The 56,172-nt window shown below is 73.7% G+C and carries 53 protein-coding genes, 1 pseudogene and 2 riboswitches (1 of these 56 running past the window's edge); of the genes and pseudogenes, 30 read left to right on the top strand and 24 right to left on the bottom strand.

Annotated features, from left to right (window positions below; genetic code table 11):
* Positions 1–1,462: the 3' portion of a histidine ammonia-lyase gene (hutH, locus tag U5C87_RS01620; RefSeq protein ID WP_330474906.1), read on the top strand. Its footprint begins 137 nt before the window's first position; only the last 1,462 of its 1,599 coding nucleotides appear in the window; its start codon lies off the left edge, out of view; the stop codon is at positions 1,460–1,462.
* Between the two features lie 190 nt (positions 1,463–1,652).
* Positions 1,653–3,308, top strand: a complete 1,656-nt coding sequence (hutU, locus tag U5C87_RS01615) for a urocanate hydratase (protein ID WP_030198865.1) — start codon at positions 1,653–1,655, stop codon at positions 3,306–3,308.
* A 112-nt stretch (positions 3,309–3,420) separates the two neighbouring features.
* Here hutU and U5C87_RS01610 read toward each other — a convergent pair whose 3' ends face one another.
* Positions 3,421–3,798 (bottom strand): DUF2256 and DUF3253 domain-containing protein, encoded by a 378-nt coding sequence (locus tag U5C87_RS01610; RefSeq protein ID WP_030198871.1) that lies wholly within the window; start codon positions 3,796–3,798, stop codon positions 3,421–3,423.
* Positions 3,799–3,952: 154 nt separating this feature from the next.
* Positions 3,953–4,477: an aminoacyl-tRNA deacylase gene (locus U5C87_RS01605; protein WP_330474905.1), complete on the bottom strand. Its 525-nt coding sequence runs from the start codon at positions 4,475–4,477 to the stop codon at positions 3,953–3,955.
* A gap of 53 nt (positions 4,478–4,530) precedes the next feature.
* Here U5C87_RS01605 and U5C87_RS01600 point away from each other — a divergent pair, with 53 nt between their 5' ends.
* From U5C87_RS01600 to hutI, 3 genes are read left to right on the top strand one after another with little or no spacing between them, the layout of a single operon-like run.
* Positions 4,531–5,793 carry an allantoate amidohydrolase gene (locus U5C87_RS01600; RefSeq protein WP_330474904.1) on the top strand — a complete coding sequence of 421 codons (1,263 nt, stop codon included), beginning with the start codon at positions 4,531–4,533 and terminating at the stop codon, positions 5,791–5,793.
* Entirely contained in the window at positions 5,790–7,124 is a 1,335-nt protein-coding gene (locus U5C87_RS01595; protein WP_330474903.1) for a formimidoylglutamate deiminase, read from the top strand. Before U5C87_RS01600 ends, U5C87_RS01595 begins: the two co-directional genes overlap by 4 nt.
* On the top strand, positions 7,121–8,350 hold the full coding sequence (gene hutI / locus U5C87_RS01590; protein ID WP_330474902.1) for an imidazolonepropionase: 1,230 nt from the start codon (positions 7,121–7,123) through the stop codon (positions 8,348–8,350). Before U5C87_RS01595 ends, hutI begins: the two co-directional genes overlap by 4 nt.
* On the opposite strand, the gene U5C87_RS01585 is transcribed toward hutI, so the two are convergent.
* Together U5C87_RS01585 and U5C87_RS01580 are read right to left on the bottom strand one after the other, a co-directional pair.
* Entirely contained in the window at positions 8,351–8,560 is a 210-nt protein-coding gene (locus tag U5C87_RS01585; protein WP_330474901.1) for a DUF1918 domain-containing protein, read from the bottom strand.
* Between the two features lie 88 nt (positions 8,561–8,648).
* Positions 8,649–10,085 (bottom strand): MBL fold metallo-hydrolase, encoded by a 1,437-nt coding sequence (locus tag U5C87_RS01580; RefSeq protein ID WP_330474900.1) that lies wholly within the window; start codon positions 10,083–10,085, stop codon positions 8,649–8,651.
* 160 nt (positions 10,086–10,245) lie between these two features.
* Here U5C87_RS01580 and U5C87_RS01575 point away from each other — a divergent pair, with 160 nt between their 5' ends.
* Both U5C87_RS01575 and U5C87_RS01570 read left to right on the top strand, forming a co-directional pair.
* Positions 10,246–11,430 (top strand): sensor histidine kinase, encoded by a 1,185-nt coding sequence (locus tag U5C87_RS01575; RefSeq protein WP_330474899.1) that lies wholly within the window; start codon positions 10,246–10,248, stop codon positions 11,428–11,430.
* Positions 11,431–11,483: 53 nt separating this feature from the next.
* Positions 11,484–12,137 (top strand): response regulator transcription factor, encoded by a 654-nt coding sequence (locus U5C87_RS01570; protein ID WP_330476648.1) that lies wholly within the window; start codon positions 11,484–11,486, stop codon positions 12,135–12,137.
* Positions 12,138–12,171: 34 nt separating this feature from the next.
* On the opposite strand, the gene U5C87_RS01565 is transcribed toward U5C87_RS01570, so the two are convergent.
* On the bottom strand, positions 12,172–12,696 hold the full coding sequence (locus U5C87_RS01565; protein ID WP_330474898.1) for a DUF1918 domain-containing protein: 525 nt from the start codon (positions 12,694–12,696) through the stop codon (positions 12,172–12,174).
* A 201-nt stretch (positions 12,697–12,897) separates the two neighbouring features.
* Between U5C87_RS01565 and U5C87_RS01560 the strand changes: the two genes are divergently transcribed.
* Positions 12,898–13,896: a zinc-dependent alcohol dehydrogenase family protein gene (locus U5C87_RS01560; RefSeq protein ID WP_330476647.1), complete on the top strand. Its 999-nt coding sequence runs from the start codon at positions 12,898–12,900 to the stop codon at positions 13,894–13,896.
* A gap of 175 nt (positions 13,897–14,071) precedes the next feature.
* Here the strand turns inward: U5C87_RS01560 and ppdK are convergent, their stop codons facing one another.
* Positions 14,072–16,795, bottom strand: coding sequence for a pyruvate, phosphate dikinase (ppdK, locus tag U5C87_RS01555; RefSeq protein WP_330474897.1), 2,724 nt, complete (start codon positions 16,793–16,795; stop codon positions 14,072–14,074).
* Positions 16,796–16,982: 187 nt separating this feature from the next.
* Between ppdK and U5C87_RS01550 the strand changes: the two genes are divergently transcribed.
* The gene (locus U5C87_RS01550) at positions 16,983–19,715 is read left to right on the top strand and encodes a cation-translocating P-type ATPase (RefSeq protein ID WP_330474896.1); all 2,733 of its coding nucleotides are present in this window, start codon (positions 16,983–16,985) and stop codon (positions 19,713–19,715) included.
* Between the two features lie 36 nt (positions 19,716–19,751).
* On the opposite strand, the gene U5C87_RS01545 is transcribed toward U5C87_RS01550, so the two are convergent.
* Entirely contained in the window at positions 19,752–20,216 is a 465-nt protein-coding gene (locus tag U5C87_RS01545; RefSeq protein WP_030198915.1) for a DUF4235 domain-containing protein, read from the bottom strand.
* 85 nt (positions 20,217–20,301) lie between these two features.
* Positions 20,302–20,418: riboswitch (TPP riboswitch) on the top strand.
* Between the two features lie 97 nt (positions 20,419–20,515).
* On the opposite strand from U5C87_RS01545, the gene U5C87_RS01540 reads away from it, so the two are divergent.
* The 7 genes and pseudogenes from U5C87_RS01540 (at position 20,516) to U5C87_RS01510 (ending at position 28,379) form a co-directional block, all read left to right on the top strand.
* Positions 20,516–21,130: an ECF transporter S component gene (locus tag U5C87_RS01540; protein ID WP_030198918.1), complete on the top strand. Its 615-nt coding sequence runs from the start codon at positions 20,516–20,518 to the stop codon at positions 21,128–21,130.
* 21 nt (positions 21,131–21,151) lie between these two features.
* A complete protein-coding gene (locus U5C87_RS01535; protein WP_330474895.1) occupies positions 21,152–23,479 on the top strand; it encodes an ATP-binding cassette domain-containing protein in 2,328 nt (775 codons plus the stop codon).
* Positions 23,480–23,534: 55 nt separating this feature from the next.
* The gene (locus tag U5C87_RS01530; RefSeq protein ID WP_330474894.1) at positions 23,535–24,059 is read left to right on the top strand and encodes a hypothetical protein; all 525 of its coding nucleotides are present in this window, start codon (positions 23,535–23,537) and stop codon (positions 24,057–24,059) included.
* A gap of 1 nt (position 24,060) precedes the next feature.
* On the top strand, positions 24,061–24,657 hold the full coding sequence (locus tag U5C87_RS01525; RefSeq protein ID WP_030198922.1) for a histidine phosphatase family protein: 597 nt from the start codon (positions 24,061–24,063) through the stop codon (positions 24,655–24,657).
* Positions 24,587–26,269 (top strand): annotated as a pseudogene (gene mptB / locus U5C87_RS01520) (polyprenol phosphomannose-dependent alpha 1,6 mannosyltransferase MptB); the annotation flags it as partial. The gene U5C87_RS01525 and the pseudogene mptB, both read left to right, overlap by 71 nt.
* 117 nt (positions 26,270–26,386) lie before the next feature.
* Positions 26,387–26,965, top strand: coding sequence for a hypothetical protein (locus U5C87_RS01515; RefSeq protein WP_330474893.1), 579 nt, complete (start codon positions 26,387–26,389; stop codon positions 26,963–26,965).
* A gap of 199 nt (positions 26,966–27,164) precedes the next feature.
* Positions 27,165–28,379, top strand: a complete 1,215-nt coding sequence (locus U5C87_RS01510) for a pyridoxal phosphate-dependent aminotransferase (RefSeq protein WP_030198931.1) — start codon at positions 27,165–27,167, stop codon at positions 28,377–28,379.
* 12 nt (positions 28,380–28,391) lie between these two features.
* On the opposite strand, the gene U5C87_RS01505 is transcribed toward U5C87_RS01510, so the two are convergent.
* Positions 28,392–28,673 carry a hypothetical protein gene (locus U5C87_RS01505; RefSeq protein WP_330474892.1) on the bottom strand — a complete coding sequence of 94 codons (282 nt, stop codon included), beginning with the start codon at positions 28,671–28,673 and terminating at the stop codon, positions 28,392–28,394.
* Positions 28,674–28,688: 15 nt separating this feature from the next.
* On the opposite strand from U5C87_RS01505, the gene U5C87_RS01500 reads away from it, so the two are divergent.
* The 6 genes from U5C87_RS01500 to U5C87_RS01475 all read left to right on the top strand — a co-directional run bounded on the left by U5C87_RS01500 (position 28,689) and on the right by U5C87_RS01475 (position 32,403).
* The gene (locus U5C87_RS01500) at positions 28,689–29,129 is read left to right on the top strand and encodes a hypothetical protein (protein ID WP_330474891.1); all 441 of its coding nucleotides are present in this window, start codon (positions 28,689–28,691) and stop codon (positions 29,127–29,129) included.
* A 73-nt stretch (positions 29,130–29,202) separates the two neighbouring features.
* Positions 29,203–29,280: riboswitch (Fluoride riboswitch) on the top strand.
* A 69-nt stretch (positions 29,281–29,349) separates the two neighbouring features.
* Positions 29,350–29,892: a universal stress protein gene (locus U5C87_RS01495; protein ID WP_330474890.1), complete on the top strand. Its 543-nt coding sequence runs from the start codon at positions 29,350–29,352 to the stop codon at positions 29,890–29,892.
* Positions 29,883–30,404 carry a fluoride efflux transporter FluC gene (locus U5C87_RS01490; RefSeq protein WP_443082094.1) on the top strand — a complete coding sequence of 174 codons (522 nt, stop codon included), beginning with the start codon at positions 29,883–29,885 and terminating at the stop codon, positions 30,402–30,404. The genes U5C87_RS01495 and U5C87_RS01490 overlap by 10 nt, the downstream gene beginning before the upstream one ends.
* Positions 30,401–30,781 carry a fluoride efflux transporter FluC gene (locus U5C87_RS01485; RefSeq protein WP_330474889.1) on the top strand — a complete coding sequence of 127 codons (381 nt, stop codon included), beginning with the start codon at positions 30,401–30,403 and terminating at the stop codon, positions 30,779–30,781. Before U5C87_RS01490 ends, U5C87_RS01485 begins: the two co-directional genes overlap by 4 nt.
* A 94-nt stretch (positions 30,782–30,875) precedes the next feature.
* The gene (locus U5C87_RS01480) at positions 30,876–31,889 is read left to right on the top strand and encodes an LLM class flavin-dependent oxidoreductase (protein ID WP_229675018.1); all 1,014 of its coding nucleotides are present in this window, start codon (positions 30,876–30,878) and stop codon (positions 31,887–31,889) included.
* 49 nt (positions 31,890–31,938) lie between these two features.
* A complete protein-coding gene (locus tag U5C87_RS01475; RefSeq protein ID WP_330474888.1) occupies positions 31,939–32,403 on the top strand; it encodes an OsmC family protein in 465 nt (154 codons plus the stop codon).
* A gap of 108 nt (positions 32,404–32,511) precedes the next feature.
* Here U5C87_RS01475 and U5C87_RS01470 read toward each other — a convergent pair whose 3' ends face one another.
* The 4 genes from U5C87_RS01470 to U5C87_RS01455 form a co-directional block, all read right to left on the bottom strand.
* Complete coding sequence (locus tag U5C87_RS01470; protein WP_330474887.1) at positions 32,512–33,435, bottom strand: helix-turn-helix transcriptional regulator; 924 nt, start codon at positions 33,433–33,435, stop codon at positions 32,512–32,514.
* Positions 33,436–33,521: 86 nt separating this feature from the next.
* Entirely contained in the window at positions 33,522–34,919 is a 1,398-nt protein-coding gene (locus tag U5C87_RS01465) for a L,D-transpeptidase family protein (protein WP_330474886.1), read from the bottom strand.
* A 194-nt stretch (positions 34,920–35,113) separates the two neighbouring features.
* Entirely contained in the window at positions 35,114–35,938 is an 825-nt protein-coding gene (locus U5C87_RS01460; RefSeq protein ID WP_330474885.1) for a thioesterase family protein, read from the bottom strand.
* Between the two features lie 9 nt (positions 35,939–35,947).
* Complete coding sequence (locus tag U5C87_RS01455) at positions 35,948–36,691, bottom strand: TetR/AcrR family transcriptional regulator (RefSeq protein ID WP_330474884.1); 744 nt, start codon at positions 36,689–36,691, stop codon at positions 35,948–35,950.
* A gap of 89 nt (positions 36,692–36,780) precedes the next feature.
* On the opposite strand from U5C87_RS01455, the gene U5C87_RS01450 reads away from it, so the two are divergent.
* Positions 36,781–37,164, top strand: coding sequence for a VOC family protein (locus U5C87_RS01450; RefSeq protein WP_330474883.1), 384 nt, complete (start codon positions 36,781–36,783; stop codon positions 37,162–37,164).
* Positions 37,165–37,209: 45 nt separating this feature from the next.
* On the opposite strand, the gene U5C87_RS01445 is transcribed toward U5C87_RS01450, so the two are convergent.
* Both U5C87_RS01445 and U5C87_RS01440 read right to left on the bottom strand, forming a co-directional pair.
* Positions 37,210–37,983 (bottom strand): TetR/AcrR family transcriptional regulator, encoded by a 774-nt coding sequence (locus U5C87_RS01445; protein ID WP_330474882.1) that lies wholly within the window; start codon positions 37,981–37,983, stop codon positions 37,210–37,212.
* A 68-nt stretch (positions 37,984–38,051) separates the two neighbouring features.
* A complete protein-coding gene (locus U5C87_RS01440; RefSeq protein WP_330474881.1) occupies positions 38,052–39,035 on the bottom strand; it encodes an L-lactate dehydrogenase in 984 nt (327 codons plus the stop codon).
* 112 nt (positions 39,036–39,147) lie between these two features.
* On the opposite strand from U5C87_RS01440, the gene U5C87_RS01435 reads away from it, so the two are divergent.
* Positions 39,148–39,906 carry a YqjF family protein gene (locus U5C87_RS01435; protein ID WP_330474880.1) on the top strand — a complete coding sequence of 253 codons (759 nt, stop codon included), beginning with the start codon at positions 39,148–39,150 and terminating at the stop codon, positions 39,904–39,906.
* 15 nt (positions 39,907–39,921) lie between these two features.
* Here the strand turns inward: U5C87_RS01435 and U5C87_RS01430 are convergent, their stop codons facing one another.
* Positions 39,922–41,277 (bottom strand): aspartate aminotransferase family protein, encoded by a 1,356-nt coding sequence (locus tag U5C87_RS01430; RefSeq protein WP_330474879.1) that lies wholly within the window; start codon positions 41,275–41,277, stop codon positions 39,922–39,924.
* A gap of 152 nt (positions 41,278–41,429) precedes the next feature.
* Between U5C87_RS01430 and U5C87_RS01425 the strand changes: the two genes are divergently transcribed.
* Complete coding sequence (locus U5C87_RS01425) at positions 41,430–42,812, top strand: NAD(P)/FAD-dependent oxidoreductase (RefSeq protein ID WP_330474878.1); 1,383 nt, start codon at positions 41,430–41,432, stop codon at positions 42,810–42,812.
* A 185-nt stretch (positions 42,813–42,997) separates the two neighbouring features.
* Complete coding sequence (locus U5C87_RS01420) at positions 42,998–43,690, top strand: Type 1 glutamine amidotransferase-like domain-containing protein (protein ID WP_330474877.1); 693 nt, start codon at positions 42,998–43,000, stop codon at positions 43,688–43,690.
* Position 43,691: 1 nt separating this feature from the next.
* Here the strand turns inward: U5C87_RS01420 and U5C87_RS01415 are convergent, their stop codons facing one another.
* From U5C87_RS01415 to U5C87_RS01395, 5 genes are all read right to left on the bottom strand, one after another.
* Positions 43,692–44,516: a 2-phosphosulfolactate phosphatase gene (locus U5C87_RS01415; RefSeq protein ID WP_330474876.1), complete on the bottom strand. Its 825-nt coding sequence runs from the start codon at positions 44,514–44,516 to the stop codon at positions 43,692–43,694.
* Positions 44,517–44,535: 19 nt separating this feature from the next.
* Positions 44,536–45,318 carry a CAP domain-containing protein gene (locus U5C87_RS01410; protein WP_330474875.1) on the bottom strand — a complete coding sequence of 261 codons (783 nt, stop codon included), beginning with the start codon at positions 45,316–45,318 and terminating at the stop codon, positions 44,536–44,538.
* Between the two features lie 172 nt (positions 45,319–45,490).
* Positions 45,491–45,898, bottom strand: coding sequence for an MmcQ/YjbR family DNA-binding protein (locus tag U5C87_RS01405; protein ID WP_330474874.1), 408 nt, complete (start codon positions 45,896–45,898; stop codon positions 45,491–45,493).
* Between the two features lie 40 nt (positions 45,899–45,938).
* The gene (locus U5C87_RS01400) at positions 45,939–46,655 is read right to left on the bottom strand and encodes a DsbA family oxidoreductase (protein ID WP_330474873.1); all 717 of its coding nucleotides are present in this window, start codon (positions 46,653–46,655) and stop codon (positions 45,939–45,941) included.
* A gap of 85 nt (positions 46,656–46,740) precedes the next feature.
* A complete protein-coding gene (locus tag U5C87_RS01395) occupies positions 46,741–47,580 on the bottom strand; it encodes an alpha/beta fold hydrolase (RefSeq protein ID WP_330474872.1) in 840 nt (279 codons plus the stop codon).
* Between the two features lie 157 nt (positions 47,581–47,737).
* Here U5C87_RS01395 and U5C87_RS01390 point away from each other — a divergent pair, with 157 nt between their 5' ends.
* Together U5C87_RS01390 and U5C87_RS01385 are read left to right on the top strand one after the other, a co-directional pair.
* The gene (locus tag U5C87_RS01390) at positions 47,738–49,438 is read left to right on the top strand and encodes an alpha/beta hydrolase (protein ID WP_330474871.1); all 1,701 of its coding nucleotides are present in this window, start codon (positions 47,738–47,740) and stop codon (positions 49,436–49,438) included.
* A gap of 22 nt (positions 49,439–49,460) precedes the next feature.
* Complete coding sequence (locus U5C87_RS01385) at positions 49,461–50,063, top strand: hypothetical protein (RefSeq protein WP_330474870.1); 603 nt, start codon at positions 49,461–49,463, stop codon at positions 50,061–50,063.
* Here the strand turns inward: U5C87_RS01385 and U5C87_RS01380 are convergent.
* The 3 genes from U5C87_RS01380 to U5C87_RS01370 all read right to left on the bottom strand — a co-directional run bounded on the left by U5C87_RS01380 (position 50,053) and on the right by U5C87_RS01370 (position 52,210).
* On the bottom strand, positions 50,053–50,889 hold the full coding sequence (locus U5C87_RS01380) for a DUF3626 domain-containing protein (protein ID WP_330474869.1): 837 nt from the start codon (positions 50,887–50,889) through the stop codon (positions 50,053–50,055). The genes U5C87_RS01385 and U5C87_RS01380 overlap by 11 nt on opposite strands.
* A 99-nt stretch (positions 50,890–50,988) precedes the next feature.
* On the bottom strand, positions 50,989–51,297 hold the full coding sequence (locus U5C87_RS01375; RefSeq protein WP_030198998.1) for a TFIIB-type zinc ribbon-containing protein: 309 nt from the start codon (positions 51,295–51,297) through the stop codon (positions 50,989–50,991).
* 10 nt (positions 51,298–51,307) lie between these two features.
* Positions 51,308–52,210: a phosphotransferase family protein gene (locus U5C87_RS01370; RefSeq protein WP_330474868.1), complete on the bottom strand. Its 903-nt coding sequence runs from the start codon at positions 52,208–52,210 to the stop codon at positions 51,308–51,310.
* Between the two features lie 34 nt (positions 52,211–52,244).
* Between U5C87_RS01370 and U5C87_RS01365 the strand changes: the two genes are divergently transcribed.
* Both U5C87_RS01365 and U5C87_RS01360 read left to right on the top strand, forming a co-directional pair.
* A complete protein-coding gene (locus U5C87_RS01365) occupies positions 52,245–52,985 on the top strand; it encodes a dienelactone hydrolase family protein (protein WP_330474867.1) in 741 nt (246 codons plus the stop codon).
* A gap of 88 nt (positions 52,986–53,073) precedes the next feature.
* The gene (locus U5C87_RS01360; protein WP_330474866.1) at positions 53,074–54,783 is read left to right on the top strand and encodes an alkaline phosphatase D family protein; all 1,710 of its coding nucleotides are present in this window, start codon (positions 53,074–53,076) and stop codon (positions 54,781–54,783) included.
* A gap of 12 nt (positions 54,784–54,795) precedes the next feature.
* Here U5C87_RS01360 and U5C87_RS01355 read toward each other — a convergent pair whose 3' ends face one another.
* Positions 54,796–56,073 (bottom strand): PQQ-dependent sugar dehydrogenase, encoded by a 1,278-nt coding sequence (locus tag U5C87_RS01355; protein WP_330474865.1) that lies wholly within the window; start codon positions 56,071–56,073, stop codon positions 54,796–54,798.
* Positions 56,074–56,172 lie beyond the last annotated feature (99 nt).

The following is a 56,172-nucleotide window of genomic DNA, read 5'->3' as shown; positions in this document are numbered from 1 at the left end:
GCTGTCCGCCGAGGCCGAGGCCGAGATCTCGCGCAGCCGCGCGGTCATCGAGGACCTCGCGCACGACACCGTGCCGCACTACGGCGTGTCCACCGGCTTCGGCGCCCTCGCGACCCGCCACATCCCGACGGCCCTGCGCGCACAGCTGCAGCGCTCGCTCGTGCGCTCCCACGCGGCCGGTGCCGGCCCCGAGGTCGAGCGCGAGGTCGTGCGCGCGCTCATGCTGCTGCGCCTCTCGACGCTCGCCACCGGGCGCACCGGCGTCCGCCTCGAGACCGCGCGGGCGTATGCCGCCCTGCTCAGCGCCGGGATCACCCCGGTCGTGCACGAGTACGGCTCGCTCGGCTGCTCGGGCGACCTCGCGCCGCTCTCGCACTGCGCGCTCGCCGTCATGGGCGAGGGGCCGGTCCGTCTCGCCGACGGCACCCTCACGGATGCCGCGACCGCCCTGCGCGACAACGGGATCGAGCCCGTCGTCCTCGCCGAGAAGGAGGGTCTCGCCCTCATCAACGGCACCGACGGCATGCTCGGCATGCTCGTCCTCGCCATCCACGACCTGCGCCACCTGCTCAAGGTCGCCGACGTGTCCGCGGCCATGAGCGTCGAGGGCCTGCTCGGCACCGACGACGTCTTCGCCGCCGACCTGCACGCCCTGCGACCGCAGGTGGGCCAGGGTGCGTCGGCCGCGAACATCCTTGCCGTCATGGCGAACTCACCGATGCGGGAGTCCCACCGCACCGAAGAGTGCACGCGCGTCCAGGACGCCTACTCCCTGCGCTGCGCGCCCCAGGTGCACGGCGGCGCCCGCGACACGGTCGAGCACGCGGCCCGCGTGGCCGCTGCCGAGCTCGCCTCCGCCGTCGACAACCCCGTCGTCACGCCCGACGGCCGCGTCGAGTCCAACGGCAACTTCCACGGAGCCCCGGTCGCCTACGTCCTCGACTTCCTCGCCATCGTCGCGGCCGACGTCGCGTCCATGGCCGAGCGCCGCACCGACCGCTTCCTCGACCAGTCGCGCAACCACGGCCTGCCGCCGTTCCTCGCCGACGACCCGGGCGTCGACTCGGGCCTGATGATCGCGCAGTACACCCAGGCCGCCATGGTCTCGGAGATGAAGCGCCTCGCCGTGCCCGCGTCCGTCGACTCGATCCCGAGCTCGGCCATGCAGGAGGACCACGTGTCGATGGGCTGGTCCGGCGCCCGCAAGCTGCGCCGGTCCGTCGACGCCCTCGGCCGCGTCCTCGCCATCGAGGTGCTGACGGCGGCGCGCGGCATCCAGCTGCGGGCACCGCTCGAGCCGGCCCCGGCGACCGGCGCCGTCGTCGCCGCGCTGGCCGCCCGCGCCAACGTCGCACCCGGCCCGGACCGCTTCCTCGCCCCCGACATCGAGGGCGCCTGCGCGGCCGTGACCGACGGCGTCGTCCTCGCCGCCGCCGAGTCCGTCACCGGCCCCCTCCGCTGACCCCCCACCCCCAGCTGACCCACCCACCCCCAACCGTCGAAAGGCCAAAGTTTGTCGGTCCTGACGAGTCGAGTGGCCGAAGTTTGCGACAAGCGCTGGCCTCTCGACGGGCACCGACCCGCAAGGAATGGCCTTTCGACGGGTGAACCACACGGCATACCAACGAATTTCCCGCTCGAAGGAGAGTGACATGGAAGGTGCACGACCCGTCCGCGCGGCTCGCGGCACGCAGCTGACCGCGCAGTCGTGGGCCACCGAGGCCCCGCTGCGGATGCTGATGAACAACCTCGACCCCGAGGTGGCCGAGCGCCCCGACGACCTCGTCGTCTACGGCGGCACCGGCCGGGCAGCCCGCGACTGGAAGTCGTTCGACGCCATGGTGCGCACGCTGACGACGCTGAAGCAGGACGAGACGATGCTCGTCCAGAGTGGCCGCCCCGTCGGCGTCATGCAGACCCACGAGTGGGCGCCGCGCGTGCTCATCGCCAACTCCAACCTCGTCGGTGACTGGGCCACGTGGCCGGAGTTCCGCCGCCTCGAGCACCTCGGCCTGACGATGTACGGCCAGATGACGGCCGGGTCCTGGATCTACATCGGCACCCAGGGCATCGTCCAGGGCACCTATGAGACGTTCGCCGCCGTCGCCGAGAAGCGCTTCGGCGGCACCCTCGCCGGCACGCTCACGCTGACCGGTGGCTGCGGCGGCATGGGTGGCGCGCAGCCGCTCGCCGTCACGATGAACGACGGCGCCTGCCTCATCGTCGACGTCGACCCGGCCCGGCTGCACCGCCGCGTCGAGCACCGCTACCTCGACGAGGTCGCCAAGGACCTCGACGACGCCATCGACAAGGCGCTCGCCGCCAAGCGCGAGCGTCGCGGCTGGTCCGTGGGCGTCGTCGGCAACGCGGCCGAGATCTTCCCCGAGCTGCTCCGCCGCGGCGTCGAGATCGACATCGTCACCGACCAGACCTCGGCGCACGACCCCCTCAGCTACCTCCCCGAGGGCGTCGCCCTCGAGGACTGGGCCGAGTACGCCGAGAAGAAGCCCGAGGACTTCACCGACCGTGCCCGCGCCTCGATGGCCAAGCACGTCAAGGCGATGGTCGAGTTCCAGGACGCCGGCGCCGAGGTCTTCGACTACGGCAACTCGATCCGCGACGAGGCCCGGCAGGGCGGCTACGACCGGGCGTTCGAGTTCCCCGGCTTCGTGCCCGCCTACATCCGGCCGCTCTTCTGCGAGGGCAAGGGCCCGTTCCGCTGGGCGGCCCTTTCCGGCGACCCGCGCGACATCGCCGCGACCGACAAGGCCGTGCTCGACCTCTTCCCCGACAACGACCGCCTGCACAAGTGGATCCGCGGCGCGCAGGACCGGATCGCCTTCCAGGGCCTGCCCGCCCGTATCTGCTGGCTGGGCTACGGCGAGCGCGATAAGGCCGGGCTCGCGTTCAACGAGCTCGTCCGCACCGGCGAGGTCAGTGCTCCGATCGTCATCGGTCGCGACCACCTCGACTCGGGCTCGGTCGCCAGCCCGTACCGCGAGACCGAGGCCATGGCCGACGGCTCCGACGCGATCGCGGACTGGCCGCTGCTCAACGCCCTCGTCAACACGTCGAGCGGCGCGAGCTGGGTCTCGATCCACCACGGTGGCGGCGTCGGTATCGGCCGCAGCCTGCATGCCGGCCAGGTCTCCCTCGCCGACGGCACCGACCTCGCGGCACAGAAGCTCGCGCGCGTGCTGACCAACGACCCCGGCATGGGCGTCATCCGTCACGTCGACGCGGGCTACGACATCGCCGACCGGGTCGCGCACGAGCGCGGCGTCCGCATCCCGATGCAGGAGGGCTGAGGGGCCGTATGCCGTTCAGCGCTCCCGTCTCCGCATTCGATGTGTTGCCGCGGCCTCTGGGCCGCGGGGACACATCGAACCGGGGGACGCCGGGAGGGCTCGGGTGCAGCGCTCAGCGGGGGCGGCGCACCGTGATCGGGCCCTTCGCGTGGTCGGGGTCGATGACCCGACCGCCCTGGACGATCTGGGCGCGCCCGGCGGCGACGAGCCGTCGGGCCGCGTTGCGGGCGGGCTCGACGAGGGTCTCCCACTCGGCGCCCCCGACAGCCCGGGCCGCATCGGCCGGGTCGACGGTGGCCGAGGCGGCGTGCGCCCTGACGAGCTTGGCCAGGGCGTCCTCGAGCTCGATGTCGACGGGGGTCAGGCCGCGCTTGCGGCAGTTGTCGGAGCACCAGCGCACGGTCGCCCAGTCACGCTCCCAGGCCTTGCGCCACGTGATGGTGCGGCCGCAGCGGGCGCACGGTTTGGTGGGCAGCGGGGTGCGGGACATGGTGACCAGTGTCCGGCATCCTGACCTCTTGACGCGCCACGAGGGGCAATCCGTGGCCTCTCGACGGTGCCGGACCCGCGAAGATTGGCCTCTCGACGGGACGGGACCCGCAAAACGTGGCCTCTCGACGGGTGAGGGGGTGGGGTGGCCGTGGTCAGGGGGTTTTGCGGGTCTCCTCGTCGGAGATGTCGGCGACGGTCGCCTCGAAGAGGCGGATGACGTCGTCGCCCTGCACCGTGAGGCCGACCCCGTGAGCGCCGCCGCCGATCGAGATGCGACGGCCCACGAGGTGGCTGTCGGCGATGACCGGCAGACGGGTGGCCGAGCCGAACGGGGTGATCGTGCCGCGCTCGTAGCCCGTCACGGCCTTGGCGGCCTCGGCGTCGGGCATCGAGATGCGGTTCGTGCCGAGCAGCGCGCGCACCTTGGCCCACGAGAACGTGCGGTCACCGGGTACGAGGACGAAGACGTGGTCGTCCTCGGCGCGACGCACGACGAGGGTCTTGATGAGGTCGCGCGGCTCGATGCCGCGGGCGGCCGCGGCCTCCTCGAGGCTCGAGACGCGGCCGTGCCGGGTCACGGTGTGCTCGATGCTTGCCGCGAGAACGGCATCGACCGCGGGCGTCCGCGGGATGCCCAAGTCACTACGCTCGGCCGTGTCATCGCGGTCAGGGTCCATGGAGCAGAGCCTAGTTACGGAGCCGGGGGCAGACGCCGGCGTTGCGAGGAGTGGTGATCGAGGTGACAACGACCTTCGACCGGATGTGGGCCGACCTCGAGCCCCTCGGTCGGGACGCCGCGACGGGTGGCTACCGCCGCTTCGCGTGGACCCCGACCGACCACGACCTACGGGAGTGGTTCGCCGCCGAGTGCGCGGCCCGCGGTCTCGACCTCGTCGAGGACCGCGCCGGCAACCAGTGGGCCTGGTGGGGTGACCCCGACACCACGCCCGGGGTCGTCATCGGCTCGCACCTCGACTCCGTCCCCGACGGCGGCGCCTTCGACGGCCCCCTCGGCGTCGTCAGCGCCCTCGCCACGGTCGACGCGCTGCGCGAGGCCGGGGTGCAGCCCGACGTGCCGCTCGGAGTCGTCAACTTCGTCGACGAGGAGGGCGCCCGCTTCGGCATCGCCTGCGCGGGGTCGCGGATCATCACCGGCGTCCTCGACTCCGACCGTGCCCGGGCGCTCACCGACGCCGACGGCGTCAGCATGGCCGAGGCCTGGCGCAGCGCCGGCCGGGACCCCGAGACGCTCGGCCGCGACGACGAGACGGTGCGCCGCGTCGGCCGCTTCGTCGAGCTGCACGTCGAGCAGGGCAAGGCGCTGGCCCTCGCCCCCGACGGCGGCGACGACCTCACCGACCCGAGCCGCGCGGTCGCCATCGGCACCGACATCTGGCCGCACGGCCGCTGGCGCGTCGACATCCCCGGCGAGGCCAACCACGCGGGCACGACGCGCATCGCCGACCGCCGGGACGCGATGATCGGCCTCGCCGACGTCATCCAGGCGGCCCGGTCGTATGCCGTGGGGCTCGGCTGCGTGGCCACCGTGGGCAAGGTCGACGTCGTCCCGGGCGGCGTCAACGCCATCCCCAGCCACGTCACGGCCTGGCTCGACGCCCGTGGCAGCAGCGAGCACGTCGTCCGCTCGCTGGTCGAAGCCGTCTCGTCCGAGGTCGCCCGTGCCGGCGCGACGACGACCGAGGAGTCATGGACCCCGACGACGACGTTCGACGCGCGACTCGTGGAGCGGCTGCACGGCATACTCCCCGAGGCGCCGCTGCTCGGCACGGGCGCCGGGCACGACGCCGGCATCCTCGCCACGCACGGCGTGCCGAGCGCGATGCTCTTCGTGCGCAACCCCACAGGTGTTTCACACTCACCCAGCGAGTCCGCGAGCACCGAGGACTGCCACCATGGGGTCACGGCCCTCACCGCCGTCGTGACCGAGCTGTGCACAGGGAAGGACCCCGAGTCGATGAGCGTGGCCCGATGACTGTTTTCTGGTGCGAGAGCGCTTGGCTCACAGGAGGATTGGCGCGACGGGTGCGCCTGGTGACGCAGGACGGCCTGCTCAAGGACGTCCTCGTCGACGCCGACCCCGAGCCCGACGACATCCGACTCGCCGGCGTGACCCTGCCCGGCATGGCCAACGCCCACAGCCACGCCTTCCACCGTGCCCTGCGCGGGCGCGTCAACGGCGGCGGCGGCAACTTCTGGAGCTGGCGCGAGCAGATGTACGCCGCGGCCGAGCAGCTCAACCCCGACACGTACTTCGCGCTGGCGCGGGCCGTCTTCGCCGAGATGGTGCAGGCCGGCATCACCGTGGTGGGGGAGTTCCACTACGTCCACCACCGTCCCGGCGGCCAGCCCTACCGCGACCCCAACGCCATGGGGCTCGCGGTGCGCCAGGCGGCCGACGAGGCCGGCATCCGGCTGACGCTGCTCGACACGTGCTACCTCGAGGGCGGCCTCAACGGCGGCGGCCACGTCGAGCTGCACCCCGGCCAGCTCCGGTTCAGCGACGGCACCGTCGACGCGTGGGCCGAGCGCATGTCGTCGCGCAGGCACGAGACGGACCGTGTGCGCCTCGGCGCGGCCATCCACTCGGTGCGCGCGGTCAAGCGCGAGGACCTGCCCCGGGTCGTCGAGGCCGCGGGCGACCTGCCGCTGCACGTCCACCTCTCCGAGCAGCACGGCGAGAACCTCGCCTGCCAGATGTTCTACGGCGCGAGCCCGACCCAGCTGCTCGACGAGGCCGGCGCGCTCGGCGCGCACTCGACCGCCGTGCACGCCACGCACCTCGAGGACCGTGACATCGAGCTGCTCGGCGGCACCGGCACCGGCGCCTGCTTCTGCCCGACGACCGAGCGCGACCTCGCCGACGGCATCGGCCCGGCCCGGGCCCTGCACGACGCCGGCAGCCCGCTCTCGCTGGGCTCTGACCAGCACGTCATCATCGACCCCTTCGAGGAGCTGCGCGGCCTCGAGATGCACGAGCGGCTCATCACCAACGAGCGCGACCGCTTCTCGGCCAACGACCTGCTCCTCGCGGCCTCGTTCAACGGCTACCGCTCCCTCGGCTGGTCCGACGGTGGTCACCTGAGCAAGGGGGCGCTCGCCGACTTCGTCACGGTGCGCACCGACACGGTCAACACCGCGGGCGCCGCCTACGACCAGATCATCTACGCGTGCGTGGCCTCCGACGTCTCGACCGTCGTCGTCGGAGGTGACGTCGTCGTCAGCGACGGCCACCACCGGATCGGTGACGTGGGCCGCCTGCTCGGCGCCGCCATCGACCGCGTCGCCGGCGGGGTCCCGGTGTGAGTGCCCGTGTGGGTGCCGGCACGACCCTGCTCCTCACCGGCATCGCCGAGCTGACGACGAACGACGCGGCCCGGGGCGAGGGCCACACCGACCCGGGTGACGCCCTGCTCGGCATCGTCCGCGACGCCGCGGTGCTCGTCAGCGGGTCCGGCGCGGACGCGCGGATCGAGTGGGTCGGCCCCGCCGCCGAGGCACCCGACGCCGACGATCAGCGCGACCTCGGGGGACGGGCGGTCATCCCCGGCTTCGTCGACTCGCACTCGCACCTCGTCTTCGCCGGCGACCGTTCGGCGGAGTTCGCCGCGCGCATGACCGGCACGCCCTACGACGGCGGGGGCATCGCCGTCTCGGTCGCGGCCACCCGCGCCGCCAGCGACGACGAGCTGCGGGCCCTCGTCGCGGGCCGCGTCGCCGAGATGCGCGCCCAGGGCACGACGACCGTCGAGATCAAGAGCGGCTACGGCCTGACCCTCGAGGACGAGCTCCGCAGCCTGCGCATCGCCCGCGAGCTCACCCCGCACACGACCTTCCTCGGCGCGCACGTCGTGCCACGCGAGTACGCCACGCGGCGGGCGGCCTACGTCGACCTCGTGACCGGCCCGATGCTCGACGCGGTCGTCGCGGACGGGCCCACCGCGCTCGCCGAGAGCATCGACGTCTTCTGCGAGCCGCACTCCGCGCACGCGTTCGACGGCGACGAGGCCCGCACGATCCTCGAGGCCGGCCGCGCCGCGGGCCTGTCCCTGCGCGTCCACGGCAACCAGCTCGGCCACGGGCCGGGGGTCCGCCTCGCCTGCGAGCTCGGTGCGCGCAGCGTCGACCACTGCACCTTCCTCGACAGCGCCGACGTCGAGGCCCTCGTCGCCGCGCGCGGGACGACGGTTGCGACGCTGCTGCCCGGGGTCGAGTTCTCGACGCGCTCGCCCTACCCCGACGCGCGGGCGCTCATCGACGCCGGCGTCGACGTGGCGCTCGCGAGCGACTGCAACCCCGGCACGTGCTACTCCTCGTCGATCCCGTTCGCCATCGCGCTCGCGGTCCGCGAGATGGGGATGACGCCGGCCGAGGCGCTGCACGCGGCCACGGCCGTGTCGGCCCGTTCGCTCGGTCTCGACCGAGCTGTCGCGCCGGGGCAGCCGGCCGAGCTGGCGGTGCTCGACGCGCCGAGCCACCTGCACCTCGCCTACCGCGCCGGGGTGCCGATCGTGCGTGCGCTCGACCTCTAGCTAGCTGGTCGCGGGCTCGTCGTCGGGGTGCGTGCAGCGCAGCACCGAGCCGGGTCCGGGGTGAATGAGGCCGGTGTGCCCGTCGGCCCACTCGACGACGTAGGGAGGCGCGCCGCCCGCGCCCTTGACCTCGCGGATCACCCCCTCGCGCGTGCTCTGACCGACGTGCTCCGCGGCCATCGTGATGCGGTCACCGACCCGTGCCTCCATGGCACACCTCCTCGCGCTGGGGATCCCTCCTAGGACACCACCTCCGGGCCCGCGCCGGAAGGACTTCGCGGGTCGCGACCGACGCACCTCAGTCGAGCAGCACCCGCTCGCCGTAGCGCGGCACCGAGACGGCACAGTCGAACCGATCGCGTATGCCGTCCGCCAGCGCCCGTGCGGCCGCGGGCTCCCCGTGGACGACGTGGACGCTCTCCGGGGGCCGCGGCATCTCGCCGATCCAGGTGAGCAGCTCGTCGGCGTCGGCGTGCACCGAGAACTCGTCGAGCGTCACGACCTCGGCGCGCACCGGCACGTAGTGCCCGGACATCTTCAGCTCGCGGACCCCCTCCTGCAGGTCGCGGCCGCGGGTGCCGATGGCCTGGTAGCCGGTGAGGAGCACGGTGTTGCGCGCCTGGGGGAGCAGGTGGCGCAGGTGGTGCACGACCCGGCCGCCCGTGGCCATGCCGGACGCCGACACGATGATGCACGGGGTGCCCGGGGTGTTGAGCCGCATCGACTCCTCCGCACTGTGCGCCTCGCGCAGCCCGGACAGCCGGCGCAGCCGCTCGAGCGCCTCGGGCCGGACCTCCGCCGCGTGCGTCGGGTCCCGGTAGATCTCGAGCGCGGCGAGGGCCATCGGGCTGTCGACCCAGATGGGCACGTCGGGGATCGAGCCCGACTCGACGAGGTCGGCGATGGCGAGCAGCACGATCTCGGTGCGGTCGACGGCGAAGGCCGGTACGACGACGCTGCCGCCCCGCCGGATGGTGCGCCGGATCGCGTCGGCCATGACGCGGTGCTCGGGGTCGACCTCCGGGTGGGTGCGGTCGCCGTACGTCGACTCGACGACGACGGTGCGGGCTGCCGGCGGACGGGCGCGCGGCAGCAGGACGGGGTGGTCCGGCCGCCCGAGGTCGCCGGAGAAGAGCACGCTCGCCTCACCCATCTCCACGAGCACGCTCGAGGAGCCGAGGATGTGCCCGGCCGGCACGAAGGTCACCGTCGCGGCGCCGGCCGGCCCCACGCGTACGACCGGGTCGGTCACGGGACGCAGGGCGGCGATGGCCTCGTCGGCGTCGGCCACGGTGTAGAGCGGGAGCGGCGGGTCGTGCTTGGACCAGCCACCGCGCCGCGCACCCTCGGCCTCCTCCTCCTGCAGGTGCGCGCTGTCGCGCAGGATGACCGCCGCCAGGGCCGCGGTCCCGGCCGTGGCGTGGACCGGACCGGCGAAGCCGCCCCTGACGAGCGCGGGGAGGTATCCGCAGTGGTCGAGGTGGGCGTGGGTCAGGGCGACGGCGTCGACCAGGGCTGGGTCGACCGGCGGAGCCTCCCAGTTGAGCGCCCGCCAGCGCCGCTCACCCTGGTAGAGGCCGCAGTCGACCATGAGCCTCGCGTCCTCGCCCTCGAGCAGGAACTTGCTGCCGGTGACGGTGCCGACCGCACCGAGGAACGTCAGGGCCGGTGCCGGTCCGGAGCGTGCCGTCCTCGCCGGCGTCGCAGGTCTCGCAGGTCGTTCGTGACGGTCCATGGCCACTCCTCGGTCCACCTCCATCGTCCTCCGGGGGAGTGGGCGGTGGGCGGGGTTCGTGGCGTGACGATCGAGACAGGCGGCCCGTCGTCCTGCGGTCGTGCTGCGTCTGCGACCGTGGTCTGACGACGGCCCGGAGCGGCCCTCATAGGCTCGGGGCGTGAACGAGGGACGTGTCTACGAGTGGCTGCAGCGGCGGCCGCTCCTCTTCGACGTCCCGCTCGCCGTCGTCCTCGCGCTGCTGGGCCTCGTCCTGCTCGGCGAGGGCCAGGGGTGGGGCTGGGCCGTCGTGGGGGTGTCGTCGCTCGCGCTCATCTGGCGGCGCTCGCACCCCGCCGTCGCCTTCGCCGTCGTCAGCATCGCGCTGGCCGTCCGTGTCATCCCGACGAGCAACCTGCTGCCGGGTGACGTCGCCTTCCTCGTCGCGCTCTACTCCCTCGCCGCCTACGACCGCCGCCGCGGGGTGCGCCTCGCCGGGCTCGGCGTCGCGGCGCTCGGCTCGGCCATCGCCGGCCTCCGCTTCACGGCCCCGTCCGGTCGCGTGCCGGGCGCGGCCGAGTTCACCTTCACCTTCCTCGCGTGCGCGGCCGCGTCGCTCGCCGCCTGGGCGCTCGGCGACCTCAAGCGCGCCCGGCTCCAGCGCCTCGCCGACCTGCAGGACCGCGCCGAGCGCGTCGAGCGCGAGCGCGAGCAGGAGCTTCGGCTCGCCGCCCAGCAGGAGCGGGCGGCCGTCGCGCGCGAGATGCACGACGTCGTCGCGCACGCACTGTCCGTCATCGTCGTGCAGGCCGACGGCGCCGCGTATGCCGCTGAGCGCAGTCCCGAGGGCGCGCTCGCCCGGTCGGTGGGCGCGCTCGAGACCATCGGTGCGACCGCCCGCGACGCGCTCGGCGAGACCCGGCGCCTCGTCGGGGTGCTCCGTGACCCGGAGTCCGGTGTCGAGCTCGCACCGACCGGTGGCGTGGCCCAGCTCGACGACCTCGTGGCCGGGGTGCGCGCGGCCGGGGTGCCGGTGACATTGACCGTCCGGGGCGCCGAACGGCGGCGACCCGTGGGACTCGACCTCGCGGCATACCGAGTCGTGCAGGAGTCGCTGACCAACGTCATCAAGCACGCGGGACCGGGAGCGAGCGCCGTCGTGGACGTCGAGCAGACCGACGAGCGCATGCGGATCTGCGTGTGCGACGACGGAGTCGGGGCGCACAGCGCCCACGACGGGCGCGGGCACGGGCTGGCCGGCATGCGAGAACGCGTCGCGGTGCACGGCGGCACCCTGACGGCCGGACCGCGCCCCGGTGGCGGTTTCGAGGTGCTCGCCACGATGCCGACGGAGAGGGACCAGTGACCGACACGACCTGGAGCGGGACGGCCCGCCCGACCGACCGCCCGACGAGGGTGATGATCGTCGACGACCAGGCCCTCGTGCGGGCCGGCTTCCGCATGGTGCTCGACGCCGAGCCGGACATCGACGTCGTCGCCGAGTGCGCCGACGGCCAGGCCGCCCTCGACGCGCTGCCCGGGCGCGCCGTCGACGTCGTGCTCATGGACATCCGGATGCCCCGGCTCGACGGCATCGAGGCGACCCGTCGCATCGTCGACCGCGGCGAGACCCCGAAGGTGCTCGTCCTGACGACCTTCGACCTCGACGAGTACGTCTACGCGGCGCTCCGCGCGGGAGCGGCAGGCTTCCTGCTCAAGGACGCCGGGCCGTCGGAGCTGCTCTCGGCGATCCGTGCCGTCCACACCGGTGACGCCGTCGTCGCCCCGGGTCCCACCCGGCGGCTGCTCGACCGCTTCCTGCCCGTGCTGGCGAGCCGGAGCCGACCGTCCGGGCTCGACCGGCTCGACGTGCTCACCGAGCGCGAGCGCGAGGTGCTCGAGGCGGTCGGTCGGGGCCTCAACAACTCCGAGATCGCCGCGGCCCTCTTCGTCGCCGAGGCCACGGTCAAGACGCACATCGGGCGCGTCCTGGCCAAGCTCGGCCTGCGCGACCGGGTGCAGATGGTCGTGCTCGCCTACGAGACGGGTCTCGTCCGCATCGGCGACGGCTGAGTCCGCGGGCGCCCTGCTGTCGGCGGCCGGCGCGTCACGTCGTCCGGACGTGCGCCTCCTCGCCCGTGCGCTCCTCGATGTCGTGCTCCGCGTCGCCGATCAGCTGGTCGGCCAGGTGGCGCAGCGCCCGCGCGACGGCGACCTCGTCGCCGATCCGGCGGTCGGCCGTGTCGTCGGCCGAGCGGTGGCTGGACCCCTTGGCGCTGATCCGGTCGGGCGGGTCGGCGACGAGCACCACCGTGGCGCTCGTGTCGTCCCCGGCCTCGAGCAGCGAGACGCGGACCTGCCACTCGCGCAGGTGCTGCGTCGGCTCGTGCTCGGTCGCCGCAGCGGGGGCTGCGGGGGCGGCTGCGGGCGCGGCTGCCGTGTCGTCGGCGGCGCCGAGGTGCAGCACCGAGCCCGGTCCGGGATAGATCAGACCGGTGTGCCCGTCCGCCCACCGCACGACGAACGGCGGCCCGCCGTCCGCCCCGCGAACCTCGAGCACCTCCCCGTCCCGGGTGGGTTCGTCGATGTGCTCTGCTGCAAGGACGATGCGGTCTCCGACGTGTGCTCTCACGATGGCCTCCTCGATCGGGTCTCAGATCAGGACAGCACCCCACGGGCCGGGGTGCTCAGGGGCGAAGGGCTCGGCCAGGCGGGACCGTCGGGTTCGGGGGCGGGACCTTGGGCCCTTGCCGCGGCCGCCGCCCGGGGAGTGAGATCGGCAGTGGTGGTGCGCCCGCACGACCGACGACCCGAGGGAGGCGCCGTGGGCACGATGCAGGCGTGGGTCGTCGACGAGCCGGCGCCGCTGCGGCGTCGCCCGCTCGTCCGGGCCGAGCTGCCCGTGCCGCAGCCCGGCCCCGGCGACGTGCTGGTCCGCGTGCGCGCCTGTGGGGTGTGTCGCACCGACCTGCACGTCGTCACGGGCGATCTGCCGCGGCACCGGCACCAGCTCGTGCCCGGCCACGAGGTGGTGGGCGAGGTCGCGCTCCTCGGCGACGGCGCCCACCGCTTCGCGCCCGGCGACCGCGTCGGCGTCGCGTGGCTCCGGAGCACGTGCGGCTCGTGCCGCTGGTGCCGCGCCGGCCGCGAGAACCTCTGTGCCGCATCGCGGTACACCGGCTGGGACGCCGACGGGGGGTATGCCGAGTGGACCGTCGTGCCCGAGGCGTACGCCTACCGGGTGCCACCCTCGTTCTCCGACGTCGATGCCGCCCCGCTGCTGTGCGCCGGGATCATCGGGTACCGGTCGCTGCGCCGCGCCGAGCTGCCACCGGGAGGACGGCTCGGCATCTACGGCTTCGGCGCCAGCGCCCACCTCACGGCCCAGGTCGCCGTCGCGCAGGGCGCCGAGGTGCACGTGCTGACCCGTGGGGCGGGAGCACGAGAGCTCGCCACAGAGCTCGGGGCGGCCTCGGTCGGCGGACCGACCGACGCCCCGCCGGTCCCGCTCGACGCCGCCATCCTCTTCGCCCCCGCGGGCGACCTCGTCCCCGTCGCCCTGGAGGCCCTGGCGCCGGGCGGCACGCTCGCCGTGGCCGGCATCCACCTCAGCGACATCCCCGTGCTCGACTACCAGCGCCACCTCTTCCGGGAGCGGTCGCTGCGCAGCGTCACGAGCAACACGAGGCAGGACGGCGAGGAGTTCCTCCTGCTCGCCGAGCGGCTGGGCCTGCGGGTCGCCACGACACCGGTGCCGCTGGACGAGGCGGACCGCGCCCTCGTCGAGCTCGAGGAGGGCCGCGTGCACGGCGCGGCCGTGCTCGTGCCCTGACGGATCTCCTGAGAGCACCACCTGACGGCACCACCTGACGGCACCACCTGGCGGCACCACCTGGCGGCACCACCTGGCGGCGCCACCGGGACCGGACGTCCGGGAGCACCATCCGGCGGGAGCACACCGGATGGTGCCCGCTCGAGAGGGCGCGGAACCGGCCCCGCGGTCGTGCTCAGCGGGTGTCGGACGTCGACCGCGCGCCGGCGAGCAGGACCGCCTGGCGGCCCGCCTCGAGCCGCACGACGGGCACCCGGGGCGGCGAGCAGGACAGGTAGTCCACGCCCGTCCGGGCGAAGAACCCGATCGAGGCGGGGTCGCCCGCGTGCTCCCCGCAGGCACCCAGTCCGAGCCCGGGTCGGGCCTGCCGGCCGTCCCGCGCCGCCATCGCCACGAGCGCGCCGACCCCCGCCTCGTCGATCGTCTTGAACGGGTCGGTCGCGATGATCCCGGCCTCCCGGTAGGCCGCCAGGAAGTTGGCCTCGGCGTCGTCGCGCGACATGCCCCAGGTGGTCTGGGTCAGGTCGTTGGTCCCGAAGGAGAAGAAGTCGGCGTGCTCGGCGAGAGCGGCCGCGGTCAGGGCGGCGCGCGGCAGCTCGACCATGACGCCGATGGGCAGGTGCAGCGTCGTGCCGTGCGCGCGGGCGACCTCGGCGAGGATGCCCTCCATCCGTTCGCGGGCAGCCGTCAGCTCGGCGACGTCGGCGACGAGCGGGACCATGAGCTCGGGTCGCACGTCGAGGCCCCGGGCCCGCAGCGCGACCGTGGCCTCGGCGAGGGCCCGCACCTGGGCGTCGATGATCTGCGGCAGCACGGTGAGCAGGCGCACCCCCCGCAACCCGAGCATCGGGTTCGACTCGTGCCACCGCCGCGTCACGGCCAGGCGGCGCTCGAGCGTCGCGTCGAGCGTGCCGCGCTCGGCGGCGACGGCAGCCGTGACCGACAGCTCCACGAGGTCGGGCAGGAACTCGTGCATCGGCGGGTCGAGCAGCCGCACGACGACGGGCAGGCCCTCCATCGTCTCGAGCAGGCTGGTGAACTCCCTCAGCGCGAGCGCCTCGATCTCGGCGAGGGCACCGGCGCGGTCCTCGTCGGTGACGAGGCGCTCGACGAGCACCCGGCGCTCGCCGAGGAGCATGTGCTCGGTGCGGCAGAGGCCGATCCCCTCTGCGCCGAAACGCTCTGCCATCCGGGCCTCCTCAGGAGTCTCGGCGTTGGCCATGACCCCGAGGTGACGCCTCAGGTCCGCGTGCGCGAGCAGGGTCAGCACGGCCCGCACGGTGCGGTCGGAGGTCTCCGTGCCACGCCCGGTGCCCTGGCTGATGGCCGTCGACACGGCGCTGGGCTCGATGTCGCGCTGACCGGCATACACCTCTCCCGCGGTGCCGTCGACGGACACCACGGTGCCCTCGGGCAGGGTCACGCCACCCGGGAGGGTGGCCACCCGGGCGACGGGGTCGACGAGGAGTCCTTCGACCCCCGTGACGCAGGTGCGCCCGAGCCCGCGGGCCACGACGGCCGCGTGCGAGGTGAGACCACCGCGCGAGGTGATGACGGCGCGGGCGGCGAGCAGGCCGCCGAAGTCGTCGGGACTGGTCTCGGGCCGGGCCAGCACCACCGCGCGCCCGAGCGCCGTCCACTCCATCGCCGTGGCCGCGTCGAAGACGAGCTGGCCGTAGGCCGCGCCGGGGCTCGCCGCGAGGCCGTGGGCCAGCGGGGTCAGCCCCTCCACGGTCGTGAAGGTCGGGTGCAGCAGGGTCTGCAGCTGGGTCCCGTCGACGCGGGTCAGGGCCTCGTCGAGGTCGATGACGCCCTCGTCGACGAGCTCGACGGCGATCCGGAAGGCCGCGGCGGGGCTCCGTTTGCCGAGCCGGGTCTGCAGGATCCACAGTCGGCCGCGCTCCACGGTGAACTCCACGTCGCAGAGGTCGCGGTAGTGCTGCTCGAGCGTGCGCAGGTGCGTGCTCAGCTCCTCGTGCAGGGCGGGCTCGCGGCGGCCCAGCTCGGAGAGGTCCATCGGGCTGCGGCTGCCGCTGACGACGTCCTCACCCTGGGCGTCGGGCAGGTAGTCCCCGAAGACGCCTGGGGCGCCGCTCACCGGGTCGCGGGTGAAGCACACGCCGCTGCCCGAGCGCTCGCCGCGGTTGCCGAAGACCATCTGGACGACGTTGACCGCCGTGCCGAGGTCGTCGGGGATGCCCTCGTGAGCCCGGTAGAGACGCGCCCGCTCGCCGTTCCACGACGCGAAGACGGCGATGACCGCGCGCCGCAGCTGGTCGCGCGGGTCCTGCGGGAGGTCCCCGCCGGTGCGCTCGAGCAGGATCCGGCGGAAGCCGGCCGTCAGGCGTTCGAGCGCGGCGGCGTCGAGCTCGGCGTCGGTCCCGGCCCCGGTGGCCCGGCGGAGCTCGGTCAGCTGCTCGTCGAACAGGGAGCCGTCGATGCCGAGCACGGTGCGGCCGTACATCTGCACGAGGCGCCGGTAGCTGTCCCAGGCGAAGCGCGCCTCACCGCGAGCGACGAGGGCGGCAGCCACCGCGTCGGTCATCCCGACGTCGAGCACCGTCTCCATCATCCCGGGCATCGAGAAGCGCGCCCCCGAGCGCACCGACACGAGCAGCGGCGCGGACGGGTCGCCGAAGCGCAGCCCGGAGCGGTGCTCGAGGCCCCGCATCGCCGCCTCGATCTCGTCCCAGAGACCCTCGGGCTCACCGGCCCCGGAGAGCCAGGCCCGGCACGCCTCGGTCGTGACGATGAAGCCCGGCGGCACGGGCAGACCCAGCCGTGACATCTCCGCGAGCCCGGCGCCCTTGCCCCCCAGCAGCCCCGCCATCGTCCGGTCGCCCTCGTGCAGCTCCAGCACGAAGGGTCGTCGAGCGGTGCGCTCCGGTGTGGTCGTCATGGCTCCTCCAGTGATCGGGTCATCCAGGCTTCGCGTGCTCGGGGTCGGCACGCTCGGCCCGGGCGCGCCGCACCCGTCTCTCCCGTGCATCGTCCGTCCGCGCTCGCGGACCCCGACAGGGGCTTTGGTCCCATCCGCGGCCGCTGGCCCGCGCGTAGCGTGGAAGGCAGTGCTCGGAGGTGACGCCATGGACTCGACGGACCCGGAGGCACCGCGCGGCGCTGTCGCCAAGGCCAGCGCCGTCGGGGAGGACTCCGTCGGGCAGGACTCCGTCGGGCAGGGCACCTCACCCCGGGGCCTGACCGGCGAGCAGGTGCTCGCCCACCGGGCGCGCGACGGACCCAACGTCATCCCCGCCGCGAGGCCCGAGCCGGCCGTGCTCCAGCTGCTCCGGCAGCTGGTCCACTTCTTCGCCCTGACCCTCTGGGTCGCAGCCGGGCTGGCCCTCGTGGGGGGTATGCCGCAGCTGGCCGTCGCCATCGCCGTCGTCGTCGTGCTCAACGGGGTCTTCGCGTTCGTCCAGGAGTACCGCGCTGAGCGTGCGGCCTCCCGCCTCGCCGAGCTCCTGCCGCCGCGGGCGCGGGTGCTGCGGGACGGCGCCGTCGTCGAGGTGGGCGCGGACGAGCTCGTCGTCGACGACGTCGTGCTGCTCGAAGCCGGTGACCGGGTCAGCGCGGACCTGCGGCTCGACCGCGCCGTCGGGGTGGCGGTGGACGAGTCGATGCTGACCGGGGAGAGCGTGACGTCCCACCCCGAGGTCGGCGAGGTGCTGCGCGCGGGCACCTTCGTCGTCGAGGGAGTCGGCCGAGGCACGGTCGTCGCGACGGGTGGCCGGACCCGGCTCGCGGAGATCGCCGCCCTGACGCGCTCCGCTCGCCGGCCCGCGAGTCCCCTTGCGCGCCAGCTGAACCGGCTCGTCACCTTCGTCGCCGTGCTCGCCGTCGCGACCGGCGCCCTCGCGTTCGGCGTCTCGCTGCTCCTCGGGGTCGACCCGACGCTCGGCTTCCTCTTCGCCGTCGGGGTCACCGTGGCGCTCGTGCCCGAGGGACTCCTGCCGACGGTCACCCTGTCGCTCGCGCGGGCCGCCCAGCTCATGGCCGGACGGCACGCGCTCGTGCGTCGGCTCGAGTCGGTCGAGACCCTGGGCTCGGCGACGTTCGTGTGCACCGACAAGACGGGCACGCTGACCCGCAACGAGATGAACGTCGTGTCGGTGTGGACCCCGAGCGGGGCGGTGGAGGTCACGGGGGAGGGCTACGGACCAGAGGCCGTGTGCGTCGGCTCACCCGCCGCACGTGAGGCGGCGCGCGCCGTCGCGAGGTCCGCCGTCGAGTGCGTGCAGGGTCGCGCGGTCCGCCCCGACGAGGACGAGGGCAGGGACGAGGGCGACCGACACGGTCGGAGCTCGCGGTGGGTGGCCCGCGGCGACCCGATGGAGGCCGCGGTGCACGCCCTCTCGATGCGCCTCGGCGTGGGGGAGGCGGCCGGCGTCGTCGTCGACCGCGCCTACCCCTTCGAGCCGGGACTCCGGCGGTCGGCGGCCGTCTCGGACGGCTGGCTCCACGTCATCGGCGCGCCCGACTCGCTCGTGCGCGACTGCCGCGACGTGGGGCAGGCCGGTGCCGTGCAGGCCGAGGTCGAGCGCCTCAGCACCCTCGGCCTGCGGGTGCTCGGTGTCGCGCGGCGCCGGCTGGCCGTCACGGACGGTCCCGAGCGCCGCGACCCGGCCGGCCACCAGGCCAGCCTCGAGCACGGACTCGACCTCCTCGGGCTGGTCGCCCTCGAGGACCCGCCCCGCCCCGGCGTGACCGACGCGGTCGCGACCTGCCGACGGGCCGGCATACGGCTCATGATGATCACCGGCGACCACCCGGGCACCGCGGCCGCGGTCGCGCGCGAGGTGGGACTCATGCCGCCGGGCGGCGAGGCGCTCACGGCCGACCGGCTGCCCGAGGACATCGCGGCGCTCGCCGAGCTGATCGACGTCGACGGGACCGTCATCGCGCGGGCCACGCCGGAGGACAAGCTCAGGATCGCCGACGCCCTCCAGTCTCGCGGGCACGTCGTTGCGATGACCGGTGACGGCGTCAACGACGGGCCGGCGCTGCGCAAGGCCGACATCGGCGTCGCGATGGGCGCGTCGGGCACCGAGGTGGCGCGCGAGGCGGCCGACGTCGTGCTGCTCGACGACCGCTTCGAGACGATCGTGGCCGCCATCGAGCTCGGCCGGGCCACGTGGTCCAACGTGCGCCGCTTCCTGACCTACCACCTCACCGACAACGTCGCGGAGCTCGCGCCGTTCGTGCTGTGGTCGCTGACGGCCGGGCACCTGCCGCTCGCCCTGTCGGCGCTGCAGATCCTCGCCCTGGACATCGGCACCGACCTGCTGCCCGCTCTCGCGCTCGGCGCCGAGCCGGCCAGCCCGCGCGTCATGACCGAGCCGATGCGGTCGGGGCCGCTCGTCGACCTCGGGCTGCTCCGCCGGGCGCTGCTCGTCCTCGGCCCGACCGAGGCGGTCGTCGAGATGCTGGCCTTCGTCGGCGTCCTGGCGCTCGGCGGCTGGAGCTACGGGCAGACGGCACCGGCGCCCGTGCTGGCGCCGGCGTCGGGGGCGGCCTTCGCCGCCGTCGTGCTCGGCCAGCTCGCCAACGCGTTCGCCTGCCGGAGCGCGAGCCGGCCGGTGGGGCGGCACTCGCTGCGGGGCAACCGGCTGCTGCTGCTCGCGGTGGCCGTCGAGCTCGTCTTCCTCGCCGTCATCCTCGGCTGGCCGGGTGCCGCCGGCCTGCTCGGCGGATCGGTGCCGCCGCCCGTGGGGTGGGCCGTCGCGCTGGCGGCGGTACCCGCCGTCGTGCTCGTCGACCGGGCCCACAAGGCGCTGCGCGCCGGGGCACGCAGACGGGACGGAGCCGCTCCGGCATAGCCGAGGGCGACCGGGCGGGACCGGCAGCGAGGGGACTCAGCGGCGGCCGGTGGCCTTGTCGATGGCCTTCTGCGTCGCGCGCTCGGCCTTGGCCTTGCCCTTGGCGAGCTTGCGGGAGGCCTTCTTGTCGGTCGGCGACACCTTCTCGTCCTCGAGCGCCTTGGGCAGGTGGCCGGTCGAGCGGCGGTAGTACGTCGCGGCGCCGCGCTCGGCGGCGACCCGCGCCGCGGCCACGGCCATCGACGAGAGCGCCGTGAAGAGGATGACGTCGCGCGTGCGCTCACGCTCGAAGTCGCCCTTGACCGGGACGTTGCGGCCGGTCGCCAGCTTCCAGCCCTTCTGCGCGGCGTCGGTCGCGAGCTTCGTCGCGACGATCGTCGTGCCGACGCTGAGGATCTTCCAGACCGGGCCGCTGACCGGGGTGTGCTGCGGCGTCTCAGCCTTGGCCTTGGCCTTCTCGACAGCCCTGGAGGCAGCCTTCTTCGTGTCCTTGGAACCCATGTCGTGACTGTACCCACGAGACCCGGGCGTCGGACGCGCGCCGGACGAGTAGAGTCACCCCCGACAACTGAAGAGCACCACCCACCCATCACGACAGGGGAGCGCGTCACGCGCTGAGAGTGCGGCAGCCCGAAGGGCCGAGCCGCAGACCCTCGAACCTGCTCCGGTTAGCACCGGCGAAGGAAGTCGGTATTTCTCAGGCCACCGCACGGCACACGTCATCGACGTGTCCGTCCGGCTGGCTTCCCCCGGTATCCACTCGTATCCACGCGTATCCACTGGAACCCGGGAGACACACCATGTCCAACACCATCACCGCGAGCGGGCCGCTGACCCGCTGGCGCACCATCGACCTGCTCACCTGCGCCTTCCTCGGGGTCGCCTTCGGCGTCGCCTACTGGGCGTGGGGCCTGGCCTACGCGGTCCCCTCGAACGCCGTCTCGGCGGGCTTCCCGCCCTTCAGCGCGCTGTTCGCGTGGCCCTGGCTCGTCGCCGGCATCGTCGGCATGCTCATCATCCGCCGGCCCGGCGCGGCCGTCTTCACCGAGCTGCTCGCGGCGATCGTCTCCGCGCTCATCGGCACGCAGTGGGGCCTGACGACGCTCGTCTCCGGCCTCGTGCAGGGGCTCGGCGTCGAGCTCGGCTTCGCCGCGTTCGGGTATGCCGTGTACCGCTGGGCGCCGCTGCTGCTCGGCGGCTTCCTCGGCGGTGCGTTCGAGGCCGTCTACGAGTGGTACTCGTACTGGACCGACTGGGGCTGGGGCTACAAGGTCTCCTACCTCTTCCTGCTCGGGGCGTCGGTGGCCGTCTTCGGCTCGCTCCTCGCCGTCGGCCTGACCCGGCTGCTCGCCGCCGCGGGTGCGCTCAACCCGTTCCCCCCGGGGCAGGAGATCCGCGAGCAGCGCGCCGTCTGACCGGCCCCCGTGGAGGCCCCGATGGAGCGAGGACCCGAGCGCGTCGACGCCGAGGCGCCGGTGCGATCCGGCGCGGACGTGCGCGTCGCCGGTCTGACGTGGCGACCCTTCGGTCGGTCGCGTCCGGTCCTCGACCGTCTCGACCTCACCCTCGAGCCCGGCGAGCGCGTGCTTCTCGCCGGGCCGAGCGGGTCGGGCAAGTCGACCCTGCTGCGCGCCGTCGCCGGCCTGCTGCTGACGGCTGACGCCGGCGACCTGTCGGGCACCGTGACCGTGGGCGGCCTTGAGCCGCAGTCGGTTCCGGGCTCGGTAGGTCTCGTCCTGCAGGACCCCGGCGCCGGAGTCGTGGCCTCGAGCATCGGACGGGACGTCGCGTTCGGGCTCGAGAACGTCTCCGTGCCGCGGGCGGCCATGCCGCCCCGCGTCGCCGCCGCCCTGCGCGAGGTCGGGCTGACGATGTCGCCCGACAGCCCGCCGGCGACGCTGAGCGGAGGCGAGTCCCAGCGGCTCGCGCTGGCCGGCGCGCTCGTCATGGAGCCGTCGGTGCTCCTGCTCGACGAGCCGACCGCGATGCTCGACGCCGCGACCGCAGCGGACGTGCGGAGCGTCGTCGCCGACGTCGTCGCGCGCCGCGGCCTCACCCTCGTCGTCGTCGAGCATCGCCTCGACGGGTGGCTCGACCTCGTCGACCGTCTTGTCGTCCTCGACGCTTCAGGCGCGGTCGTCGCCGACGGCGAGCCGCGTCAGGTCCTCGCCGAGCACGGTGAGTCCCTTGCAGCCCAGGGCATCTGGGTGCCCGGTGTTCCCGACCCCCAGCCTCTAACGCTGGCCCTCGACCCCGCCCCGGACGCCGCGGCCGGACGGGTGCCGCACGGCCGCGTCGTCGCGGCCGCATCCGGCGTCCGGGTCGAGCACCGGAGCCGGCGGCTCGGGGGCCCGTCGCGCACGACGCTCGCCGTCGACGGTGCCGACCTCGAGGCGCGGGCCGGCCGGTCCGTGGCCCTCGTCGGACCGAGCGGTGCCGGCAAGTCCTCGCTCATGTCGGCGCTCGGCGGCCTGACGGCGCCGACCCGCGGCACCGTCGACGTGGCGCTGCCGCTCACCCCGGCCGAGACCGGCGACCGCGCCGCTGCGCGTGACCGGCTCGCGCCGCCCGACGAGTGGTCCTCGACCGACCTCGCCCGCGTCGTCGCCTGGGTGCCGCAGCGCGCGGCGACCGCGCTCGTGGGCCGCACCGTGCGCGACGACGTGCTGACGACCCCGCTCGCCCTCGGGCAGGACCCCGCCGTGGCCGGGCGCCGGGCGGACGCCCTGCTCGCCGCCCTCGGCCTCGCGCACCTGGCCGGCGCCGACCCGCGGCAGCTCTCCGGTGGTGAGCAGCGGCGCCTCGCGATGGCCTCCGCCGTCGCCCACGGCCCGGCCCTGGTGCTCGCCGACGAGCCGACCGTCGGGCAGGACCGCCTGACGTGGGCGGCCGTCTCCGGCGTCCTCGCCGCCGCGCGCGACGAGGGTGCGGCCGTCGTCGTCACGACCCACGACCCCGGTGTCGTCGACGACGCCGACCGAGTCGTCCGCGTCACCGCCCCCGCCCAGCCGCCGCCCGACCCGGAGCCGGAGCGCCGCCCGCTGCTCGCCCGCGTCGGCCCACTCGCGCTGCTCGGCGCGGCCCTGTGCGTGCTGCCCCTTCCGGCGCTGCTCGACACGTGGCGTCAAGGGCTCGCCGTCCTGGCCGTGGAGCTCGTGCTCGGCCTCGTGGGCCTGATCGCCCCCGGTGCAGGTCGTGCGCCTCAGGGACGCCTGCGCGGTGTCCTCTCGCGGCTCGCGCCGGCGGCCGTCGCCGTCCTCGGGGTCGCGTGGTCCGCGTGGCTGCTCGGTGGTCGCGACCTCGAGGTGGCCTCCGGCGCTGCGCTGCGCGTGCTCTGCCTGCTCGTGCCGTCGGCCTTCGTCGTCGGCTTCCTCGACCCCGAGGCCCTCGGCGACCACCTCGCCCAGCGCCTCCGGCTGCCGGCGCGTCCCGTGGTCGCGGCGACGGCCGCCCTCCAGCGGCTCCAGTCCTTCGACGCCCTGTGGGTCGAGCTCATGACGACGCGCCGGGTGCGCGGTATCCGGGCCGACCGCGGACCGGTCGCCCGCGGCCGTGAGGCGGTGGTCGTCACCGGTGGCCTGCTCGTCGGGGCCCTCGGCCAGGCGTCGGCGCTGGCCCTGGCGATGGACGCCCGGGGTTTCGCCGAGGCCCGGCGCCGCTCGTGGGCCGGCCCCGCGCCGTGGCGGCTGCCCGACACGCTGGCCCTGGGGGCGGGGGTTCTCGTCATCGTCGCCGCCGTCGCGGCCCGGCTGCTGCTGCCCTGAGCTCCTCGCGGGGCACAATGGGCCGCGCACACCTCCTGACAGGAAGGGGCCGCACGTGCCCATGCCTCGCCGAGCCGTCAGCGGACACCCCGGTGCACCCCGGGCGTATGCCGTGCCGACCGTCGCGCTGGCCGTCTGCGCCTCGCTCGTCCTCGCCCTCGCCGGCTGCGGCCAGCCCACGCCCTCGGCCGACACGGTGGCCCCGACGGTGAGCGTGCCGGTGCAGCCGACGATCACGGCCGACACCCCGAGCGACGACGTGCCCGACCCGGCCGACACGACCGCGCCGAGCGACGGTGGCCTCTTCGACGCCGCGTCGAGCCTGACGAGCACGAGCTGCACCGCCAAGGGGGAGTCCTGGAGCTTCACGGGGACGCTGACCAACGCGGACTCCGAGGAGCACACGTTCACCGTGGCGGTCTTCCTCGTCAAGACGTCCGACGGCTCCGACGTGGCCGGCAAGGAGGTCGACATCAAGCTCGCGGCGGGTGCCGCGACGCCGGTGTCGATCAAGAACTTCCACGCCGGACCGAGCGCGGGCGTCGAGTGCCTGAGCGGCGTCACGGTCAAGGGCCTCTGACGTGCGCCTCTTCCTCGTGCGGCACGGTCAGACCCACGCCAACGTCGCCCGCCAGCTCGACACGGCCGTGCCCGGCGTCGACCTCACCGAGGAGGGCCGGGCCCAGGCCCGCGCCCTCGCTGACCGGCTCGGTGGCGAGGACCTCGGGGCGATCTACACCTCCGACCTCGTGCGCACCCAGCAGACCGCGGCGCCGCTCGCCGAGCTGCTCGGGCTCGAGATGGTCGTGCTTCCCGGGCTGCGCGAGATCCAGGCCGGCGACTACGAGATGTCGACCGACTGGCAGCCCTACATCGACGCCGTCGTCCGCTGGCGCGACGACCCCGAGCACACGATCCCCGGCGGCGACAGCGGCGCCGTCTTCATGGAGCGCTACGACGCGGCCATCGCGAGCATCGCCTCCGACGGGCACGCGTCGGCGGTCGCCGTGAGCCACGGTGCCGCGATGCGCGTCTGGTGCTCGGCCTCGCTCGGGCTGTCCGCCGAGTTCTTCGACGGCCGCCGCCTCGACAACGCGCACGTCGTCACGATGGAGGGCGACCCCGAGACCGGGTGGCGCCTGCTCGCGTGGGGTGACGAGCCGGTCACGCATGGCTGAGACGGCGTCACCGGGGGTGTGGCGCTGGGCGGGCTGTGCGGCCGGCGTCGTCCTCGCCGCCGCCTCGTGGGGCGCGGGCGCCCTGCCCCGCCCCAACCTGCACGTGCTCTGGCCGGGTGTGGCGGCGTGGTCGGCCAGTGGCGGTTCGCCCCTGCTCGCGACGGTGTCGCTCCTTGCGATGGCGCTGCTCGTCGCCGCCTGGTGGCGGCTGCGCGACGCGGACGTCACGGTCCGGTGGTGGTGGGTGACAGTCGCGCTGTGGTTCGCCCCGCTCGTCGCCGCCATGCCGCTCTACAGCCGCGACCTCTACTCGTATGCCGCCCAGGGCCTGCTCTGGGACCAGGGCCTCAGCCCCTACGACCACGTGGTCCGCGAGCTCGACTCGCCGTGGCGGGACTCCACGGCGCCGACGTGGCTCGACAGCGCGACCCCCTACGGGCCCGTGTGGCTGCTCCTCGCGCGGGCCGTCGCCTCGGTCTCCGGCGAGCTGTGGGTGGCCCTGCTGCTCCTGCGCCTGCTCGCCGTCGTCGGTGTCGTCGTCCTGGCCTGGGCCGTGCCCGACGTCGCCCGCCGGCTCGGCTGGTCGCCGGTGCGGGCGATGTGGCTCGGGGTGGCCGTGCCGCTCGTCGGCGCCCACTTCGTCGGGGGAGCGCACAACGACGCGCTCATGGTCGGCGCGGTGCTCGGCGGCCTGGCCCTCGCCCTGCGCGGACGGCTCGCCGTCGCGTGCGTCGTGATCGCCCTCGGCGCCATGGTCAAGGTCACCGCCGTCATCGCCCTGCCCTTCGTCGCGATCCTCTGGGCCCGCCACGTCGCGACGGCGCGGGCGTCGGGGACCGGTGACACGGCATACGCCCGCTGGGGTGACGTGGTGCGGGCGGGGACGCTCACGGCTCTCTGCGCGGGGGTGCCGATGGTGCTCGGCGGCGTCGTGACCGGGCTCGGCTTCTCGTGGCTCAACCCGACCGGGACCCCCGGCAAGAACGAGCAGTGGACGTCGCTGCCCACCTCGGTCGGCATCGCCGTCGGCGCGGTCGGGCACCTGCTCGGCCACGACGAGTGGCGCGAGACCGGCATCGCGACCGCACGGCTCGTGGCGCTCGCGATCCTCGCGCTGCTCCTCGTGCTCGTCTGGCTCGCGGCGGTCAAGCCCGCCGACACCCGCGGCCTCGCCGACGACGTGGCCGACGACGAGGCTCGGCTGCGGCCGGTGCGCGGCATCGCGTGGGCCATGCTGGCCGTCGTCGTGCTCGCGCCGGTCTTCCTCGGCTGGTACTACCTCTGGATGCTGCCGCTCTTCGCGGTGTCGCTCGGCGCGCTGTGGCAGCCGCGGCTCGAGCGGCCGCTCGCCGTCGTCGCGACCGTCGTCTGCTTCGCGACGCTGCCGGAGGGCTACAGCCTCGGCCTGACGACGACCGCCGTCGGCGTGCCGTTCGCCCTCGTCGTCCTCGTCCTGCTGGTGCGGCGCGGGCTGCGCACGGCTCGCCGCACCGACTGGCGCCACCTGCTCGACCTCGACCGCCCTCTTGTCCGCCAGCCCGACGGCGCCGTCGCCACGGACCCCTCCGGCCCCTCCGGCGCCTCCGGCCCCTCCTCCGCCCGGTCGAGGTGATCCCGGCGCCCGGGTGGGTGCCGGCATCACCTCGAACCGGAGGTCGGGGCGGTCACGGATCGGCGACAGTTGCCGATGCCGCTCCCGGCGCCTGTCCGGGTGTCCCACACTGTCCCGGTGAGTGACTCCGGCTTCGTCGACGAGGCCCCACCCGGCGGCGGGCGACCCCCGAGGGCCCCGCGCGCACCACGCCACCGCGACCTGCCCGCCGAACCGTCGGCCGCCCCCGACCCCGCTGCCGGAGCGAGGTCCACGCGACGTCCCTGGCTCGCGACGGCCGGCTTCGTCGCCCTGGTCGTCGGGCTGCTCGCCTTCGGCGCGTGGGCGTGGTCCGCGCGCGTCCATGCGGGCGACGTGTCGGCCTACGAGTCCCTGGCCGGCGAGGTCGCGGACCTCGACCACGCGATCACCCCGCTCGGTCACAGCGATATCCCGCCGTGTCGCGACGCCGACGAGGGCAGCATCACCCGCAGCTACCCGCCGTCGACGGGTCCGCAGCCGGCCGAGCTCGTCGACTACCTCGTGCGGTCCGGGTGGACGCAGCAGCAGTCCGACGTCCCCGTCTACGCCCGCCTGACGCGCACGGCCGAGGGGCACGTGCTGACGGTCGACGTGCTCGCGCCCAGTGACACCTCGCTCGTGGGGTCGCTGTCGGCGCGCAGCCCCGCCAGCAGCTTCGGCTGCCTCCTGCACTGACCCGCACCCCACCGTCGAGTGGCCCCGCCGCCCCACTCGAGTGGCCCCGCCCTCCCATTCGAGTGAGCGCCCCGCGCCACCACGAGTGAGCGCCCCGCCCCACCCGTTACGCCTGTTCTGACCCCAGGTGACCCACGACATGGGCCACATCGTGGGAATGACGCGGCCCACGGCATACCTGGGTGTCACTCTGGGGCGTATGCGCGCGGTGACCCAGAGCAAGAAGCTGCAGAACGTCTGTTACGAGATCCGTGGTCCCGTGCTGGCCGAGGCCAAGCGGCTCGAGGACGAGGGGCACCGCATCCTCAAGCTCAACATCGGCAACCCGGCCCCGTTCGGCTTCGAGGCACCCGAGGACATCCTCGTCGACGTCATCCAGGAGCTGCCGACGGCGCAGGGCTACAGCGACAGCAAGGGCATCCTGTCGGCGCGCCGCGCGGTCAAGCAGCACTACGAGGTGCGCGACTTCCCGGCCGTCGGCGTCGAGGACATCTACCTCGGCAACGGCGTCAGCGAGCTCATCGTCATGGCGATGCAGGGGCTGCTCGACAACGGCGACGAGGTGCTCATCCCCGCGCCCGACTACCCCCTCTGGACCGCGGCCGCGAGCCTCGCCGGCGGCACGGCCGTGCACTACGTCTGCGACGAGCAGGCCGGCTGGGCGCCCGACCTCGACGACATCCGCAGCAAGATCACCGACCGCACGCGCGCCATCGTCGTCATCAACCCCAACAACCCGACCGGCGCCGTCTACCCGCGCGAGGTCCTCGAGGCGATCGCCCAGGTCGCCCGCGAGCACGAGCTGATCATCATGGCCGACGAGATCTACGACAAGATCCTCTACGACGGCGCCACGCACACCTCGATCGCGTCGCTCGCGCCCGACCTGCTGTGCCTGACCTTCAACGGCCTGTCCAAGGCCTACCGCGTGGCCGGCTTCCGCTCGGGCTGGCTCGTCATCACCGGGCCCAAGGAGCACGCGCGCAACTACCTCGAGGGCCTCGACATCCTCGCCAACATGCGCCTGTGCGCCAACGTGCCGGCGCAGCACGCGATCCAGGTCGCGCTCGGTGGCTACCAGTCGATCAACGAGCTGATCCTGCCCGGCGGCCGGCTGCTCGAGCAGCGCAACGTCGCGTGGGAGATGCTCAACCAGATCCCCGGGGTCTCGGTCACCAAGCCGGAGGGGGCGCTCTACCTCTTCCCGCGGCTCGACCCGAAGGTCCACGACATCCGCGACGACGAGAGATTCGCCCTCGACCTGCTGCGCGACCAGAAGATGCTCGTCGTCCACGGCACGGGCTTCAACTGGGCCACGCCCGACCACTTCCGGCTCGTCTTCCTGCCGCGGGTCGAGGACCTCGAGGACGCCGTCGGCCGGCTCGAGAAGTTCCTCTCGACGTACTCCCAGTAGCGGCTCGTGCGCTCAGCGGGAGGTGGCCCACCACTTGAGGAGCAGGCCGAGCACGATGCCCCACACGACGGTGAGCAGCAGGCTGATGCCGACGGCGAGCAGCGCGGGCCGTCGCCCGCCGGGCTCGCGGCGCGCGAGGCTGAGCCCCGCCAGCGCCAGCCCGAGCAGCTGCGGGAGGAAGACGAACCCGAAGACGACCGCCGACAGCGACGCGACCACGGCGCCGCGCGCGAGCGGCGCCTCGGCGGCCAGCCGTGCGGACGTGGCGTCGCGGGGACGATCGGGCTCGCTCACGCGTTCAGGGTAACGATGAACGAGAGCACGTATGCCGTCCGCCGGGCTCCGCGCCGAGCGCTCGCCCCCGTGGTCACCGCCTGCACCGGCGTGCTCGTCGCCCTGACGCTGTCCGGGTGCGGCGACTCGCAACCGACGCTGAGCGACCTGCCCTCCGACGTCGCGAGCGCTCGACCGAGCATCTCCGCCGAGGAGGCGAAGTTCGTGCTGGCGGCCGAGAAGCTCGGGGCCACCGTCACCGGCGACACGGTCGACGACGACATCGAGACGGGCACGACGACGTGCTGGGCGCTCAAGAACGGCGGCGTCGACCTGGCCCAGATCGCCGTGGACGACGACGACAAGCCGCTGCCCAACACCGGCGACGCGCTGCGCACGAAGCAGCTCATGGCTGCCGGTGTGCAGGCCCTCTGCCCGGACTACGACGGGCAGATCGCCCAGCTCAAGCTGCCCTGACGCCGTCCCGGCACGGCCCGACACCACCGGACACGGCCTGACCGCGACGTCTCCGACAGGTGGCAGTCGGTAGAGTGTGCGTGGCGATGGATCCCGCCCGGACGTCCTGCGACGTCCGAACCGCCGACCGGCTGATGGTTCCTGTTCATCGACGGTCCCGCGCGACCGTTGCGATGGGCGGGCGCGTGCCGGCCCGTCGACGAGTCCGAGGGAGTCACCGATGGGCGATCGAGTCCCGCCGCAGCCGCACCCGTCCCGCATCACCGACTTCGCCGGCCACCCGCTCGTGGTCGCCGTGCTCCCGGACCAGCCTGCCCTTGTCGCGCTGACGGCGGTCAACCTGGCCCGGGCGACTGGCGCCTCGGCGCTCTACTTCGCCTACGTCGACACCTCGCGCTACGCCGACGAGGAGCACCCGGACGGCACCGTGCGCCACCTGTCGATAGACCCCGACATCGACGACGAGACGTGGCCGCAGCGGGAGCAGGAGCTGACCCGCCTCGTGGCCGGCTGGATGGAGGGGGAGGACGTGCCGTGGCACTTCCGCTACCTCGCCGGGCGGGTCGACCGGGCGCTGACGCACCTGGCCCGGGCGGTCGACGCGGCCGGCTTCGTCGTCGGGAGCCACGTCGGGCGACACCGTCGGCTCAAGGACTTCGTCAACGGCTCGACGGCCCTGCACCTCTCGAACCACCAGCACCGGCCGGTGCTCGTCGTGCCCGTCGAGGTCGTCGACTGGGAGGGCCGGGCGCCGTGGGAGTGAGCGACGACCGCCACCTCGACCGGGAGGTCGATGCCGACCTCGAGTCCGCCTCTGCTGCAAGGAGGCCCGCACGCCCCGCCGGTGGGGTGCTGAGGCGGTCGCCGCTGCTCGGGGTGGTCATCTTCGTGGGCGGCGCGGTCGGCACGCTCGTACGGTCGCTGCTCGAGCAGGCCGCGCCGGCACGTCCGGGGGAGGTGCCGTGGACGACCCTGGTCATCAACGTCGTCGGGTCCCTGCTGCTGGGGCTGCTTCTCGAGTCGCTCGCGCGCACCGGCCCCGACGAGGGCAGCCGACGCGTCGCGCGTCTCGGCCTCGGCACGGGCGTCCTCGGCGGCTTCACGACCTACAGCACGTTCGCGGTCGAGGCCGTCGAACGACTGACCCCGCAGAGCCTCGCCGTGGGGCTGTCGTACGCCGTCGGCAGCGTGGTGCTCGGCGTGACGGCTGCCGCGGCCGGCTACCGCCTCGCGCGCCTGGCCTTCGGCCACCGCGCCGGGGAGCCGACCCGATGACGACGCTGCTGATCGCCCTCGCGGGTGGCGCAGGTGCCCTGACCCGCTTCGTGACGGACGGCGCCATCGCCCGCCGCAACCGCCTGCGTATGCCGGTCGGCACCGTCGTCATCAACGTGACGGGGTCGTTCCTGCTCGGTCTGCTGACCGGGCTGTTCGCCCTGTCGTCGGCCGACTCGTCGGGGGCGGCGGCCAAGGCGATCATCGGCACCGGCTTCTGCGGGGGCTACACGACCTTCAGCACCGCATCGGTCGAGTCGATGCGCCTCTGGATCGCCGAAGGCCGGGGCACCGGCATCGGGTACGCCGCGACCACCCTCGTCCTCGGCGTCGCCGCAGCCGCCGCCGGGATCGGCGTCGGTCACCTGCTCGGGTGAGGGAGGGGGAGGCCCGGCCCGCCGTGGGCGCGGGAGGGTGCACCCGGCATACGGCCTCGGAATACCGCGCCCCACGCGGTCTGTTGGCACCCACGTGAGTCCTGCCCCGAAAGCCCAGCTGAACATCCTCGACCTCGTGCCCGTCCTCGACGGGGGCACGGCCGGCGAGGCGATCGCCTCGACGGTCGACATCGCCCGCCACGCCGAGAAGTGGGGCTACCAGCGCTACTGGATGGCCGAGCACCACAACATGCGCGGGGTCGCGTCCAGCTCGACCGCGGTGCTCATCGGACACGTCGCCGACCAGACCGAGACGATCCGCGTCGGGGCCGGCGGCATCATGCTGCCCAACCACGCGCCCTACGTCGTCGCCGAGCAGTTCGGCACGCTCGCCACGATCCACCCTGGCCGCATCGACCTCGGGCTCGGCCGCGCGCCCGGCACCGACCCGTTCACGACCCGGGCCCTGCGCCGCAACGAGGCAGCCGCGATGAACTTCGCCGGCGAGGTCGAGGAGCTCATCGGCTACCTCGGCGACCCCGACCCCGACGCCAAGGTGCGGGCCATCCCCGGCGAGGGCACGCACGTGCCGATCTGGATCCTCGGATCGAGCCACGGCGGCGCGCAGGTCGCGGCCGCCCTCGGCCTGCCCTACTCGTTCGCCTCGCACTTCGCCCCGGCTGCGCTCATGAGCGCGCTCGAGGTCTACCGCTCGCGCTTCACCCCGTCGACCGAGCCCGGCGGCCTCGACGCGCCGCGCTCGATGGCCGGCGTCAACGTCATGGTCGCCGACACCACCGCCGAGGCCGAGCGGCTCTTCACGAGCGTGCTCCAGCGCTTCCACGGGATCGTCACCGGTCGCCGCGCCGGCCTGCCCGAGCCGCAGGGCGACATCGCGAGCCTCATGGCCACGTGGTCGCCGGCCGAGCGCCAGGCCGTCAGCGAGATGACCCGGGTGTCGCTCGTCGGCACGCCCGACGAGGTGCGCGACGGGCTGGCCGGCTTCGTCGAGGCGACCGGCGTCGACGAGGTCATCGTCACGTGCGGCGCCCACGACCACGAGGACCGGCTGCGCTCCTACGAGCTGCTCGCCGACGCGTGGAGCTGAGCCGCGGACCCGGCGCCGCCCCGACCCCGACCTCTGAGAGGCTGCACCCATGAGCGAGAGCCCGACCGACAGCACGACCGCCAGCACCCCCGAGAGGGACCCGAAGGACCTGCGCCGCGTCACGCTGACCCGTGACAGCGTCGGCCGCTACACCGCGCGCAACGACCGCGGCGGCTCGATCACGCTGAGCTCCGGCACCGACGAGCTCTCGCCGGTCGAGCTGCTCCTCGCCGGCATCGCCGGCTGCACCGCCGTCGACGTCGACACCGTGACGACGCGCCGTGCCGAGCCCGAGCAGTTCGAGATCGAGGTGACGGCCGACAAGGTCAAGGACGAGCACGGCAACCACCTGCAGGACATCGAGGTGCGCTTCCGCGTCCGCTTCCCCGAGGGAGACGGCGGAGACGCCGCGCGCGAGATGCTGCCCAAGCTCGTCAAGCGCTCGCACGACGAGTGGTGCACGGTGAGCCGCACCGTCGAGATGGGCATGCCGGTCACGACGACCGTCGAGTGACCGCAGGCCCCCTGGGTCCAGCGACAGCGCTTCGGTCCGGCGATCTGCACCCGTTCGGGTGACAGGTCGCCGGACCGAAGCACGTTCACGGGCCGAGGGCGTATGCCGTCAGGCACGGTGCGCTGCGTCGATCCACTCGATGGGGTCGCCCCACCCGAGCCGGCCGACACCGTGCTTGTCGAGAGAGCGGACCGCCAGGGTGCGCCGGTGAGCGGCGAACGTCAGCACGTGGGCGATCATCGCCCCGTAGGAGCACACGTAGGGCGGGTCGCACGTCGCGTCGACGAACACGTCGTCGAGGCGCCCCTGGTCGGTGGCCTGACGCACGTGGTCGAGGAAGACCGGCGCCGCCTCGGCGAGCCGGCGCCTCGCCGACGTGAGCGACTCGTGCTCCTCGAGCGAGAAGTCGTACTCGCGGCTCGCCATCGTGGCGTTCCACATGGCCATCTGCCCGACGAGGCGGCTGATGATGCGCCGCAGCGTCGACGGGTCGGGGTCGTCGTCGACGTTGACGACGATGGGCTCGTCGAGCTGCTCGTCCGTGAGCTGGGTGGCGCACTCGATGAGCTGGCCGGTGAGCCAGATGTGGTGCTCGACCATCTGCTGCACGAGATCCATGGCGGTGACCCTTCGCTGGGCCGGCAGGCGGATGCCGCCGGGTGGGTGGAAGTGGATGTCGTTGGTCACCTCGAGACGGATGACGCCCGGACGGGCGCGCCACGCGGACGGCGTCGTGCCGTACGCGCGGCGGAACGCCCGCGTGAACGCCTCGTGCGAGCCGTAGCCCGCCTCGACGGCGACGTCGAGGACGGGGCGACGGCTCGCCGCGAGACGGAACGCGGAGCGCTCGAGCAGGACCCTGCGGCGCAGGGCGCTCGGCGCCTCACCCGCGGCGGCGCTGATGATCCGGTCGAGGTGGAACCGTGACAGGTGCAGCCGGTCCGCGATCTGCTCTCCCGTCAGGCCGGGCTCGTCGAGGGTGTCGACGAGCACGTCCAGCCAGGCGGCGAAGGTGTCTCGGGAACCGGTCACGTCACGATCCTGCGCGCTCGTCCGACCCGACCACTTGATCGGGTTTGCTCGGCTGACAACGCCGCTCGTCCACCGGACGCGTCAGGTCAGGGGTGGACGACGACCTTGTCACCGACGCGCACCTTGAAGAAGAGCGACTTCACCTGGGCGAGGTCGGCGATGTTGACGCAGCCGTGGCTCGAGCCGGCATAGCCGATGCGGGCGAAGTTCGACGAGTAGTGCACGGCCTGGCCGCCGGAGAAGAACATGGAGTACGGCATCGGGGTGAAGTAGAGGTTGGAGATGACGTACTCGTACATGCGCGAGACGCGGAAGGTCCCCTCGCGGGTCTCGCGGCCCGGGCCGCCGAACCTGGCCCACATGACCATGAGGGGCTTGCCGTCGACGACCCACGTCAGGGTGCGGGTGCTCTTGTCGACGCACATGACGCGGCCGGTGCGGCAGCGCTGGTCGAGCGAGGAGAGCGTCGGCATGAGCGGTCGCAGGCCGGAGTAGTAGCGGTGCTTGTCGAACGTGCCGGCGGTGTAGGTGAGGGCCACCAGTCGGGCCCAGGTGCGGCGGTCGACGGTGCCCGACTGCGGGAGGTCGTAGGCGCGCTGGAAGGCCAGGACCTTCTGGCCCAGCGTCACGCCGTAGGAGCCCGAGAACGCATACGGCCAGAGACCCTTGGCGCCCAGGCGGCGCTGCAGCTCCTGGAGGTTGGCCTTCGATGACGACGCGTTGAGGACGACCGGGGTGGCCGTCAGCGCGACGAGACGGCTCCACGTGCGCTGGTCGAGCACGCCGGACTGCGGCAGGTCCTGGTCGCGCTGGAAGGTGCTGACGCGCTGGCCCACGGTCCACCCGAAGTAGCCGTTGACGGCATACGGCCAGTAGGTGGCGCCGGCAGCGCGCAGACGGACCTGGAGGTCCTTGACGGCGTTGCCGCTGCTGTCGCGCGCCAGCAGCGTGCGGGTCGCGGTGACAGCCACGAGCCGGCGCCACGTGCGCTGGTCGAGCACGCCCGACAGGGGGAGTCTCTGGTCGCGCTGGAAGGCGAGGACGCTCTGTCCGAGGAGTACGCCGTAGCGGCCGTTGATCGCGTAGGTCCAGTAGGCGGGCTTGACGAGCCGGAGCCTGACCTGGACGTCCTTGACCCGGTCGCTGATGGTGCCGGCGGCGATGACGACCGGGCTCGGCGTGATGGGGCGCGTCGCCGTCGCGGTCGGGACCGGCGTCGTCGGCGTGGTCGTCGCCGTCTCGGTCGCCGTCGTCGTCGTGGTCGTCGACTCGCTGGTGGTCGTGGTGGTGGTCGCCGTGTCGGTCGGATCGCCCTCAGCCGCAAGGCTGCTCGCGGTCGAACCTGACGAGCTGGTCGACGGAGTCGGCGTGCCCGTCAGCGGGTCGGCGTGCGCGGCCGACCCGGTGGCGACGATCGCGGCGATGACGAGTCCCGTGGCGAGGCCGCCGACGGTGCGTTGTCTGGCCATGCGGATGGTCCTCATGGTGTGTCCCCTGTGTCCGGACCGCGTTGCGGCGGGTGAGTGTCGGCGCGGTCGCGCCCTTCATTGTGGCAGGCGGCACCCGCTTTGGCGCGGCGTACCGACACCACCCTCGACGCGTCGTCCGGCCGGAAAGTTGTCGCCGTCCTCGACCGGGTTTTTCCCGGACGTCTTGCCGCTCGGGAACGCCGGGTGCGTCAGGCGCCGGGCATCCGCCGGACGGTGAGAATCTGCTCGGCGCGACCGACGGGTCCCTGCTCGTCGTGCAGGGTCGTCGAGGTGAGCCCCAGTCCGGTCGGGCCCATGGTGACGCGGGTGTCGAAGCCGACCCAGCCGCGCACGGGCTCGCGGAAGAGGTGGACGCTGAGGTCGACGTTGGGGAACATCCACTCGCGGGGTGAGACGCGCACGGCGATGCCGTTCGCGGTGTCGGCGAGGCGGACGAGATCGGCTGTGGGAGAGCAGGACTCGCCCTCGACGAGAGGGTGGCTGGCGCGGATCCACGCGCGGGTGCGTCCGGGTCGGCGCTCGGGGTCGACGCGGAACTCGAGGCCCTCGATGTAGCCGCCCTCCCACGTGTCGGCCCCGGCCCACGGCTGCATGGCGTCGGGTCCGGGGATCGGCTCGAGCTCGACGCCCGCGACCGGCTGGGAGTCGTGCTCGGCGAGACGCCACGCGTGGGCGCGCACGACGGCCCGGTCGTCGACGAGCATCGTCGCCTCGACGAGCTCGATGGTGCGGCCGGGGCGGGTCGTGCGGACCTCGACCCGGCTCGGCCGCGCGGGGATCATCCCGAGGATGTCGAAGGAGATCCGCGCGAGCTGCATGCCCTCGCGCGGCTCGTGCAGGTCGATCTCGTGGGCGAGGATGCCGCTGACCGGCGCCATGTGCTGCTCGTCGTCGCGCCACGCGCCCTGCACGTGGACGGTCGGGGCGTAGAGCCCGGGGCCGATCCGGCGGTAGAAGGCTGCCGTGTCGCGGTCGAGCTCGTGGCTCGTGCTGTCGCGGGTCTCGCTGGTCACGAGCCCACCCTAGGCAGGTGCCGACGGCTCCCCGGAGGCGCCCGCTCGCGCTGCGAGCCCGTCGAGCAGGATGGCGAGACCGAACGCGTGGGCCGCGGCCGCATCGGCTGCGGCGTTCATCGCCTCACCGGTGGCCTGTCCGACCCGGGCGGCGAGCGGGAAGCGCTCCTCGACCTGCAGGGCGGCCAGCTCGGCGCCCTCGCGGGCCCACCACTGCTCGGGGGTCTCCTCGGTGCGCTCGGCGCGGGCCGCCTCGAGGGCTCTCGCGGACGACCGGACGAAGTCCAGGACGAGCGCCAGCGCCTGGTCCCTGCCCACGTCGTCCAGCGGCAGGAGGTCCACGGCGCCGAGCTCGCGCTCGTACTTCGTGAGGGTGCCGGGGCCGAGCACGGCACGCTCGGTCTCGACGCGGGCGAGCCACGGGTGCCGGGTCAGCAGCGCGAGGTTCTCGTCGGCGACCTGCTCGAGCCGCGCCGCCCAGGGCCCGGTCAGCGGTGCCCACTCCATGTCGAGGCGGCACTGGTCGACCATCAGCTCGACGAGCTGGGACCTGTTCTCGACGTGCCCGTAGAGCGTCATGACGCCGACCCCGAGACGCTGGGCGACCCGGCGCAGCGAGAAGTCGTGCAGGCCCTGCTCGTCGGCCTCGTGGATGCCGGCCGCGACCACGGCGTCGAGGGTGATCGTGGGTCGTCGGCCCGGGCGCGCGGGCAGGGGGTGCTCGTGTCGCCACAGCAGTGCAACGGTGCCCACCGCTCGTCTCCTCCGTCCGCGGAATCGCGTCGGGAACGATTCCGTATGCCGTACGTTATTATCCGTACATCGTACGGAAAGAGGTCCTCATGTCCAGAGCAGTCATCGGCTCCGCCCTCTCGCTCAACGTCCCCGACCCGGACGCCTCCGCCGAGTTCCTCGTCACCCACCTCGGGCTCGAGGTCGAGATGCGTGACGACGGTTTCGTCTCGCTCCGTCAGCCGGCCGGCGGCTCCAACATCATCTTCCTGCGCACCGGCCTGCCGACCTTCAAGCCCGCAGAGGTCGCGGGGTCCGCCCGCGAGGGCCTGCTGCTCGCCTTCGTCGTCGAGGACCTCGACGCGTGGCACGAGCAACTCGTGGCGGCGGGCGTCGACGTCGTCACCGCGCCGGAGACGGAGCCGTGGGGTGAGCGGTTCGTGCAGTACCGCGACCCGAACGGGATCGTCGTCCAGCTCGTCCAGTGGGTCTGAGAGGACGACCGGACACCTGGGCGTCCGACCGCGCGCCCTCCCGGGTCAGCCGGTCGCGTCGGACAGGCCGAGCCCCAGATCGACCATCCGTACGAGCCGCGGGGCGAGCTCGTCGACGGCCCCCGGCGGCAGGTCGCGCAGCGGGCCCTCGAGCGCCAGCATCGCCATGCCGTGCACGGCCGACCACGCGAGCAGCTCGGCCCCGGGGCGCTCGTCGTCGGACATGACCCCGGCGTCGACCATGTCATCGAGCGAGTCCGACAGCAGCTGGAAGGGCGTGCGCCCACACGCGCCGGCCGCGTCCGGCGACGCGGCCCGGCTGAGGTCGACGGGCACGGCGAAGGCGGCGCGGAACAGGCCCGGCTCGTCCATCGCGAAGCGCAGGTAGCCCACGCCCACCGCCCGGAAGCGGCCTCGGGCCCGGGGTCCGGGACCGAGGTCGTCGGCCACGGCGTCCATGGTGGCGCTGATGACGTCGGCGGCGCGGGCCTGGGCCCGCGAGACCACCTCGCCGAGCAGGGCGTCGCGGTCCGCGAAGTGGCGGTAGGCCGCGTTTGCCGAGACGCCGACGCGGCGGGTCGCCTCGCGCAGCACGACCTTGTCGGGACCGCCCTCCCGGGCCAGCTCGGTGCCGGCGTCGAGCAGGGCCCGCCGCAGGTCGCCGTGGTGGTAGGTGGCCCGTGCGGCGGGGACGCCCGACGGGCCACCCGTCGCGTCGACGGCGTCGACGGCATCGACGGCATCGACGGCATCGACGGCATCGACGGCGCCGGCGCCATCGACAGCGCCGACGGACTCGAAGGCGGCGGACGGGCTCACGCCCCCATCATGCTCCCGCGCTCGACGAGACGCGCCACCCGGCCGCGGGACGGACGCCGGCGCCGCGGTCAGAACCCGAACCGTCGCGCGGTGCCACGCACGGCCTCGGCGGACGCGCGCAGCCCGGACAGCTCCGCGTCGGTCATCGGCACCTCGATGCGCTCGCCGACACCGCCGGCGTGGATGATCGCCGGCACCGAGAGACACACGTCGCTGATGCCGTAGTAGTCCTCGAGCAGCGAGGAGACCGGGAGGATCCGGCGCTCGTCGTAGAGCACCGCCTCGATGATGCGCGTGGCGGCGAGGCCGATGGCGTAGTTCGTCGCGCCCTTGCCCTCGATGACGCGGTAGGCCGACTGCACGACGTCGGTCTCGATGCGGTCGCGGGCCTCCTCGTCGAGCGCGATGCGCCCGTCCGGGGTGCGCCACTGGAGCAGCGGCACGGAGCCGATCGAGGCCGACGACCACAGCGGCAGCTCGGAGTCGCCGTGCTCGCCGATGACGTAGGCGTGCACGCTCTGGGCCGCGATCCCGGTGTGCTCGGCGAGCAGGAAGCGCAGCCGGGACGAGTCGAGCACGGTGCCCGAGCCGAAGAGGCGCTCCGGCGGCAGCCCCGAGACCTGCAGGGCGGCATACGTCACGACGTCGACGGGGTTGGTCACCATGACGTGCACGGCGTCGGGGGCCACCTCGACGAGGCGCGGCAGGATCGCGCGCATGATGCCGATCGTCGACTCGGCGAGGTCGAGCCGCGACTGGCCGGGCTTCTGCTTGGCCCCGGCCGTGAAGACGATGACGTCGGAGTCGGCGAGCACCTCGACGTCGTCCGAGCCGTCGACGTGGGCCATCGGCACGAACTGGATGCCGTGGCTGAGGTCGAGCGCCTCGGCGTGCACCTTGGCGGCGTTGACGTCGAAGAGCGCGACGTTCTGGGCGACGCCACGCATCAACGCGGCATACGCCAGCGTGGCGCCGACGGCGCCCGCCCCGACGATGCCGAGCTTGGTCGTGCGTCGGCGGCGCGTGCCGCCTGCGAGTGCCTCCACGGACACGGGGGTCCTCCGTCGCTCGTCGTCCGGGCCGCCCGTCGGTCCGGTGCCGCCAACGCTAGTCGGCGAGCGCCGTGTCGAGGGTCGGTCCGGCGATGCGTGTGACGATGGTGTCGTGGACCTGCCCGTCGACACCCTCCCGCTGCCGGCCGGCTACCCGGTGCAGCCCCCGCCGCTGCGCCCGCCCGTCCTCTTCGACCAGGTGTGGCGCGACCTGACGTTCGTGCACTGGCCGGTCGAGCCCGACTCCGTGCGCCACCTCTTCCCGGCGGGCACGAGGCCGGACGTCTTCGTCGACGGCCTGACCTACGTGGCCCTCGTGCCGTTCGTCATGGACGGCATCCGCCTCGGTCGGGCGCCGTCGCCTCGCCTGCCGTGGCTGGGCAGCTTCCTCGAGACGAACATCCGTCTCTACTCCGTCGACGACGCCGGCCGGCACGGCGTGCTCTTCCGGTCGCTCGAGACCGAGCGCGCGCTCGTCGTAGCCGCGGCGCGCGCCGGACTGGGGATCCCCTACACGTGGGCCCGCATGCGAATGCGCCGCGACGGTGACCTCGTGACGTACGAGAGCCGTCGGCGCGCCCCGTCCCGCGGACTGCGGAGCCTGCTGACCGTGCGCGTCGGCGAGCGGGTCGAGCCGACGCCGCTCGAGACGTGGCTCACCGCGCGCTGGGGCGCCCACACCCGCGTCGCCGGGCGCACGCTGTGGGTCCCCAACGAGCACGAGGCGTGGCCGTTGTATGCCGCGGGCGTCGTCGAGCTCGCCGACGACCTGCTCGGGGCGAGCGGTGTCGTGCCGGCGGGGCCGCGGCTGCGCGCCCTCTGGTCGCCGGGGGTGGCCACCCGCTTCGGGCGGCCCTCCCGCGTGGCCTGACGGCGGGGCGCCCTTCTAGGCGAAGAGCTCTCGTAGACAGGCCTCGAACATCGTCGTGTGCGCGTCGACGTCGGCTGCCGTCGTGGCCGGGCTCATGAGCGCCATGTTGTGGAACGGCGTCAGCAGGATGCCCCGGTTGAGGGCGTAGAGGTGGAGGTACTGCTGCAGCTCGAAGTCGTCGGCGTCGTGAGCCTCCTGGCCGTCGTGCGAGGGGCGGCCGGAGAAGTTGTACTCCGCCCGGGCGCCGAGCCGCGTCACGTGCCAGTCGGCCCCCACGGCGTCGATCCCCGCCTGCACGCCGTCGGCCCACGCGTCCGCGAGGGGGACCATGTGCTCGAACGCGGCCGGCGTCATGACCTGCTCGAGGGTGGCCTTCATCGCCGCCATCGACAGGCCGTTGCCCGCGAGCGTGCCGCCGATGCCGCCCACGTCGATGTCCTCGAGCTCGACCGACCGGACGATCCGGTCGGCGATGTCCTGGCTGAACCCGAAGGTGCCGCAGGGGATCCCGCCGCCGATCGACTTGCCGATGACGAGGAGATCGGGCCGCAGGCCGTGGGCTCCGGTGTAGCCGCCCGGGCCGGCGCAGATCGTGTGCGTCTCGTCGTGGATGAGGAGCGCGCCGTAGCGGGTGGCGAGCTCGCGGACCCCTTCGTTGTAGCCGGGGTCGGGCAGGACGATGCCGATGTTGGTCAGCGCCGGCTCGACGAGGATCGCGGCGACGTCGCCGTGGGCCAGTGCCCGCTCGAGCGCCTCGAGGTCGTTGAACTCGACGACCCGCGTCGTCTCCGACGTGGCGACCGGGGCGCCGATGTTGCCGGGGCGGTCCACGGTGGTGCCGTCCGCGCCCAGCGTCGCGAAGGCCTCGTCGACCGAGCCGTGGTAGCACCAGTTGTGCACGACGACCTTGCTGCGGCCGGTGAGGTGGCGGGCGTAGCGGATCGCGTGCCGGTTGGCGTCCGTGGCCGTCAGCGTGAACTGCCAGTAGGGCAGCCCGAAGCGCTCGGCGAGACCGGTGGAGACGGCGATGGCGTCCTCGGTGGGCAGCATCGTCGTGATCCCGCGCGAGAGCTGCCGGGTCACGGCCTCGACGGTCGGCGCGGGGGAGTGGCCCATCATGGCGCCGGTGTCGCCGAGGCAGAGGTCGACGTGGTCGATGCCGTCGACGCACGTGAAGTGCGCCCCCTCGGCGCTCTCGACGAAGACGGGGAAGTCCCCGGGCCACTTGACCATCCAGCTCATCGGCACGCCGCCCGGCATGTGGGCCGCAGCCTGCTCGGCGAGCGCCCGGGACCTCGGGCGGGCGGCGGTGAAGGCGGCGCGCTCCCGGGCGTGCAGCTCGGCGAGACGGGCGCGGTCGACGGTGCTCATGCCCGCATCATGCCGTGCGGCGCCCGGCAGTGGAAGTGATGGCCCAAACCCGGCTGGACCACGGATTCCGTAGGTGTTGGAAGGGGATTCAACCGAAAAGGCACAGGTTTCGAGTCCGTTTCGCGCCCTCCGGAGGTGGCATGATCCCGGCCATGCCCTTGAGCGGTTACCGAGGCCTCAGCCTCTGGCACGACACGATCGGCGACATCGAACCGCGCCCCAGCCTCACCACCGACCTCGAGGTCGACGTCGCCGTGGTGGGGGCCGGCTACACAGGCCTGTGGACGGCATACCACCTCGTCACGGCGGACCCGACGATCCGCGTCGCCGTCATCGAGAAGGAGGTCGCCGGCTTCGGCGCCTCGGGCCGCAACGGCGGCTGGTGCTCCGCGCTCTTCCCCGCCTCGCTCAAGCGGATGGCGGCCGAGCGCGGCCGTGACGCGGCGGTGCGGATGCAGCACCTGCTGCACGACACGGTGGCCGACGTGGGCCGGATCGCCGCCTCGGAGGGGATCGACTGCCACTTCGACCAGGGCGGCTACCTGTCCGTCGCGCGCAACCCGGCGCAGCTCGAGCGGGTCCGTGAGGAGGTCTCGGACCACCGTGCGTGGGGCTTCGGCGAGGAGGACCACCGCCTCCTCGACGCCCACGAGGTCACCGAGATCGCCGGGGTCAGCGACGCGCTGGGCGGCTCGTTCACGCCCCACTGCGCGGCGATCCACCCGGCGCGACTCGTGCGTGGCCTCGCCGACGCGGTCGAGCGGCGCGGGGTCGTCATCCACGAGCGCACGGCGGCCGTCGACGTGCGCAGCCACCGCGTCGTCACCGCGCACGGGACCGTCCGCGCCGACCACGTCGTCCTCGCGACCGAGGGCTACACGCCCACCGTCGCCGGTCGGCGACGCGCCATCGCGCCCATCTACTCGCTCATGACGGCGACCGAGCCGCTGCCCGACGACACGTGGGCGCAGATCGGCCTCGACAAGCGCACGACCTTCGCCGACAACCGGCACCTGACGATCTACGGCCAGCGCACGCGTGACGGCCAGATCGCCTTCGGTGGCAGGGGTGCTCCCTACCACTACGCTTCCAAGGTGTCGCCGCTCTACGACCGCGACGAGCGCGTCCACACCGCCCTGCGCCGGATCCTGCTCGAGCTCTTCCCCGTCCTCGACGGGGTGGAGTTCACGCACGCGTGGGGCGGCAACCTCGGCGTGCCGCGCGACTGGTTCCCCTCGGTCCGCCACGACCGGCACACCGGCCTCGCCTTCGCCGGCGGCTACGTCGGCGACGGCGTGGCCACGTCGGCGCTCGCAGGTCGCACGCTGGCCGCGATGATCCGCGGCGACGATCCCGACGACCTCGCCTCCCTGCCGTGGGCCGGGCGCACCTCCCGTGACTGGGAGCCCGAGCCGCTGCGCTGGCTGGGCGTCAACGCGGTGACCGCCCTCATGACGTCCGCCGACTGGTCCGAGCGTCGCACCGGGCGCCCCTCGCGGGCCGCGTCGGCCTTCTGGACCGCCTTGGGTCAGTAGGCGACTCGCGTCCGTCCACCGATCGCGTATGCCGTGTCCCCCGGGCACGGCGTGCAGGTCCCGTGCTCGGTCCGCCCCCGTCAGTCGGCCCGATGTCCCATTCTTGGTCGGGACCTGTCGTATTCGCCCCAGGTCGTTCGTGGTCCCAGTGACCATGCACCGTTGAGACCCGGAGGACCAGACACATGAAGCTCCTGCTGACCGACAGTGGAGTCACCAACCCGAGCATCCACGCAGCACTGGTCGGGTTGCTGGGCAAGCCGATCGCCGAGTCGCACGCCCTGTGCATCCCCACCGGGATGTACGGGCACCCGAGGGCCGGCCTCGACCGGGCCTGGCAGTTCATCAGCGGCACCTCGCAGAACCCCATGGTCGAGCTCGGCTGGAAGTCCGTCGGCGTGCTGGAGCTCACCGCGCTGCCCAGCATCGACGCCGACCGCTGGGTGTCCCTCGTCGAGGAGGCGGACGTCCTGCTCGTCGCCGGTGGGGACGTGCTCTACCTCGCCTACTGGATGCAGCAGTCGGGGCTGACCGACCTGCTGCCGTCGCTCGACGACACCGTGTGGGTGGGCCTGAGTGCGGGCAGCATGGTCATGACGCCCGAGGTCGGCGAGGACTTCATCCAGTGGAGGCCCCCGACCGGTGACATCAGCCCCCTCGGGCTGGTCGACTTCTCGATCTTCCCGCACGTCGCTCCCGAGGGCATGCCGGGCAACACCCTTGCCGAGGCGCAGAGCTGGATCCAGGGCATCTCCGGACCGGGTTACGTCATCGACGGGCAGACGGCCATCGCCGTCGTCGACGGCGTCGTCGAGGTCGTCTCCGAGGGGACGTGGCAGGTCATGACGCGCGACGCCGTCGCCCCGACCGGGCGCTGACTCAACGGGCCTCACGGCCCGGGTGCGGGGTGTAGGCGCCGTCGGTCAGCACCGGGACGACCTCCGACGCATCGAGCTCGGCGGCGATCGCGACGTCGTCGGGCCACCCCTGCGCCACGAGCTCCAGCCCGCTCGCGCAGGAGTGCAGCGCCTCCGCGGCACGGTCCTCCACGGCGAGCCAGGCCGCTCCCGCCGCCTCGGCCTCGGGGCTGAGGAGCAGCGGGCCGCCGCGGTGCTCGAGCCGCTGGGCCAGCGCCGCCACGACGGACCCGGCGCCCCAGAGGTCCTCGACGGCCGGACGCAGCGAGTCGTCGGGCCAGCGCTCGCCGGCCGGGACGACGACGACCGCCGGCTGGGCCCGGGGGCCGCTCGACGACTCGAGCCAGTCGACGATCCAGGCGGCGACCGCCGTCCGGTTGCGCATCGAGGCCGCCACGACCTGCGCGCCGGCCTCGGCCAGGACGGTGGTGGTCGTCGACCCGTTGGGCGAGGGCAGCACGAGGTCCTTGACGTCACGGGCCGCGCGGATCGAGGCCGGTGACAGGCTGACGCCGCCCTTGGCCCGCGTCGCCGACCGCGTCCGGGCCAGGGTGGCTCCCCGCTCGTCGGCGAAGGCGCGCGCCGACTCGTCCTTCCAGCGGTAGGGGAGCACGCGGATGCCGGCGTCGACGGCCACCGAGACGCACGTCGTGAAGCTGAGGACGTCGACGACGACCGCGCACACGGGCGACCCTGCGGCGACGGCATACCTCGTCAGGGCCTCGGCCGCGGTGGGTCCCCAGTCGAGGCGGACGACGTGACGGTCCTGCGAGTGCCAGGGGTGCATGACGACAACCTACGGGTGGTCAGCCGCCGAAGGTCTGGGTCCAGTACGTGCCGTAGGGGCCGCCGGTCGCGTAGCCGACGCCGATGTCGCGGTAGGCGCAGTTGAGGATGTTCGCGCGGTGCCCCGGGCTCGCCATCCAGCCGCTCATGACCTCCTTGGCGCTCCGCTGCCCGGCCGCGATGTTCTCGCCGATCGCCCCGCCGCGGTAGCCGGCGCCGCGGATGCGGTCGGCGAAGGTCGACCCGTCGGGGCTCGTGTGCGAGAAGTAGCCACGCGTCGCCATGTCGTCGCTGTGCTGCTGCGCCGCCCGCTGGAGCGCCGCGTCGATCGACACCGGGCCGCACCCCGCCCGGGCGCGCTCGGTGTTGACGAGGGCCACGACCTGGTGGGCGACGCCCGCGCGAGGAGGTGGTGCGGCAACGGCCGTGCTCGTCGGGGACGATGTCCGCGTGGGGACCGAGGCCGGTGAGCGCGTCGGTGCCGGTGCCGTCACGAGCGGCGCGGGAGCCCTGGTCGTCAGCGACGGCGTCGGTGACGGTCCCGTCGAGCTCGGCGAGGTGGAGGGCGTGCCCGACGGGGTCGGGGACGTGGACGGCGAGACGGCGCCGCTCGAGCTCTCGACTCCGCCGATGCGTCCCGTCGGCGTGGCCGGCGCCGTGGGCGAGGGACCGGGGCCGAGACGCAGGTCGCCGGAGCGACCCAGGATGACGAAGCCGCCGATCACGAGCAGTGCGGACACCGTCAGGGTCACCACCGCGGCTCGCCGCGATCCGATGACCGCGGGATCGGTGTGCCGTCCCATGTGCGCCTTTCGTCGACCCAGCGACCGGTACCTTACGCGCCCCCGCGGCGCCGGGGTCGCATGAGCGAGGGGCGTCGCGGCGCATCGTCACGTCACCGTGACCTACCGCCCGGTCGCCGTCCGGTCGCCGTCCGGTCGCCGTCCGGTCGCCGTCCGGTCGCAGCGGGCGAAGTCAGCGCGCGTCGAGCTCGCGAACGAGGCGGACCGGCGCGGTGCGGCGGTACGACGCGTCGACGAGCTCGGCGACCTCGTCCCAGTCGACGCCGTCAGCGGCGCGGTCGTTGCGCAGGTCGAGCATGAGCCAGCCGTAGGGACCGTAGTAGCCGGGCACGACGAAGCGCGGATCCTCGAGCAGCGCCGCCCGGTCGGACTCGTCGGGCTGGACGATCAGGGCGTGGCGGTAGGGCTCCGGGTCGTGGTCGCCCTTGACGACGCCGCCGTAGATCGCGAAGACCTTGCGGGTGAAGAAGTTGGGCCGGCCGTGCGAGACCTTCTCGTCGGCGCCGGGCAGCGCGAGGCAGATCTCGCGCAGGCGCCGCAGGTAGGGGTCGCCGGTGTCGAACATCTGGGGGTGGGACATGCCCACCCACGCTAGGCCCGTAGCGCGGTCTCCGGGCGAGTCAGGCGCCGCAGACCCCTCCGCAGCCGCCGGCGCCGCAGCCACCGCCGCAGCCGCCTGCGGCGACCGGCTCGAGCACCTCGTGGCGGTGCTCCCACGCCGTCTCGAGCGCCTGGGCGAAGACCTCGACCGGCTGGGCGCCGGAGACGCCGTACTTGCGGTCGAGCACGAAGAAGGGGACCGACTCGATGCCGAGCATCTTGGCCGTCGCCTCGTCGCTGCGCACGTGGTTGCCGTAGTCGTCGGACTCGAGCATCTCGCGCACGGCGCCCTCGTCGAGGCCGATCTCGCCGGCGAGCCGGACGAGCACGTCGCGGTCGCCGACCGCGAGGCCGTCGGTGAAGTAGGCGCGCATGAGCCGCTCGTGCGCGGCGTCGGCGAGTCCCTGCTCGGCCGCCAGGTGCACGACGCGGTGCGCGTCGAAGGTGTTGCCGTAGCGGGCCTGCTCCCAGTTGAACGTGAGGCCCAGCTCGGCCGCGGCGGCCGCCATCGAGCGGTGCTGGTCGGCCGCCTGCTCGCGCGTCGTGCCGTACTTCGCGGCGACGAGGTCGACGAGCGGCTGCTCCGACACGGGGGCGGCGCCTCGGTCCAGCTCGAAGCTGTGCCACTGCACCTCGACCTCGTCGGCGTGCTCGAACTGCGCGACGGCAGCCTCGAGGCGACGCTTGCCGATGTAGCAGAACGGGCAGACGATGTCGCTCCAGATGTCGATCTTCACGGTCGTGCAACCTACCCGGGAGTGGTCGTGTTCCCCGCATCGAGCGAGGCGTCCGTCACCCTCCGGGTGAGAGGGCGTATGCCGTTCAGCTCGCCCGCGCGACGCGGTGCAGGATCGCGGCAGCGGACTCCGCGTCGCGGGTCTCGGGGAGCCAGTGCCCCGCGTCGAGCTCGACGAGCTCGTAGTCGGCCCCGACGTGCTCACGCGTCAGCTCGGCCGCGGTGCGGCCAAGGAAGGGGTCCCGCGAGCCCCAGACGTACGTCGTCGGCACCTCGACCCGGTGCGCCCCCACACCCGAGTGCCGGGCGGCGCGGTACCAGTTGACCGGCCCGGTGAGCGCGTCCGCGTGGGCCAGGCGGGCGGCATACCTCGTCCTGTCCTCGGCCGGGAGACCGGAGCGCGCCATGAGCGAGTGGAAGCCCGCAGCAAGGGCGCGCTCGGGCACCCACGGCACCTGGAAGGCCGCCATGTACCAGGACCGCCGCTTCTGGTCGAGGCCCGTGCGCCACGCCCGCGACATCGCGGCCGGGTGCGGGGTCGACAGGACGGTCAGCGAGGCGATGCGCGTCGGGTGGTTGCCGGCGACGAGCCAGGCGAGCGCGCCGCCCCAGTCGTGCCCGACGAGGTGGACCCGCTCGCGTCCGGACGCCTCGATGAGTGCGAGGACGTCGGCGACGAGCTCGTCGAGGCGGTAGGCGTCCCCGCCGGTTGGTCGCGCGCCAGGGGAGTAGCCGCGCTGGTCGGGGGCGAGCGTGCGCAGCCCTGCCTCGTGCAGCCGGGCCGCGACCCGGTCCCAGCTCGTGCGGTCGGTGGGGAAGCCGTGGAGCAGCACGACGACGTCGCCGTCGACCGGGCCCTCGTCGGTGACGTCGAAGCGCAGCCCGTCGCGGCTGAAGGTCGTGATGCGTTGCTCGAGCGCTGCCATGCCCCCATCGTGCCCCGGCGGGGCGCCGACGCGTCACCGACCGCGTCACCGACCGCGTCACCGACCGCGTCACCGACCACGTCACGGGCCACTCAGGGACGACCCGTAGGGGACGAACCCGAAGCGGCCCGCGGCGGCCACGACCTAGTGTTGAGGCATGCCCGACGCGCCCGAGACGCCCAGCCGCCCCGGCGCCGGCCGCGCGTGGTGGCACCTCTCGCGCACCGGGCTGCTCTTCGGCGCCGCCTACTTCCTCACCTCGATGGCGCCGAGCCTGCTGCCGCGCACCTGGTACTACCAGGGCCTCATCAGCGGCCTGTGCGCCGTCGCCGGCTACGCGCTCGGCGTGCTCGTCGCCTGGGTGGTCAGGCGCGTCTCGCACCTCATCGACCTGCACGTCACCGTGAGCGGCGAGGCCCGGCACTGGCTGCTCGTCGCGGCCCCGGTCTTCGGCGCCGTCGCCGTCCTCGGCCTGACGGTCGCCAACGTCAGGGCGCAGGCGCGCACGGCGGCGGTCGTCCGGCTCGCGCCCCTCGACCCGGTCGACTGGGCGCTGGCGCTCGCGCTCGCCGCCCTCATCGCGGTGCTCTTCCTCGCCATCGCGCGCGGGCTGCGCGGCGCGACCCACCAGCTCGCCCAGGCTGCCGGCCAGGTGCTGCCCAAGACGATCGCGACCGTCATCGCCGTCGTCGTCGTGGCCACCGCGACGGCGTGGGTCACCGACAGCGTGCTCTTCCACCGCGGCATGCAGGCCTTCGCCGGCGTCGCGGCCCAGGTCAACACCGCGCCCACCGGTCGCGCCGCGCCGACGTCGTCGTTGCGCTCCGGCGGACCGGGGTCGCTCGAGTCGTGGGACAGCCTCGGCTACCAGGGGCAGATGTTCGTCACGAGCGCTCCGACGCCGAAGCAGATCACGGCCGCGACCGACCGCGGGGCCATCGAGCCGATCCGCGTCTATGCCGGCCGCACGCCGGACCGTTCGGTCGACGACGTCGCTGACGCCGTCGTCGCGGAGCTCAAGCGCACCAACGCCTTCCACCGCCGCGTCCTGGCCGTCTTCACGACGACGGGCACCGGCTGGGTCGACGACTGGTCGGCGCAGTCGGTCGAGTACCTCAGCAACGGCGACAGCGCGATCGCCGCCATGCAGTACTCCTACCTGCCGAGCGCGATGTCGATGATGACCGACCGCGACACTCCCCGAGAGGCGGGCAAGGCGCTCTTCGACAAGGTGTATGCCGTGTGGCGCACGCTGCCCGAGGACGACCGTCCGCAGCTCGTCGTCGGCGGCGAGTCGCTCGGCTCCTACGGCGGGCAGGCCGCCTTCTCGAGCGCCGACGACATGCTGGCCCGCGCCCAGGGCGGCGTGTGGGTGGGCACGCCGAGCTTCACGGGCATCTGGCAGTCGCTGACCGCCCGGCGCAACGAGGGCTCGCCCGAGATCGTCCCGGTCGTCGACGCAGGGCTGCACATCCGGTTCGCGGCGAGCGGCGACCAGCTGACCCACGACTACTACGGCCGCGACTACGGCGCCTGGGACTTCCCCCGCTTCGTCTACGCCCAGCACGCGTCCGACCCCGTCGTCTGGTGGAACCCGGCCCTGCTCGGCGCCGAGCCGGACTGGCTGCGCGAGCCCCGCGGGCACGACGTCAACCCCGACGTCACGTGGATCCCCTTCGTGACGTTCTGGCAGCTGACGACCGACATGGCCGTCGGCCACGACCCGCCCGACGGCTACGGCCACCGCTACGGCCCGGAGCTCGTCCCGGCGTGGGGGTCGGTGCTCGGTGGGTCACCGACCGACGACTACACGAAGCTCGTCGCCGGCATCGAGGAGACGGTCAACCGGGTGGCCTGAGCGGCTCGCCTACGCTCGGGTCGTGCCAGCAGAGCGGTTCCACGGTCAGATCGCCGGCGTCGGGTCGGCGTCGGGAGTCCGCGTCGTCGTCGGGTCGTGGGAGCGGACGCCGCTCGGCTCCTTCGGCGACGCGATGGTCGAGACGGCCGCCGGGCACCGGGTGCTCGTCGCGCCGAGCGTCGAGGTGGCCGAGTTCATCGGGGCGACCTACGTCTTCGGCGAGGTGCGTCTCGAGCCGATCACCGTGACGGCTGGCGGCCACGCGTGGCACGTCGAGTCACCGTCGCTGACACTCGACCTCACGGTCGGTGGGCGTATGCCGCTCGGCCGGCTCCTGCAGCTCGTGCCGTCGCGCGTCGCGACGAGCCGGTCGTGGGCGACCGCGGTCGACCCGATCGCGCGAGTCGCCTTGCGGGGCGTGCGAACCCGCGGCACGGCGCTCGAGGGCCGCCGGGAGTACTACGGCGCGACCGACCTGCACGCCGTGACGTCCCTCGAGGGCAGCTTCGAGGGGATGCCGCTCGGGGCGCTGGCCCGGGTCGACCCGCCGTGCCGGTTCGGCTTCTCGTCGACCCCGCCGACGCCCTCGGTGACCTCGGTCGTGACGACGGTCGTCACCCGCTGACCGCTCCGAAGCGGGCGACGTAGTGCCAGACCCTCTTGAGCGCCTGCTCGTCGTGCCGTCCCTCGCGTGACGCCGCACCGATGACCTGCGGGGTCACGACCCCGTCGACGGCCAGCGACTCACCGAGAGCGACGAACTCAGGGCCTCGGTAGTCCGGGTGCGCAGCCAGTGTCGCGACGTCGAGCCGGTAGCCGGGGTGCCACTCCACCGGCACCCCGAGGGCGAGCGCGTCGGCCTCGACGTCGGTGCCCCGGTAGCCGGGGTCGAGGACCAGCGCCTCGACGTCGTCGACGAGGTCGACCACCCCGTGCACGTGCGCCTCGACGTAGTCGTCGAGCAGGTCGTGGTCGGCCGCGGCCGCGAGCGCCGCCAGCCCGAATCCCGTTGAGGTGCCGAAGTGCTCGGGCTCGAAGACGCTGTCAGGGAAGCAGAACGTCGTGCGCACCAGCGTGTGGGCCGCGAGCCGTACGTGGGCTGAGCCGAACCGCGGTGCCGCGCCGTGCGGACGGCGGTGGAGGTCGAGCGCGCCGTACTTCGGTCGCAGCCCGGGCTCGGCGTCGTCGTAGGCGCCCCCGAAGATCCGGCTCTCCCACCGCCAGCGGTCCCCGCCCGGGTGCGCCGTCAGCCCACCGTTGCTCGTGCGGGTCTCGAACTGAGACCGGTAGAGCCCGTCCCGGGCCATCGCCACGAGGATCGGCTCACCGCGCACGAGCCGGTCGGGGTGGAAGTTGAGCGTGACCCGCAGCGTCGGGTCGAGCGGCGGCCCCACGGAGAGCGCGCGCACGTGCGCGAGAGCCCGGTCGACCGCGGCGGGATGGGCAGGCACGCCGTCATCCTCACACCTTCGGGCCTGCAGCACCCCTCGGGGACGCGCTCACACGGCATACGCGGCGTCGTCGTCCCCGAGGTGTGCGGGTGGCTGGCGTCAGCTCGAGAAGAAGAGGCCGGCCATGCCCTTCTTGCGGTAGTGCTTGCCGCCGCGGTTGCCCCAGGACGGTCCGCCGTACTGCTGGGGCGGCGGCTGGGCGACGAAGCGGCTCTCGAGCTGGCTCAGGTGCTCGAACTCGCCGAAGTCGAGGAAGATCCCGCGGCACTGGTCGCACTGCTCGACGTGCACGCCGTTGCGGTCGTAGGTGCGCATGGTCCCTCGGCACTTCGGGCACACGAAGCCCTGCGGCTGGTAGGCGGCACCGGTCGAGTCCTGGTGCGGGAACGGGGGCGGCTGCTGGCTCATGCCCTCATCCTCACATCCGGGCGCAGGCCTCCAACAGGCCCTCGGCTGGGTGCGCGCTGTGAGCCGGCTGGACGCCCAGGGCCCGGACCGCCGCCACGTAGACGGCGCAGCGGGCCGGCAGGTCGAGGCGCGGCCACGGGTCGCCGTCCGCCGGGACGCCCGGCCCGCCCTCCGTCCGGTAGGCCGTGAGGAAGATCCGCCAGTCGGCGTCCTCGAGGACACCCGCGGCCCAGAATCCCGCGGGGCGGGCGAGGTCCCAGGCCGGGTCGCCGGTCCCGAGGTCGTCGACGTCGAGGAGTCGGAGCCCGTCCGGGGTGCGGGCGAGCTGTCCGAGGTGCCAGTCGCCGTGGACGACCAGCCCCGGCGCCGGGCTCGTCGGGATCTCGTCGAGGAGCCTGCGGCCGAGCTCGGTCAGCATCGGAGCCGCCGGATGGTCGAGACGCCCCGCCCGTCGGAGCGCCCGGGAGACCCGTGCGGGTCCGCCGTGGCGGGGGAGCGGTGTCCGGTCGGGTGCGTCCCCGGCGTCGGCGGAGGAGAGGTGCAGCCGCGCGAGCAGCCGGCCCGAGTCGGCCCACGGCAGCGCGGCGTCCCCGGGGGCGACGACCTCGACCCGGGGCCAGACGGTCACGCAGCGCCCGTCCGGCGCACGGCGCGGCCGGCCCTCGAGGGGCTGGACCCACAGCGACGGTCCCGCACCGCTCGTCACCTGCCACAGGCGTCTGCCCAGTGCGGCGGCATCGGTCCGGGGGTGGTGCACCTTGACGACCACGCCGCCCACGAAGGCCAGCTCGGCACCGGAAGGGAGCTGGCGGCATACGACCTGATCCACGGAGGTCCCGCGGTCGCGGACGTGACCACCCGTCAGGTCGGCGGCGAGCCCGTCGAGCCACGCGGCGGTCGTGTCCAGGGTCACCACCTGATTGTCGCCGGAGGGGTAGGAATGGTGCATGGGCACGATGATCGACTTCCCCGAGCATGACCTCACCGCCTACCGCGCCGACCCGAGCGGGCAGCCGCGCGGCGCGGTCGTCGTCATCCAGGAGATCTGGGGCCTGGCCGACCACATCAAGGACGTCGCCGACCGCATCGCCGCGGAGGGCTACGTCGCCGTCGCGCCGGACCTGCTCGGCCACGTCGGGCTGACGCCCGAGGTCGGGGCCCGCATCTTCGAGCTGATGTTCAGCGCCTCCGAGGAGGACCGGCTCGCCGCGCAGCCGCAGATGCGCGCGGCCACCACTCCCGCGCGCCAGCCGGAGTTCGCCGCGTGGGCCGTCCCGGCCCTGCGCGCCGTCGTCGACGCGCTCGTGCAGGAGGAGGGGGTCGACGGGCGCGTGGGCGTCGTCGGCTTCTGCTTCGGGGGGACGTATGCGTATGCCCTCGCGGCCGCCGACCCGCGGGTGCGCGCCGCGGTGCCCTTCTACGGCACCTTCCCCGAGAACGCCGACCCCGCGACCATCGCCTGCCCCGTCCTCGCCTTCTACGGCGAGCAGGACCACGGCATCACCGACGGCGTCCCCGACCTCGAGTCGCGCATGGAGCAGGCCGGTGTCGACTTCACGGCGCGGGTCTACCACGGCGTCGGGCACGCCTTCTTCAACGACACCTCGCCCTCGAAGTACAACGCCGAGGTCGCCGCCGACGCGTGGGAGCGCACGCTCGCGTTCTTCGGCGAGCACGTGGCGCGGTGAGCGTGGAGCCTGCGTCGGGGGGCTGGCCCACAGGTCTGTCACAGGGCTTTCCTCCCCGGTGGCGGCGCGCGTGGAGTAAGCCTGCGGCATGACCGAACCCGACCGCTCGCCCGCCCGACGGGGCCCGCTCGTCCTCGGGCCGATGCTGCGCTACGTCGGCGAGACCGACGCGACGGTGTGGCTCGAGACGTCCGGGCCCGGGGTCGCCACCGTGCACGCCGACGGTCGCGAGTGGAGCGCGCCGACCTTCTCCGTCAAGGGCCACCACTACGCCCTCGTCGTCGTCGACGGCCTCGAGCCCGGCGGTGACTGGTCGTATGCCGTGAGCGTCGACGGTGCGCCCGTGTGGCCCGAGCCGGACAGCCCGTTCCCCTCGCCACGCATCCGTACGATCGACCGCGGGCGTCCGACGCGCCTGCTGTTCGGGTCGTGCCGCACGACCGTGCCGCACGACCGGAAGGGCCACCAGACCAACGGCGTCGACGCCCTGCGCACCCTCGCGCTCGCGCTCGCACGCGGCGAGGAGGAGTGGCCCGACCTCGTCGCCTTCCTCGGCGACCAGGTCTACGCCGACGAGACGTCGGAGGCCATGCGCGAGTTCATCGCCGCGAGACGCAGCCTCGACGAGCCGCCCGGCGAGGAGATCAAGGACTACGAGGAGTACGCCCACCTCTACGGGCTCGCCTGGGGGGACGACGCCAACCGCTGGCTGCTGTCCACCGTGCCGAGCTGCATGATCTTCGACGACCACGACATCCGCGACGACTGGAACACCTCGTGGACGTGGCACGAGGAGATCAACCGCACCCCGTGGTGGCACGAGCGCCTCATGGGCGGCCTGTCGTCGTACTGGGTCTACCAGCACATCGGCAACCTCTCGCCAGCGCAGCTCGCCGACGACGAGATCTATGCGCGGGTCATCGCCGGCAGGGACGCCGGCGCCGGTGACGGCGAGGGCGAGCTCGACCTCACCGAGGCCGTCTTCGACCTCGCGCGGCGCTCGGACCGGCACCCGGAGGTCTACCGCTGGAGCTTCCGGCGCGACCTCGGCGACAGCCGTCTCGTCGTCGTCGACTCCCGGGCCGCGCGGGTGCTCGAGCCGCAGCACCGCTCGATGCTCGACCCCGACGAGATGCGCTGGCTCGACGAGCAGCTGACGGGCGACGTCGAGCACCTGCTCATCGGCACGTCGCTGCCCTTCATGCTGCCGCCCGGCCTGCACGACCTCGAGGCCATCGACGAGGTGCTCGCGATGGGCACCCACGGCAAGGTCGTCGCCCAGGCCGCCGAGAAGGCCCGCCAGTCCATCGACCTCGAGCACTGGGCGGCCTTCAACGACGGCTTCGTCGAGGTCTTCGACATGGTGATGGAGGTCGCGCGCGGGGAACGGGGCCGGGCCCCGGCCACGGTCGTCTTCCTCTCCGGCGACGTCCACAACTCCTACGTCGCCGAGGTCGTCGACGCGAGGACGCGCCACGGCGCCACCTCGCGCGTCATCCAGGCCGTCTGCTCACCGATCCGCAACCCGATGCCGCGGGCGATCCGCGTCATGATGTCGGCGTTCGCGCGGGGGCTGGTGCGGCCGATGCGCTTCGTCGCCGAGCGGTCCAAGCGCGTGCCCGACCCCGCCTACCCCTGGGTGGTCACCGACGGTCCGTGGTTCGACAACTGTCTGGCCGAGCTGACCGTGCAGGGCCGTGACCTCTCCATCGTCTGGCGCGGCGGCGAGGTCCGCGACGGCGACGACGCCCACCCGGTGCTGACGACGGTCTCGAGCGTGCGGCTGCCGACCGGCTGACGCGGTAGGGCGTCAGGTGACGCGGACGAGGAGGATCCGGTCGTCCCCGGCACCCGGGGCCTGTCGCCCGTCGCGGTTGCTCGTCGTGACGAGGATCGTCCGGTCGTCGACGGCGAGCACGCTGCGCAGCCGGCCGTAGCGGCCGACGAGGAAGTCCTGCGGCGCGGCGGCGGTGCGGGCGCCGTCGAGCGGGATCCGCCACAGCCGCTGCCCGCGCAGCGCCGCCATCCACACCGAGCCGCCGGCGATGGCGATGCCGCTGGGGGAGTCCTGCGGCGGGCCCCACTGGACGACCGGCCCGGTGATGCCTGCGCGGCTCGTGCGTCCCTCGGTCTGCGGCCATCCGTAGTTGCGGCCGGGGCGGATGAGGTTGAGCTCGTCCTCGCTGTGGTCACCGAACTCCGAGGCCCAGAGGCGCCCGGCCGCGTCCCAGGCGATGCCCTGGACGTTGCGGTGGCCGTAGGACCAGACGAGCGTGCCGAACGGGTTGCCCGGGGCCGGCCGGCCGGAGGTCGTCATCCGCAGGATCTTGCCGCCGAGCGAGCCCTTGTCCTGGGCCAGTGCGGGCTGCTGCGCCTCGCCGGTCGTCGCATAGAGGTAGCCGTCCGGGCCGAACGCGAGCCGGCCGCCGTCGTGGTGCACGTTGTGGGGGATGCCGCGCACGAGCACTCGCGGCGTGCCGAGCTGCCGCCCGGCCGGCGCCGACGGGTCCCACGGGATCGCGGCGATCCGGTTGTCGGACGCCGTCGAGAAGTACGCGTAGACGAGGCGGTCGCGCCTGAACGTCGGCGAGACCGCGATGCCGAGCAGCCCCGCCTCGCCCTGCTGCGACACGTTGGACACGACGCCGGGCACGGTGCCGACCCGGGTGAGCCGGCCCGCGGCGACGTCGAGCCGGTCGATCCGGTGGCTGTCGCGCGCCGACACGAGCACCGTGCCGTCCGGGAGGCGCGCGAGGCCCCACGGCACGTCGATGCCGGTCGCGAGCGTGCGCACCACCGTCGCACTGCCCGTGGGGCGGCCGGCGACGGAGGTCGGTGCCGGACTCGACGGAGTGGCGGTGCGCGTCGTCGTCGAGGCAGGTGCGGTCGGGGCTGTCGCCGCCGGTGTGGTCGCCGGTGTGGTCGCCGGTGTGGTGGACGCGGACGTGGACGACGCTGACGCCGTGGCCGGGCCACTCGCGGGCGAGGTGCTGGTGCCGGATGACGGGACGCCCGGCGAGCAGGCGGCGGCGGACAGGGCGAGGGTCATGGTCGCGGCGAGGGCGACCCGGCCGGTGCGCTCGGGCATGGGGACCTCCCTCACCGACGGTAGCGAGCGAGCCTGTGCGCCCTCCGGGACGACCCCGGTCCAGAGCCCGGGAACAAACGGGGCAACCCCAGAGTTGAG

The organism is Terrabacter sp. C0L_2, assembly GCF_036352015.1.
Classification (GTDB): Bacteria; Actinomycetota; Actinomycetes; order Actinomycetales; family Dermatophilaceae; genus Terrabacter; species Terrabacter tumescens.
This window is presented reverse-complemented; position numbering and strand designations above follow the sequence as displayed.

Excerpts from the sequence above, each read along its gene's own strand:
- hutU (WP_030198865.1), top strand. The coding sequence starts at position 1,653 with ATGGAAGGTGCACGACCCGTCCGCGCGGCTCGCGGCACGCAGCTGACC.
- U5C87_RS01610 (WP_030198871.1), bottom strand. The coding sequence starts at position 3,798 with ATGTCCCGCACCCCGCTGCCCACCAAACCGTGCGCCCGCTGCGGCCGC.
- U5C87_RS01605 (WP_330474905.1), bottom strand. The coding sequence starts at position 4,477 with ATGGACCCTGACCGCGATGACACGGCCGAGCGTAGTGACTTGGGCATC.
- U5C87_RS01595 (WP_330474903.1), top strand. The coding sequence starts at position 5,790 with ATGACTGTTTTCTGGTGCGAGAGCGCTTGGCTCACAGGAGGATTGGCG.
- U5C87_RS01585 (WP_330474901.1), bottom strand. The coding sequence starts at position 8,560 with ATGGAGGCACGGGTCGGTGACCGCATCACGATGGCCGCGGAGCACGTC.
- U5C87_RS01580 (WP_330474900.1), bottom strand. The coding sequence starts at position 10,085 with ATGGACCGTCACGAACGACCTGCGAGACCTGCGACGCCGGCGAGGACG.
- U5C87_RS01570 (WP_330476648.1), top strand. The coding sequence starts at position 11,484 with ATGATCGTCGACGACCAGGCCCTCGTGCGGGCCGGCTTCCGCATGGTG.
- U5C87_RS01560 (WP_330476647.1), top strand. The coding sequence starts at position 12,898 with ATGCAGGCGTGGGTCGTCGACGAGCCGGCGCCGCTGCGGCGTCGCCCG.
- ppdK (WP_330474897.1), bottom strand. The coding sequence starts at position 16,795 with ATGACGACCACACCGGAGCGCACCGCTCGACGACCCTTCGTGCTGGAG.
- U5C87_RS01550 (WP_330474896.1), top strand. The coding sequence starts at position 16,983 with ATGGACTCGACGGACCCGGAGGCACCGCGCGGCGCTGTCGCCAAGGCC.
- U5C87_RS01545 (WP_030198915.1), bottom strand. The coding sequence starts at position 20,216 with ATGGGTTCCAAGGACACGAAGAAGGCTGCCTCCAGGGCTGTCGAGAAG.
- U5C87_RS01540 (WP_030198918.1), top strand. The coding sequence starts at position 20,516 with ATGTCCAACACCATCACCGCGAGCGGGCCGCTGACCCGCTGGCGCACC.
- U5C87_RS01535 (WP_330474895.1), top strand. The coding sequence starts at position 21,152 with ATGGAGCGAGGACCCGAGCGCGTCGACGCCGAGGCGCCGGTGCGATCC.
- U5C87_RS01510 (WP_030198931.1), top strand. The coding sequence starts at position 27,165 with ATGCGCGCGGTGACCCAGAGCAAGAAGCTGCAGAACGTCTGTTACGAG.
- U5C87_RS01500 (WP_330474891.1), top strand. The coding sequence starts at position 28,689 with ATGAACGAGAGCACGTATGCCGTCCGCCGGGCTCCGCGCCGAGCGCTC.
- U5C87_RS01495 (WP_330474890.1), top strand. The coding sequence starts at position 29,350 with ATGGGCGATCGAGTCCCGCCGCAGCCGCACCCGTCCCGCATCACCGAC.
- U5C87_RS01485 (WP_330474889.1), top strand. The coding sequence starts at position 30,401 with ATGACGACGCTGCTGATCGCCCTCGCGGGTGGCGCAGGTGCCCTGACC.
- U5C87_RS01475 (WP_330474888.1), top strand. The coding sequence starts at position 31,939 with ATGAGCGAGAGCCCGACCGACAGCACGACCGCCAGCACCCCCGAGAGG.
- U5C87_RS01465 (WP_330474886.1), bottom strand. The coding sequence starts at position 34,919 with ATGAGGACCATCCGCATGGCCAGACAACGCACCGTCGGCGGCCTCGCC.
- U5C87_RS01450 (WP_330474883.1), top strand. The coding sequence starts at position 36,781 with ATGTCCAGAGCAGTCATCGGCTCCGCCCTCTCGCTCAACGTCCCCGAC.
- U5C87_RS01430 (WP_330474879.1), bottom strand. The coding sequence starts at position 41,277 with ATGAGCACCGTCGACCGCGCCCGTCTCGCCGAGCTGCACGCCCGGGAG.
- U5C87_RS01425 (WP_330474878.1), top strand. The coding sequence starts at position 41,430 with ATGCCCTTGAGCGGTTACCGAGGCCTCAGCCTCTGGCACGACACGATC.
- U5C87_RS01420 (WP_330474877.1), top strand. The coding sequence starts at position 42,998 with ATGAAGCTCCTGCTGACCGACAGTGGAGTCACCAACCCGAGCATCCAC.
- U5C87_RS01415 (WP_330474876.1), bottom strand. The coding sequence starts at position 44,516 with ATGCACCCCTGGCACTCGCAGGACCGTCACGTCGTCCGCCTCGACTGG.
- U5C87_RS01410 (WP_330474875.1), bottom strand. The coding sequence starts at position 45,318 with ATGGGACGGCACACCGATCCCGCGGTCATCGGATCGCGGCGAGCCGCG.
- U5C87_RS01405 (WP_330474874.1), bottom strand. The coding sequence starts at position 45,898 with ATGTCCCACCCCCAGATGTTCGACACCGGCGACCCCTACCTGCGGCGC.
- U5C87_RS01395 (WP_330474872.1), bottom strand. The coding sequence starts at position 47,580 with ATGGCAGCGCTCGAGCAACGCATCACGACCTTCAGCCGCGACGGGCTG.
- U5C87_RS01390 (WP_330474871.1), top strand. The coding sequence starts at position 47,738 with ATGCCCGACGCGCCCGAGACGCCCAGCCGCCCCGGCGCCGGCCGCGCG.
- U5C87_RS01375 (WP_030198998.1), bottom strand. The coding sequence starts at position 51,297 with ATGAGCCAGCAGCCGCCCCCGTTCCCGCACCAGGACTCGACCGGTGCC.
- U5C87_RS01365 (WP_330474867.1), top strand. The coding sequence starts at position 52,245 with ATGGGCACGATGATCGACTTCCCCGAGCATGACCTCACCGCCTACCGC.
- U5C87_RS01360 (WP_330474866.1), top strand. The coding sequence starts at position 53,074 with ATGACCGAACCCGACCGCTCGCCCGCCCGACGGGGCCCGCTCGTCCTC.
- U5C87_RS01355 (WP_330474865.1), bottom strand. The coding sequence starts at position 56,073 with ATGCCCGAGCGCACCGGCCGGGTCGCCCTCGCCGCGACCATGACCCTC.